Origin of the sequence: Leeuwenhoekiella marinoflava DSM 3653 (assembly GCF_900129005.1) — a bacterium.
Taxonomy (GTDB): domain Bacteria; phylum Bacteroidota; class Bacteroidia; order Flavobacteriales; family Flavobacteriaceae; genus Leeuwenhoekiella; species Leeuwenhoekiella marinoflava.
In genome coordinates this window covers 1-57,671 of the sequence record NZ_FQUN01000027.1, presented here as the reverse complement: position 1 = coordinate 57,671, position 57,671 = coordinate 1, and the positions used below count along the sequence as shown (strand labels likewise).

At 36.3% G+C, this 57,671-nt stretch carries 56 protein-coding genes (1 of these 56 running past the window's edge); 28 read left to right on the top strand and 28 right to left on the bottom strand.

The window, feature by feature from the left end; genetic code table 11:
* Both BUB91_RS19510 and BUB91_RS19505 read left to right on the top strand, forming a co-directional pair.
* Positions 1-598 carry the end of a tetratricopeptide repeat protein gene (locus tag BUB91_RS19510; RefSeq protein ID WP_073100938.1) on the top strand. The gene continues 1,049 nt to the left of window position 1, outside the view, so the window shows 598 of its 1,647 coding nt (coding positions 1,050-1,647); the start codon falls outside the window, past its left edge; the stop codon is at positions 596-598.
* 787 nt (positions 599-1,385) lie between these two features.
* Positions 1,386-1,565 (top strand): hypothetical protein, encoded by a 180-nt coding sequence (locus BUB91_RS19505; protein ID WP_073100936.1) that lies wholly within the window; start codon positions 1,386-1,388, stop codon positions 1,563-1,565.
* Positions 1,566-1,587: 22 nt separating this feature from the next.
* Here BUB91_RS19505 and BUB91_RS19500 read toward each other — a convergent pair whose 3' ends face one another.
* The 3 genes from BUB91_RS19500 to BUB91_RS19490 form a co-directional block, all read right to left on the bottom strand.
* Positions 1,588-2,145 carry a DUF4251 domain-containing protein gene (locus BUB91_RS19500; RefSeq protein ID WP_073100934.1) on the bottom strand — a complete coding sequence of 186 codons (558 nt, stop codon included), beginning with the start codon at positions 2,143-2,145 and terminating at the stop codon, positions 1,588-1,590.
* A gap of 46 nt (positions 2,146-2,191) precedes the next feature.
* Positions 2,192-3,037, bottom strand: a complete 846-nt coding sequence (locus BUB91_RS19495) for a formate/nitrite transporter family protein (protein WP_073100956.1) — start codon at positions 3,035-3,037, stop codon at positions 2,192-2,194.
* 193 nt (positions 3,038-3,230) lie between these two features.
* Positions 3,231-5,198 carry an aconitate hydratase gene (locus BUB91_RS19490; RefSeq protein ID WP_073100932.1) on the bottom strand — a complete coding sequence of 656 codons (1,968 nt, stop codon included), beginning with the start codon at positions 5,196-5,198 and terminating at the stop codon, positions 3,231-3,233.
* A 247-nt stretch (positions 5,199-5,445) separates the two neighbouring features.
* On the opposite strand from BUB91_RS19490, the gene BUB91_RS19485 reads away from it, so the two are divergent.
* The 3 genes from BUB91_RS19485 (at position 5,446) to BUB91_RS19475 (ending at position 7,322) form a co-directional block, all read left to right on the top strand.
* The gene (locus BUB91_RS19485) at positions 5,446-6,423 is read left to right on the top strand and encodes a TerC family protein (RefSeq protein ID WP_073100930.1); all 978 of its coding nucleotides are present in this window, start codon (positions 5,446-5,448) and stop codon (positions 6,421-6,423) included.
* Positions 6,424-6,527: 104 nt separating this feature from the next.
* Entirely contained in the window at positions 6,528-6,830 is a 303-nt protein-coding gene (locus BUB91_RS19480) for an HPF/RaiA family ribosome-associated protein (RefSeq protein ID WP_073100928.1), read from the top strand.
* A 9-nt stretch (positions 6,831-6,839) separates the two neighbouring features.
* The gene (locus BUB91_RS19475; protein ID WP_073100926.1) at positions 6,840-7,322 is read left to right on the top strand and encodes an arsenate reductase family protein; all 483 of its coding nucleotides are present in this window, start codon (positions 6,840-6,842) and stop codon (positions 7,320-7,322) included.
* A gap of 74 nt (positions 7,323-7,396) precedes the next feature.
* On the opposite strand, the gene BUB91_RS19470 is transcribed toward BUB91_RS19475, so the two are convergent.
* From BUB91_RS19470 to BUB91_RS19445, 6 genes are all read right to left on the bottom strand, one after another.
* Positions 7,397-7,765, bottom strand: a complete 369-nt coding sequence (locus BUB91_RS19470) for a hypothetical protein (RefSeq protein WP_073100924.1) — start codon at positions 7,763-7,765, stop codon at positions 7,397-7,399.
* Positions 7,766-7,773: 8 nt separating this feature from the next.
* Positions 7,774-8,370, bottom strand: a complete 597-nt coding sequence (locus tag BUB91_RS19465; protein WP_073100922.1) for a nitroreductase family protein — start codon at positions 8,368-8,370, stop codon at positions 7,774-7,776.
* Positions 8,371-8,452: 82 nt separating this feature from the next.
* Entirely contained in the window at positions 8,453-8,704 is a 252-nt protein-coding gene (locus BUB91_RS19460; protein ID WP_073100920.1) for an acyl carrier protein, read from the bottom strand.
* Positions 8,705-8,731: 27 nt separating this feature from the next.
* Complete coding sequence (locus tag BUB91_RS19455) at positions 8,732-10,000, bottom strand: beta-ketoacyl-[acyl-carrier-protein] synthase family protein (RefSeq protein WP_073100918.1); 1,269 nt, start codon at positions 9,998-10,000, stop codon at positions 8,732-8,734.
* Positions 9,987-10,442: a 3-hydroxyacyl-ACP dehydratase FabZ family protein gene (locus tag BUB91_RS19450; protein ID WP_073100916.1), complete on the bottom strand. Its 456-nt coding sequence runs from the start codon at positions 10,440-10,442 to the stop codon at positions 9,987-9,989. Before BUB91_RS19450 ends, BUB91_RS19455 begins: the two co-directional genes overlap by 14 nt.
* A gap of 5 nt (positions 10,443-10,447) precedes the next feature.
* Positions 10,448-12,850, bottom strand: a complete 2,403-nt coding sequence (locus BUB91_RS19445) for a zinc-dependent metalloprotease (RefSeq protein WP_073100914.1) — start codon at positions 12,848-12,850, stop codon at positions 10,448-10,450.
* 191 nt (positions 12,851-13,041) lie between these two features.
* Here BUB91_RS19445 and BUB91_RS19440 point away from each other — a divergent pair, with 191 nt between their 5' ends.
* The 6 genes from BUB91_RS19440 (at position 13,042) to BUB91_RS19415 (ending at position 20,734) form a co-directional block, all read left to right on the top strand.
* On the top strand, positions 13,042-14,505 hold the full coding sequence (locus BUB91_RS19440; RefSeq protein WP_073100912.1) for a circularly permuted type 2 ATP-grasp protein: 1,464 nt from the start codon (positions 13,042-13,044) through the stop codon (positions 14,503-14,505).
* Between the two features lie 44 nt (positions 14,506-14,549).
* Entirely contained in the window at positions 14,550-15,494 is a 945-nt protein-coding gene (locus BUB91_RS19435) for an alpha-E domain-containing protein (RefSeq protein WP_073100910.1), read from the top strand.
* A 56-nt stretch (positions 15,495-15,550) separates the two neighbouring features.
* Complete coding sequence (locus tag BUB91_RS19430; RefSeq protein ID WP_073100908.1) at positions 15,551-16,549, top strand: transglutaminase-like domain-containing protein; 999 nt, start codon at positions 15,551-15,553, stop codon at positions 16,547-16,549.
* Between the two features lie 140 nt (positions 16,550-16,689).
* Positions 16,690-17,796: a peptide chain release factor 2 gene (prfB, locus tag BUB91_RS19425; protein ID WP_073100906.1), complete on the top strand. Its 1,107-nt coding sequence runs from the start codon at positions 16,690-16,692 to the stop codon at positions 17,794-17,796.
* Positions 17,797-17,798: 2 nt separating this feature from the next.
* Entirely contained in the window at positions 17,799-18,143 is a 345-nt protein-coding gene (gene arsC / locus BUB91_RS19420) for an arsenate reductase (glutaredoxin) (protein ID WP_073100903.1), read from the top strand.
* Positions 18,144-18,223: 80 nt separating this feature from the next.
* Positions 18,224-20,734 (top strand): TonB-dependent receptor, encoded by a 2,511-nt coding sequence (locus BUB91_RS19415; RefSeq protein WP_394342926.1) that lies wholly within the window; start codon positions 18,224-18,226, stop codon positions 20,732-20,734.
* 170 nt (positions 20,735-20,904) lie between these two features.
* On the opposite strand, the gene BUB91_RS21110 is transcribed toward BUB91_RS19415, so the two are convergent.
* Positions 20,905-21,078, bottom strand: a complete 174-nt coding sequence (locus BUB91_RS21110; protein WP_164917884.1) for a hypothetical protein — start codon at positions 21,076-21,078, stop codon at positions 20,905-20,907.
* Between the two features lie 148 nt (positions 21,079-21,226).
* Here BUB91_RS21110 and fumC point away from each other — a divergent pair, with 148 nt between their 5' ends.
* Together fumC and BUB91_RS21680 are read left to right on the top strand one after the other, a co-directional pair.
* Entirely contained in the window at positions 21,227-22,621 is a 1,395-nt protein-coding gene (gene fumC / locus BUB91_RS19410) for a class II fumarate hydratase (RefSeq protein WP_073100899.1), read from the top strand.
* 577 nt (positions 22,622-23,198) lie between these two features.
* Positions 23,199-23,618, top strand: a complete 420-nt coding sequence (locus BUB91_RS21680) for a class I SAM-dependent methyltransferase (RefSeq protein ID WP_241652682.1) — start codon at positions 23,199-23,201, stop codon at positions 23,616-23,618.
* A 52-nt stretch (positions 23,619-23,670) separates the two neighbouring features.
* Here the strand turns inward: BUB91_RS21680 and ccsA are convergent, their stop codons facing one another.
* Positions 23,671-26,913, bottom strand: coding sequence for a cytochrome c biogenesis protein CcsA (gene ccsA / locus BUB91_RS19400; RefSeq protein WP_073100895.1), 3,243 nt, complete (start codon positions 26,911-26,913; stop codon positions 23,671-23,673).
* A 112-nt stretch (positions 26,914-27,025) separates the two neighbouring features.
* Between ccsA and BUB91_RS19395 the strand changes: the two genes are divergently transcribed.
* The gene (locus tag BUB91_RS19395) at positions 27,026-27,793 is read left to right on the top strand and encodes a Rossmann-like and DUF2520 domain-containing protein (RefSeq protein ID WP_073100892.1); all 768 of its coding nucleotides are present in this window, start codon (positions 27,026-27,028) and stop codon (positions 27,791-27,793) included.
* Complete coding sequence (locus BUB91_RS19390) at positions 27,783-28,319, top strand: KdsC family phosphatase (protein WP_073100890.1); 537 nt, start codon at positions 27,783-27,785, stop codon at positions 28,317-28,319. Before BUB91_RS19395 ends, BUB91_RS19390 begins: the two co-directional genes overlap by 11 nt.
* Positions 28,320-28,369: 50 nt before the next feature.
* Here the strand turns inward: BUB91_RS19390 and BUB91_RS19385 are convergent, their stop codons facing one another.
* The 6 genes from BUB91_RS19385 to BUB91_RS19360 all read right to left on the bottom strand — a co-directional run bounded on the left by BUB91_RS19385 (position 28,370) and on the right by BUB91_RS19360 (position 34,497).
* Positions 28,370-29,032 carry an inorganic diphosphatase gene (locus BUB91_RS19385; protein ID WP_073100888.1) on the bottom strand — a complete coding sequence of 221 codons (663 nt, stop codon included), beginning with the start codon at positions 29,030-29,032 and terminating at the stop codon, positions 28,370-28,372.
* 2 nt (positions 29,033-29,034) lie between these two features.
* Complete coding sequence (locus BUB91_RS19380; RefSeq protein WP_073100886.1) at positions 29,035-29,457, bottom strand: hypothetical protein; 423 nt, start codon at positions 29,455-29,457, stop codon at positions 29,035-29,037.
* 127 nt (positions 29,458-29,584) lie between these two features.
* Positions 29,585-30,109 (bottom strand): DinB family protein, encoded by a 525-nt coding sequence (locus BUB91_RS19375; protein ID WP_073100884.1) that lies wholly within the window; start codon positions 30,107-30,109, stop codon positions 29,585-29,587.
* 2 nt (positions 30,110-30,111) lie between these two features.
* The gene (locus BUB91_RS19370) at positions 30,112-32,697 is read right to left on the bottom strand and encodes a phosphoenolpyruvate carboxylase (protein WP_073100882.1); all 2,586 of its coding nucleotides are present in this window, start codon (positions 32,695-32,697) and stop codon (positions 30,112-30,114) included.
* A gap of 83 nt (positions 32,698-32,780) precedes the next feature.
* Positions 32,781-33,260: an Lrp/AsnC family transcriptional regulator gene (locus BUB91_RS19365; protein ID WP_009780242.1), complete on the bottom strand. Its 480-nt coding sequence runs from the start codon at positions 33,258-33,260 to the stop codon at positions 32,781-32,783.
* A 55-nt stretch (positions 33,261-33,315) separates the two neighbouring features.
* On the bottom strand, positions 33,316-34,497 hold the full coding sequence (locus BUB91_RS19360; RefSeq protein ID WP_241652681.1) for a M14 family zinc carboxypeptidase: 1,182 nt from the start codon (positions 34,495-34,497) through the stop codon (positions 33,316-33,318).
* 285 nt (positions 34,498-34,782) lie between these two features.
* Here BUB91_RS19360 and BUB91_RS19355 point away from each other — a divergent pair, with 285 nt between their 5' ends.
* Together BUB91_RS19355 and BUB91_RS19350 are read left to right on the top strand one after the other, a co-directional pair.
* Positions 34,783-35,220: a helix-turn-helix domain-containing protein gene (locus BUB91_RS19355; protein WP_073100880.1), complete on the top strand. Its 438-nt coding sequence runs from the start codon at positions 34,783-34,785 to the stop codon at positions 35,218-35,220.
* A 51-nt stretch (positions 35,221-35,271) separates the two neighbouring features.
* Positions 35,272-35,652, top strand: coding sequence for a DNA topoisomerase IV (locus tag BUB91_RS19350; protein WP_241652680.1), 381 nt, complete (start codon positions 35,272-35,274; stop codon positions 35,650-35,652).
* Positions 35,653-35,690: 38 nt separating this feature from the next.
* On the opposite strand, the gene BUB91_RS19345 is transcribed toward BUB91_RS19350, so the two are convergent.
* The 5 genes from BUB91_RS19345 to BUB91_RS19325 all read right to left on the bottom strand — a co-directional run bounded on the left by BUB91_RS19345 (position 35,691) and on the right by BUB91_RS19325 (position 43,635).
* On the bottom strand, positions 35,691-37,748 hold the full coding sequence (locus BUB91_RS19345) for a response regulator (protein WP_073100877.1): 2,058 nt from the start codon (positions 37,746-37,748) through the stop codon (positions 35,691-35,693).
* A 115-nt stretch (positions 37,749-37,863) separates the two neighbouring features.
* A complete protein-coding gene (gene mscL, locus BUB91_RS19340; RefSeq protein WP_073100875.1) occupies positions 37,864-38,313 on the bottom strand; it encodes a large conductance mechanosensitive channel protein MscL in 450 nt (149 codons plus the stop codon).
* A 3-nt stretch (positions 38,314-38,316) separates the two neighbouring features.
* Complete coding sequence (locus BUB91_RS19335; RefSeq protein WP_073100873.1) at positions 38,317-40,944, bottom strand: DNA gyrase/topoisomerase IV subunit A; 2,628 nt, start codon at positions 40,942-40,944, stop codon at positions 38,317-38,319.
* Positions 40,945-40,985: 41 nt separating this feature from the next.
* Positions 40,986-42,842 carry a DNA topoisomerase IV subunit B gene (locus tag BUB91_RS19330; RefSeq protein WP_073100871.1) on the bottom strand — a complete coding sequence of 619 codons (1,857 nt, stop codon included), beginning with the start codon at positions 42,840-42,842 and terminating at the stop codon, positions 40,986-40,988.
* A gap of 115 nt (positions 42,843-42,957) precedes the next feature.
* Positions 42,958-43,635 (bottom strand): DUF2461 domain-containing protein, encoded by a 678-nt coding sequence (locus tag BUB91_RS19325; RefSeq protein WP_073100869.1) that lies wholly within the window; start codon positions 43,633-43,635, stop codon positions 42,958-42,960.
* A gap of 109 nt (positions 43,636-43,744) precedes the next feature.
* Here BUB91_RS19325 and BUB91_RS19320 point away from each other — a divergent pair, with 109 nt between their 5' ends.
* On the top strand, positions 43,745-44,176 hold the full coding sequence (locus tag BUB91_RS19320; RefSeq protein WP_073100867.1) for a hypothetical protein: 432 nt from the start codon (positions 43,745-43,747) through the stop codon (positions 44,174-44,176).
* 27 nt (positions 44,177-44,203) lie between these two features.
* Here BUB91_RS19320 and corA read toward each other — a convergent pair whose 3' ends face one another.
* The 3 genes from corA to BUB91_RS19305 form a co-directional block, all read right to left on the bottom strand.
* Positions 44,204-45,310 (bottom strand): magnesium/cobalt transporter CorA, encoded by a 1,107-nt coding sequence (corA, locus tag BUB91_RS19315; RefSeq protein WP_073100865.1) that lies wholly within the window; start codon positions 45,308-45,310, stop codon positions 44,204-44,206.
* A gap of 74 nt (positions 45,311-45,384) precedes the next feature.
* The gene (locus tag BUB91_RS19310; protein ID WP_073100863.1) at positions 45,385-45,930 is read right to left on the bottom strand and encodes a type 1 glutamine amidotransferase domain-containing protein; all 546 of its coding nucleotides are present in this window, start codon (positions 45,928-45,930) and stop codon (positions 45,385-45,387) included.
* Positions 45,931-46,080: 150 nt separating this feature from the next.
* The gene (locus BUB91_RS19305) at positions 46,081-46,863 is read right to left on the bottom strand and encodes a tRNA pseudouridine synthase A (RefSeq protein ID WP_073100861.1); all 783 of its coding nucleotides are present in this window, start codon (positions 46,861-46,863) and stop codon (positions 46,081-46,083) included.
* A gap of 189 nt (positions 46,864-47,052) precedes the next feature.
* On the opposite strand from BUB91_RS19305, the gene epsC reads away from it, so the two are divergent.
* From epsC to BUB91_RS19290, 3 genes are read left to right on the top strand one after another with little or no spacing between them, the layout of a single operon-like run.
* Positions 47,053-47,847 (top strand): serine O-acetyltransferase EpsC, encoded by a 795-nt coding sequence (gene epsC, locus BUB91_RS19300; RefSeq protein WP_073100950.1) that lies wholly within the window; start codon positions 47,053-47,055, stop codon positions 47,845-47,847.
* Between the two features lie 23 nt (positions 47,848-47,870).
* Positions 47,871-48,755: a cysteine synthase CysM gene (gene cysM, locus BUB91_RS19295; protein ID WP_073100859.1), complete on the top strand. Its 885-nt coding sequence runs from the start codon at positions 47,871-47,873 to the stop codon at positions 48,753-48,755.
* Complete coding sequence (locus BUB91_RS19290) at positions 48,752-49,570, top strand: DUF1853 family protein (protein ID WP_073100856.1); 819 nt, start codon at positions 48,752-48,754, stop codon at positions 49,568-49,570. Before cysM ends, BUB91_RS19290 begins: the two co-directional genes overlap by 4 nt.
* A 2-nt stretch (positions 49,571-49,572) precedes the next feature.
* Here BUB91_RS19290 and BUB91_RS19285 read toward each other — a convergent pair whose 3' ends face one another.
* Positions 49,573-50,037 carry a cold-shock protein gene (locus tag BUB91_RS19285; protein ID WP_073100854.1) on the bottom strand — a complete coding sequence of 155 codons (465 nt, stop codon included), beginning with the start codon at positions 50,035-50,037 and terminating at the stop codon, positions 49,573-49,575.
* A gap of 316 nt (positions 50,038-50,353) precedes the next feature.
* Here BUB91_RS19285 and BUB91_RS19280 point away from each other — a divergent pair, with 316 nt between their 5' ends.
* From BUB91_RS19280 to BUB91_RS19270, 3 genes are read left to right on the top strand one after another with little or no spacing between them, the layout of a single operon-like run.
* Positions 50,354-50,980 (top strand): hypothetical protein, encoded by a 627-nt coding sequence (locus BUB91_RS19280; RefSeq protein WP_073100852.1) that lies wholly within the window; start codon positions 50,354-50,356, stop codon positions 50,978-50,980.
* A gap of 2 nt (positions 50,981-50,982) precedes the next feature.
* Positions 50,983-51,624 (top strand): hypothetical protein, encoded by a 642-nt coding sequence (locus BUB91_RS19275; RefSeq protein ID WP_073100850.1) that lies wholly within the window; start codon positions 50,983-50,985, stop codon positions 51,622-51,624.
* The gene (locus tag BUB91_RS19270; protein WP_073100848.1) at positions 51,621-52,283 is read left to right on the top strand and encodes a hypothetical protein; all 663 of its coding nucleotides are present in this window, start codon (positions 51,621-51,623) and stop codon (positions 52,281-52,283) included. Before BUB91_RS19275 ends, BUB91_RS19270 begins: the two co-directional genes overlap by 4 nt.
* Before the next feature lies 1 nt (position 52,284).
* Here the strand turns inward: BUB91_RS19270 and BUB91_RS19265 are convergent, their stop codons facing one another.
* A complete protein-coding gene (locus tag BUB91_RS19265) occupies positions 52,285-53,553 on the bottom strand; it encodes an MFS transporter (protein WP_073100846.1) in 1,269 nt (422 codons plus the stop codon).
* A 69-nt stretch (positions 53,554-53,622) separates the two neighbouring features.
* Positions 53,623-54,084, bottom strand: coding sequence for a DUF6428 family protein (locus tag BUB91_RS19260; protein ID WP_073100844.1), 462 nt, complete (start codon positions 54,082-54,084; stop codon positions 53,623-53,625).
* 179 nt (positions 54,085-54,263) lie between these two features.
* Here BUB91_RS19260 and BUB91_RS19255 point away from each other — a divergent pair, with 179 nt between their 5' ends.
* The 4 genes from BUB91_RS19255 to BUB91_RS19240 form a co-directional block, all read left to right on the top strand.
* A complete protein-coding gene (locus tag BUB91_RS19255; protein WP_073100842.1) occupies positions 54,264-54,734 on the top strand; it encodes a ferritin-like domain-containing protein in 471 nt (156 codons plus the stop codon).
* A 223-nt stretch (positions 54,735-54,957) separates the two neighbouring features.
* On the top strand, positions 54,958-56,148 hold the full coding sequence (locus tag BUB91_RS19250) for a pyridoxal phosphate-dependent aminotransferase (protein WP_073100839.1): 1,191 nt from the start codon (positions 54,958-54,960) through the stop codon (positions 56,146-56,148).
* 2 nt (positions 56,149-56,150) lie between these two features.
* Positions 56,151-57,299, top strand: a complete 1,149-nt coding sequence (locus BUB91_RS19245; protein ID WP_073100837.1) for an AEC family transporter — start codon at positions 56,151-56,153, stop codon at positions 57,297-57,299.
* A gap of 106 nt (positions 57,300-57,405) precedes the next feature.
* On the top strand, positions 57,406-57,671 hold a 266-nt coding region (locus BUB91_RS19240), incomplete at its 3' end, for a transposase (RefSeq protein WP_175551014.1).

Here is a 57,671-nt window from a genome sequence, read left to right as displayed (position 1 = left end):
GGGAGAGCCCACCGCAGAAAACCTCAATTTCTGGGGCGATAACCGTCCGGTAACCCTGCCCAATAGCGGTATCGAGATCGCAGTATCCTATTTATGGTGGCAGGACAAACCCGCTCTGGAAAATGCTGAATGGATGAATCCGAGTCTTCCGGTTGCGATGACTTTTGAGGAGTACCGTACCAATCAGGATCCGGTATTAGAAGCCGCATTAGCCTTTGATGAACCCGATTTTAAACCCAGGCCGATGGATTACGTAAAAGAACTGTATTTCTCAGGGCAAACCCATAAACTGGCGGAAGAACTCCCTAAAATGATTCAGGATCCGTTGTATGCCTTTTGTGATTTTGAGAACGAACTCATCAAACAGGGAAACCTCTTGCTGCAAAGTGGGCGCGGACCGCAATTACAAGCCGCGATACAGGTATTTGCTACGGTTTTAAACCTATTTCCAGATTCCGCAAATGCGTACAAACACCTGGGGGAATCCTATATCGCCATCGGAAATACCCAGAAAGCAAAAGAGGTCCTTAACAAGGCCGTCGCTTTAGATCCTAATGGAGTAGGGGTAGCGGCTCAAGAACTTTTAGCCGAGATCTAGGTAACGAATCAATATGGAATTGTTAAGCTACTTAAATTAGATTTCAAAGGAAGTCTGTTTAAAAATTCGAGCCCAATAAAGCAACAAAATATTAAACTATTTTTTTAGTTTTAATAAGGTGAAGAAATAGTGCCAGTCATTCCGAAGGAATTTTTTTAGTTATTATGTGATTTCTCGACTACGCTCGAAATAACTTTAATAGATTTCGAAAAGTCATGGGGATATTCTTACTGTGCTTGAATCGCGACTGCATCTTAACTACACTTCAACAAGCACAGTGTGACATACTCATAAGGAAAATTGGATGCGATCCTGAAATGAATTCAGGATGACAAAAAAACGTAAAAAGCCATTCCCTGAGAATCGTGTATTTAAAAATTTCTGAATCATTGTACAGAATAGACGAATTTATTATTCTTTAGTGATATACGAGTTTACGCTAGATTAAGTCGGACTTCGATAAGCTCAGTAATACTTAGGTTTTATCAAGTGTCGTTATTACGAACGATATGTAACAGCTCAAGCGGTTGCCATATCTGTATTAATGCAAGCAATTTAATTTACTATAGTATAATTGAACTATAATTTACATTATGTAAAATAGAATTATTTAAAACATGTTTTCTTTTATATACTACTAATTGCCATACCCTGCTATTTATTAATTGTTTTTAACGTTGAGCTATGGCTTATCCTATTTTATTCTTAAAATTAATTGATACCTAATGAATTCTAAGAATAGCTGATGGAGCTTTTGTAATTTACAATAAAATCAAATATTAGTATTATGAGCTCACGTATCAAAATCTTCCTAATTACATTTATAGCTGTCCTAATCTTCGTATTCGGTTTTTACTATTTGGATTCTCACAAACTCGTAAATTCTCTAAAACTTGGTGTTATTGGCGGTATTGTTGTTGGCGCTATGGCTTCTTTATTGGTTCCCTTTGTGACCAAAAAACCTTAAGTATAAAAACTTAATTATCTGATTATTCTGAATCTTCCTCTTTTGCTTGAAGTTCAGCTACAGTACCGCGAAACTGAATTACGGTACGTTGGGTGCTGTTTACCGAAAAATCAACATTTAGATTCGGACTTAAATTGATGATAAAATCATAAGCTTCATTACCTTGTTTGTCTTTCGCTGAAAAGGTAATTACATACATGCCGCGTTTTGTAGTTACCTTATAATTTTTGGCAAGATCTTTCACATGAATCCCGGTATCTCTACTGTTGTAACCGCCTCCCATTCTGCGTTCTCCAAAAAATGGTAATTCTGCATAAATGCTATCCCCTTTAACCCGCAGATAGTTTGCATTACCAATAAGACTTATTTGTCCTGAATTGTTTCCGGGACCCAAAATGTTACTGTTGAGCACGGCACTTACCGCCATCGTATTCATTGGCATGGCAAAATCAGATTCGATTTCAAAAGACTTATTGGCTATCCATTCATTCAGGCTTTCATTGGTAGTGGCATCCCTGTTTTTAGAGCTTCCACAAGAGACCAAAATCAGTACCATTAATAATCCGACTCCTAGTTTCATAACAACTGTTTATTTAATTAACGACAACTACCTTAATTTAAGACTTTTAATTCACATTGTTTACAAAAGCTCTGTATTTCAGCAATGCAACAAAAAAGGCTCCACCTATAGCATTACCTATCAAGGCTGTTGATTGTACCCAGATGTATCTGCCTAAAGTAAGTTCCGGACCTAAAAGATAGGCGCTAAATACTTCAATATTACCTATAATACTGTGATGCAAACCGGCAAATGCCATGGTTGCGGTAATTAAAAATATAATGATGATACGGCTTACGGTATCTTTTGAAGAGGTTACCAACCACGATAACAAGCCCATCATCCAACCTGCTAAGATTGCACTAACTAAAATAACAGGTAACGAATAATCTGCCACATGAGTTCCTATAGTTACAATCGTTTCTGTATCAAAAATATGAAGCTTGGGTCCCAGCCATAGCATAACAAGTGCGATCATCCACCCTCCTATTAAATTTCCCAGTACCACCAGACCCCAGATTCGTAATAAACTCAGTAAACTTTGTTTTTGGTTTAAAACAGGTAACGTGAGTAAGGAGGTTTGCTCCGTAAATAAAATAGATTGCCCCAGAACAACAAGAATAAACCCTAATGGATAAACCAATGCGATTATCTTGAACAGACTTGCTTCGGGTAAGGAATCTGAGAAAAAATAAAACACACTACACAGCATCATATAACTGAAACCCAACTCTAAACCAGCAGTAAGCGAACTCATCAAAACACTGCTGGTGCTTAGGGTATAGATTTTTTTTCCTTCACAGATTTGCTCTTTTAAAATCTCGCCGTGACTTTTAGCCTGTGATTCTTCAGAAATTTCAGATTTCTCCAATTCCTGATCTATATGTTGCTGTTTAACTTCTTCTTCGCTCATAGTTTTAGTTCCATACTGCACGGGGTTGATTACGCAGTACATGTTTTAAACGGATACCAAATGTAGCATGGATCAACTAATAACGACAAGGCATTAACGCATTTATAAGATAATCCAAGTGTTGTTTAGAGCATCTTTATCGCCTTAAGAATCTCGAAATGGTATCCCTGTTAACTCATCATTCTTAAATATTTTAAGCGGAAAGCTTTTCTTTAAAGTCGTTGATGATACCTCCTATAAGCAATACTCTAATTTGGCGCTCACTTAAAGAATGTTTTGTAGGTATCGAAAGTTCACCGGTTTTCTTTTTGATACGAACTTCTATAGTCTTCTTGTCCTTGATGAATTGGCGTAAATCTTTAAACACTACCATATCTCCCTGTTCTATTTTTTCTAGGTCATCAGGATTTTCAAACTCTAAAGGAAGAATTCCAAAATTCACCAGGTTTTGCCAAGCGATACGGGCATAACTTTTTGCGATCACCGCAACTTGACCTAAATATTTAGGAGCTAAAGCCGCATGCTCTCTACTACTTCCCTGTGCATAATTTGCTCCGGCAACCACAATATGTCCGCCGGTTTTGGCTTTGGTTTCCATAGCACGATCGTAAAAAGTATCGTCAATCACGGTATAACTGTATTTACTGATTTCGGGCAAATTAGAGCGGAAGGGTAATACCTCTGCTCCTGCTTTTAGAATTTCGTCTGTAGAAATATTGTCTTGCATTTTTAAAAGTACAGGAACTTCATAAGTATCTTTTAAAGCCTCTATATACGGTAAAGACTTGATATTAGACCCTTTTTTAAGTTCTACCTGACTACCATCTGCAACGGGAGCAACCAGCATATCTTCATTAATAATATGCATCTCCGGATCTTCAAATTGCGGATAACGCATATCGTATAGGTTTTCTAAATCTCTGGGATCTGTTATTTTTCCGGTTAAAGCTGAAGCTGCTGCAGTTTCCGGACTGCATAAATGCACCTGATCGTCTTTAGTACCGGAACGATCCGGAAAATTACGAGGCATGGTACGCAGGCTAATGGTACCGCTGGCAGGAGCTTGCCCCATACCTATACAGCCCATACACCCACTCTGGTGAAAACGGGCTCCTGCTGTAATCAGATTGGCAAAGGCTTTAGTATCTATCATATTCTGAATGATCTGACGGCTGGTTGGGTTTACATCAAAAGAAACATCCGGATTTACGGACTTTCCTTTTACAAGAGCTCCCGCAATCCAGAAATCGCGTAATCCGGGATTAGCAGAAGAACCAATGACGACTTGAGAAATCGGTTTTCCGGCAACTTCGCTAACAGGGACTACATTGCCCGGACTTGTAGGCAACGCGATTAACGGCACCAGTTTATCCAGTTCAATATGTTCGTGTAAATCGTACTCACAATCAGCATCAGCCACTAATTCAATCCAGTCCGCTTCTCGTCCTTGTGTCTTTAAAAAACGTTTGGTTTCCTGATCACTGGGAAAAACTGTTGTGGTAGCGCCCAGTTCTGCTCCCATATTGGCAATTACATGACGATCCATTGCACTCAAACAGCTCAACCCTTCTCCGTAATATTCTATAATTTTACCCACGCCCCCTTTCACATCATGACGTCTCAGCATTTCGAGAATTACATCTTTTGCACTTACCCAATCGGGTAATTTACCGGTGAGTTTAACCCCCATAACCAAAGGCATTTTTACAAAATACGGTTGACCCGCAATCGCAGCTGCGACATCGAGTCCGCCCGTACCTATAGCGAGCATACCCAAAGAGCCGGCAGCACAACTGTGACTGTCACTCCCCACTAAAGTTTTTCCGGGTTTCCCAAAACGTTCCATATGTACGGGATGGCTCACCCCATTGCCGGGTCTGCTGAACCACAATCCGAATTTCTGTGCGGCGCTTTGCAAAAAAGCGTGATCATCAGCATTTTTAAAATCGGTTTGCAGCAGGTTGTGATCAACATATTGCACCGCTACTTCAGTCTTGGCTTTATCTAAATTCATAGCTTCCAGTTCAAGCTGAACCAGTGTTCCTGTAGCATCCTGTAATAAAGCTTGATCGATCTTAAGACCTATTTCTTCTCCCGGAATTAGTTTTCCTTCGATAAGGTGATCTTGAATGAGTTTTTGTGTGACATTTAAAGCTTTCATTAGATTTTTTTTTGGATTTTCTTTAAGTTATCCAGAACCGCATACACCTACAATTATTTAACAGCAATTTAGAACCTAAACCTCTTGAACACCTATAAACTATAGTAACTTTGTGTAGGTATATGATGATTTCAACACCTGATTTAAAAAGATAATTTTTAGAGCTTGTTTCATTAAAATTGCTTTAATTTATCAAAATGAATCTAAAGGTGTTATATATACAATGCCTTAATTAACTACTTGTTTTATGCTTGTCTGGGGATTTTTTATTGCTTTTATATTAATCTGTCTTGCACTTGATCTCGGTGTTTTTAACAAACACGATCACGTTATAAGAACTAAAGAAGCCGGAATTTGGACGGCGGTTTGGTTTAGTATTGCCATGGCTTTTAGTGGAGTAATTTACTGGCTCTTTAATGATGGCCTGGTTGAAAATCCTACCGGCATCAACCCAGACACAGCTGTTTTAAAATACATCACCGGCTATCTTATAGAATTATCCCTAAGTATAGATAATGTTTTTGTAATTGCGGTAATTTTTTCCTCTTTCAAAATTCCACCTAAATATCAGCATCGCGTGTTGTTCTGGGGAATTCTGGGGGCTATTATTTTTAGAGCCTTGATGATCGTTTTTGGAGTTGCACTCATCAATAAATTTGAATGGATTATTTATGTGTTTGGTGCTTTTTTACTGTTTACCGCTTACCGCATGCTCAAATCTGATGACAGCGATTACGATCCTCAGGAATCCACGGTTTATAAAGCTGTAAAAAAACTTTTTCCCGTAACGCCCAGAATGGAAGGCCACGATTTCTTTATTCTAGACCAAGGTAAAAAAGCAGCCACTCCCCTTTTTTTAGCGCTTATTGTTATAGAACTTACAGATATTTTATTTGCTTTAGACAGCATCCCGGCTATTCTGGCGATTACAGCTGATCCGTTTTTAGTATTCACCTCTAACATACTCGCCATTCTAGGATTGAGATCTATGTATTTCCTAATATCCAGAATGCTTCAGAAATTCAAATACATCCATTACAGTCTGGTTGTTATTCTCGCCTTTGTAGGCTTAAAAATGATATTCTCGCATATGATAGAAATACCCGAATGGCTTTCGCTTTCCGTAATTGTTTTGTCGTTAGCAGGTGGTATTCTGGCTTCAATATATATCAAAGGGGGTCAGGAACCCGAAGCAGAAACAGGCAAAGCAGAAGAACTGCCTTAAAATTTAAGCTTCCTTAACGCAAAGGTGTCAAAGAAAGCCTAAAATGTATTGAAAGGCATCTGGCTTTAGTTAACTTTAAGGATACATTACAAAAAGAAACTTTTATGAACTATAACTTTGAATATCACGATGTGGCTGCAAGTGCTGCATTAGAGGAATTTACAAAAGAGCAATTGGATAAACTGGCTAGCAAATACGACTTTATTGTGCGCGCAGATATTTTCTTTAAAACTGAAAATACATCTAGTGACGAAACCGGTAAAATTGCCGGAATCAGACTGAGTGCACCCGGACCGAGATTATTTGCTGATCACAGTTCTAAGAATTTTCACGAGTCGGTTAAAGAAGTTACCCGGGAACTCAACATTCAGTTGCAAAAACGAAAGGCTAAAATGAAGTCTCACTAAAATTTAGGTATGAAAAGTATAGCAAGAGACGAAAATCAAATAACGCTCATTTACAGCAGCACAACACGTACGGGTGAGCGCACATACGGGCATATTTCCGCAGTAAAAGATAAAGAGCTGCAAACAATAGATATTGCCAAAACTCCCCTTACAGGAACACAATGGGCAGAATTGGCAGAGGAACTGAATAAGCCGCTTAAAGAGCTTTTTAGTTTTGAAGATGTTAGTGACGATGACGAACTGAAGACGGCTGATTATGATGAGAATGATTATATAAACATCATCAAAAATCGTCCGGAACTTTTGGCACATCCTATTATTATACATCAAGACGATGTAAAACAGGTTACAAACCCTACTCAGGCTCAAGAATTTTTGGGTGTAGACAGTGCCGGTTTAGATAAAAAAATGATGCACGAAGATCCTACGATTAGTAGTACTACAAAAAAAGAACACTTTATTGATAAGCCTGATGAAGGCGATCACAATTAGTAGCATCTAGAGTACAAAAAAAGCGGATAATTTTATTTTATCCGCTTTTTTTATGAATTGAATTGAAATTGAATTCAATCATTCTTTACTACAGCAATCGGTTGTATTGAGGGTTTAATTTTCTCATACAACTCAAATTGGTACTCGGTTAATACTTCACTCATAGCACCACTTTCCTCAAGACTCACTTTATAAAGTTTATCCAGTTTTTTCTTGCCGGTGTATTCTTCCTTTACTTCTTCACGCATCACTAAATAATCTGAAACATTGGTCTTAAATAAAAGATTCTGTTTAGAAGTCATTCCCAGTTTAGCAGAATAAATTTGGGTAAGAGAATCTGCTATTTTCTCAATACGTGCAGGTTTCTGCTTTACATATTGAATTTGAGCCTGAGCCGCTACACCTACTAAAATAAAAACCGAAATACACAAAATACGCAACATCAGGTAATTTATTTAGATTGAAAATTTCCGTTAAAAGCAAACTCTTCAAGTTTTTTACGTTCACGCATTTTTTCAAGTTCTTGTTCTTTTAAATCCTCAGATAATTGATCTGGATCTCCACCGTAACGACCGATGGCAACTGCAGTAGCAATACCAAAATCTGAAGTAAAACCAAACTCTTTGTGTGCTTTTTCTTGATCTATACCTCCCATTTGATGCACGGCAATACCGTTATGATTGGCTTGAATCACAAAGTTTCCCATAAAAAGACCAAGATCATGTAGTGCATGAAAATATGCGTCTCCATCAAAATTTGTCTTTTTGTAAGCAGTGACCAGTAACGCCTGAGCATTTTTTGCCCAATCTTGATTAAACGGTATTAAACATTCTAGAATTCGATCGTAAACCGCATCTCCTTTTATACCATAAATAATACGCCAAGGTTGCTGGTTATAGGAACTAGATGCCCATCTGCCGGCTTCTAAAAGTTGTTTAACCTCTGATTCAGAAACAGGCACGTCATCAAAAGCACGCGGACTCCAGCGTGTTTTGATTGTTTCCATAACATCATAATCTGTGGGAGTAATCTTTGTGATTTCTTGCATAATTATTTTTATAAGAAATATAGCAGAATAATCAATTTTAAAGCTTGGTTTTAACTACCCTTAACGCAACAAAAATATGATTTTAACGCATTGCTAACTTTTGCTCAATTAAAGAGATAGAAGCATTTACCGTCTCCATTTTATCGAGTTCATCATCCTCAATAGTAATATCAAATGCATCTTCAACATCGAGTACAATATCTACAAGATGAGTAGAATTTATATTGAGATCGGTTACCAAATGACTTTCTGGTGAAATCGCATCAGGATTAACATCTTCGGGTAAATACGGTTTGATTATCTCTTTAAGTTTAGGGTATATATCCTGACTCATAAATGTATATTTTTCGCTATTGCGAAATTAAATTTTGCTAAAAATAAGACAACAGTTAACATCCCCAAAACCAAAACTCGCTTTTGCAAGAATATTAAATTTTAAGTCGGTTTTTTGGGTAGGAATTCTGGAGATATCAATCACTTTTTTAATCTCAGGATGAAGGTTTTGCAAGTTGATATTCGGAAATAAAAATTGATGCTTCAATTCTAACACCGAAGCCACACACTCAATACTGCCGGAAGCTGCCAGGCAATGACCGGTCATACCTTTTAACGAATTGATATAGGGAAAATCTACTCCGGATCTCCCCAGGGCTTCACTCCAATTCTGAATCTCTAAATCATCTTTTGCAGTTGCGGTGAGGTGACCGTTAATCACATCGATTTGGGAAGCCACTATTCCTGAATCAGTTACAGCTTCAGCTATACAGCGCTTAACAGCTATTGGATTAGGCGCAGTCATAGAACCTTCTTGACGCTGACCGCCGCTATTGCTGTGACCTCCTAAAATTTCTGCATAGATTGTTGCTCCTCGTTTTTGAGCACTTTCTAAAGTTTCTAACACGAGTGCTCCTGCACCACAACCGGGCACAAAGCCTGAAGCATTTGCATCCATAGGCCTGGATGCCTCAGCGGGTTTGTCATTGTATTTAGAAGGAAGAATGCGCAAAGCATCAAAACCACACCATACATAGGGGCCGCCATCACTGGTGCTCCCGGCAAGCATATGTGTTGCTTTACCCGCTTTAATACGTTCATAAGCCATAAAGATGGCTTCAGTTCCTGTGGTACACGCCGAAGAGTTGGTGGTTACAAGATTCCCTAAACCCAGCATTCCGCCAAGATAGGCACTCACACCACTACTCATAGTTTGCTGCACGCTGGTGCTTCCTAAACGCCGTGTATTGCCTTCGTCTACTTTATAAATGCTTTCGCGGTATTTATCTACACCCAGTGTACCAACACCAAAAATGGTTCCGCTGTCAAAATCACACCGCTCTTCATCAATTGCCAAACCTGCATCTTGCCAGGCTTCAACACCGGCTGCAACACCATAAAGAATTCCCGCAGCATTAAAATTACGCAGTTGTAGAGGTGTAAAGTACTTAGATTTTACTGCTTCAGAAATAAGGGGCATCCCTCCTATCTGGCAGGAGAATTTTAATTTTTCGAGTTCGCTGTAAAATCGAATACCGCTTTTTCCTTGTTCTAGTGCTTTTTTAAAAGCAGGCACACCAACACCATTAGGCGAGCAAACCCCGAGACCGGTAACTACAACTCTATGATTTTGCATCGCCCGGTTTTAAAATCCCGGAGAAAACACCGCTACAAACGATCTCTCCTGCCTCGTTTAGCATCTTAACCTTTGACTTTAGTTTAAAGAATCTAAAATACTCTAAATCAGAGATAACTGTAACTTTTTCGTTTGGAAAAACCGGTTTGTAAAAACGAGCTTCATTTTCTACCATGGCTACGGTGGAATTTGATTTTAGATCAAAATCTTTATCCCGCAATAAATAGATTCCTAAACTTACCAAACCAATTTGTTGCATACATTCTAGCAGAATTACTCCCGGAGTAATCGGAAAATTCACAAAGTGACCTTTATAAAAATCAAGATTTTCATCAAAGGTATATTCTCCTGTAATATGTTTTTGAGAAACCTCTGTTATTGTATCTACAAATAAAAAAGGATCTGTATAAGGTAGTTTACGTACAATTTCTTCTTTGGTCACGGTTTTTAGTTATTAAGGCATTGAAAACTCCCAATAGGCGAACCATCTGGAATTGTAGGCGCTGTAACCGGTTTAAATTCGTCAGGGTCTTTGATAAACCTACCTAGTTCCTGAGCGATATACCGGTCATTTGCATCTTGTGACATTGCCAGTTTCATGGTCAAATCTAAGAATTTTGAATAGGTTACAGCCTTAACTTGAGGAATTGCTTTACGAGTTACTGAAAGTTGTTTTAAATGCTCCAAAACACGGTAGTTGATAGTTTTTTGAACTTCAGCAAAATAAGAATCTTTTTGCTCCTTGTAAAGTGTGTGCTCTAAAATAGCATCTAGCACCTTATCAAATGATGGAAGTTTAGAATCCCAGGCGTGTTGTGCAACAATACGATTAGCCCGCTCTGCATTTAATAAAAAATCTAAAGTCATTGCTGCTGCTGTTTCAGGCGCTCCTAAGGGGTCAAAGGTGATCCCGGTATGGCCTTTAAAGCTTTCTCTCGTTCGGTTAAAACCGAAAGCTCTTGGAGGAAATAAACTGAGTTTGTCTTTAGGAATCGCTAAATATTCCGCATCTAAGGTTTTCAATACAGCCTCAAGAGCATTTAGCTGCTCTTCCTCAGAAACGGGTTCTGCTACGTTCTGTCTATCGTCACCTTTTACCGCATAGTTATAACGCAAACCGCCAATGCTTTTGATAGTCGCTTCCGCTTGATATCTGTGATAAAAATATAAAGGAACAAATACATCTTCTAGAGTACTGTAGCTTTCTCCTGTGCGAATGTTATCTATTGAAAAATTCTGAATGGCTTGTTTACGAAGTGCTAGTACAGCATTCAATTCGTCTGCTGCATTTGCGCCATTATCCCACAAATGTGCATCAGGATGAGCACCCGTAGAAGCACGGGCATCGCTATCTGTTATAAAACGTAATCCTTTTTCTTCAGCGTCCTCTAGCACTTCATTTAAATACCAGGATTCCGTCATTCCTTTTGGTACAGCTCCATAACTATAGGCAACGGTAACTTTATCCCAATCGCCTATTCCTACTGCATAGGCATCGCTAAAGTCAATTTCACCTTTCTTTAAACCTAGGCTAGGATGCGGATAATCCATCACTGAAGCGCGGTCTGCAACACTTGCAGCAAAATTATGAGCAAACCCTAGTGTATGCCCTACTTCGTGAGCCGATAATTGCCTGATACGGGCAATTGCCATTGCTAACATCGGTTCGTAATTAGCATCACTTTCCGCAAAAGGCTTATTCATTAAAGCTTGGGCAATCATAAAATCCTGACGGATACGCAGACTACCCAAACTCACGTGACCTTTTAAAATCTCACCGGTACGCGGATCAACCACGCTGGCTCCATAACTCCACCCTCGAGTACTGCGATGCACCCATTGAATCATATTGTAACGTAAATCCAGTGGATCTGCACCTTCGGGTAACATTTTTACCTGAAAGGCGTTTTTATATCCAATACGTTCATAAGCCTGATTCCACCAGCGCGCACCTTCCAACAATGCCGAACGCACAGGCTCCGGAGTTCCCGGATCTAAATAGTAAACAATAGGCGCTACCGGCTCACTAATTTCGAGCTCCGGATTTTTCTTTTCAAGACGATGTCTTATAATAATACGTTTATCTATAGGATCTTGCACCGGACTCGCATAGTCTTTATACTGTCTGAAAATCGCACCGGACCGTGGGTCAAAAGCACGCGGCTCGTATTTATCATCCGGTAGTTCTACAAATGAATGATGCTGCACAACAGAAACCACGGAAGCATCAGGAGCAACAGATCTAAGATTACGCCCTTCAGGAGTACCAGCATAGGTAAGCAAGGCTTCAAATTCTACATTTTTAGGAAAGGCTTTGGTGTTTGTTAATGCCAAAGCACTTTTTGATTTATCTACTTTATAAGTACCTTCCTTATTAGACTTCAATCTTCGGGCGACACCATGTGCGTCTTCCATTAAAAATGGAGTCAAATCAATAACATAGGTATCGTCTTTAGTTTCTTTAATTTCAAATCCGTATAAAACAGATTTAGCAAAAGCTTCCTGCACCGATTCTTTTTCCGCAGCATTATCAGTTATCGCGCGATAATCTTGATTAGGTTGTACTAAAAGTAACTTATTACCTGCTTTTATAAACTTCACCAAAGCGGTACCGCCAAGTTGCCCCCGATCTAAACCGATATCATTAGACCCCAAACCACTCTTTAATGCGTGTACATAAATAAATTCTGAATCAAGATCTTTAACCTCAAGGTAAATTGCATCATCCTTTTCGTTATAGTGAAAGGTAAAAAATCCGTTTTGAGTTTTAAGATTTTCTTTTTTATCCAAGAATTGAGCAGAAACCACTGAAACCAATAAAAGGAATGCGAGCGTAATTGTGTTTTTCATCTATAAAGTCTGTTTTTGAGAATAGCTAGTTAGTTAAAAAGACATGAATTTGAAAAGCTATTGTCAATTATTGAAAGATTTTTAATTTTCATTAATTAAAATGGTGATTACGCAGTTATAGTTTAGATAATTAATGATTTATTATACACATTTAATTGATAAATTCTTACTTTAACTAAAACTATTCACCAATGTCTATAACCCAACAATCAATCTTTGCATCTTATGATAAAGATCCTAAATTTTATGACGAGATTTTTGATGAAAAAGGAAATGTAAAGAAAGTTTACCAGACACTTTTTGATCTCTATAGTGGCCATTCAAGTCAGGATTTTGCCAAATTAAATGATAAGGCAAAAGCTTCTTTTTTCAATCAGGGTATTACATTTCAGGTCTACACAGATCAAGAAGCCAAAGAGAAAATATTTCCGTTTGACTTGTTTCCCAGAATAATTGATACTAAAGAGTGGGATGTTATAGAGCAAGGCGTTTTGCAACGTAGCAAAGCTTTAAATCATTTTATCTGGGACATTTATCATGATAAAAAAATAATCAAGCAAGGGATTGTACCTCTGGATTTGATTACTTCATCAGCCAATTATTTACATCAAATGATAGGTATAGATCCTCCGGGTGGAATCTACAATCATATTTCAGGAACAGACTTGATCAAACACGCAGACGGTAAGTATTATGTCTTGGAGGATAACATACGCTGTCCTTCTGGTGTGAGCTATGTTATTTGTAACCGTACAGCTTTAAAAAGAGCCTTATTTGGTGTTTTTAATCACTATAATGCACATACGGTAACGGATTATGCTCAAAATCTTCTTGAAATTATGGAGTCTGTAAAACCACGCGGTGTGGATGAACCTAATTGTGTTGTGATCACTCCGGGGGTGTATAATTCTGCCTACTACGAACATTCGTATCTCGCTAAGTCTATGGGGGTAGAATTGGTAGAAGGTCGGGATCTTTTTGTGGAAAATGACTTTGTGTACATGCAGACTATTAAAGGTCCAGAACGGGTAGATGTGATTTACCGCAGAATAGATGATGCGTTTTTAGATCCTTTAGAATTCAGACCTGATTCTGCATTGGGAGTTCCGGGTTTATTTTCTGCATATAAAAAAGGAAATGTTTGTCTTGTAAACGCTCCCGGAACCGGTTTTGCTGATGATAAAGCAGTTTATACCTATATGCCGGAAATTATAAAGTATTATTTAGGAGAAGAACCTATTCTTAATAATGTACATACCTATCACTGCAGCAGACCAGACGAATTGAAATATGTCTTAGAAAATGTTGATAAATTGGTTGTGAAACCTGTTGATGAAGCCGGTGGTTATGGTATTTCAATAGGAAATCGTCTTACAAAGGAAGAAATCGAAAAGGTGAAGAAAACCATACAAGCTAGCCCAAGAAAGTATATTGCACAGCCCATTATGAGTCTTTCTGTTCACGCAACCTATATTGAAGAAAGCGAATCTTTTGAGTCACGCCACGTGGATCTTAGAACATTTTGTCTCCTGGGGGCAGATAAAGAATTTGTGCTCAAAGGAGGTCTAACCCGGGTGGCTCTTAAAAAAGGAAACCTCATTGTAAACTCCTCCCAGGGTGGTGGTTCTAAAGATACATGGGTCTTAAAAAAATAGATTTTCAACGCACCTTAACTTCATTTTAAAGTAAAAACAAATTTATGCTTGCACGAGTAGCGAATAATTTATTCTGGATGGGCCGTTATATTGAACGCGCAGAACACGTTGCCAGATACCTCAATGTCAATTATTTTTCTTCACTAGATGCTCCTAACGAAAAATCACAATCCAGAGATCACGTCTTGCACTCGTTGCTGTTTATGGCAAACGGTCCTGTTGAAGAGGATTATGAGCTCTCTGAAAAAAATGCATTCTACGATATAGGCTTAAACCCCGAGAAACCTTTTTCGGTTTTAAATTGCATCAAGTATGCCCGGGAAAATGCTAATGGTGCGCGAGATCTCATATCCACTGAACTCTACGAGTCTATCAATAAGTTTTACCATTTTGTACTGAATTATGATGCAGACTTTTTTGTAAGCAAAGGACTATTCGATTTTACCACACAAATTGCAGAATCAACATCTATAATACGAGCTAAAATACGGGGAACACTCTTACACGACGAGGTTTATGCCATCATAATGCTTGGTGTTAATATTGAACGAGCTACGCAAGTAGTACGTATTATTCAGACTAAATATTATGATGCGCTAAAAGCTCAAGGCGGATATGATAAGAAATTTAGTAAAAGTTATGAATGGACCACACTTTTGAAATGTATTGAAGCTTATGATATGATGCGTAGATATTATAAAAAAACACCTACAAGTCTCAGCACTTTAGAGTTTTTGATCTTAAATCCAGAGTGTCCACGCTCTGTAATGAATAGTTTAGTACAGGTGAAAAATCACATAAGTGTATTGAATGAAGATAAATATCCTGGGAAGGATACAGCCGCTTTTTTAATAGGTAAAACTCATGCAGAATACCGTTACAGAACCGTAGATATTATCGAAGGCAACGTTGAGCACTTTATAGAAGAGATTCAAGACATCCTTATTGATATCGCAAAAAAAATAGAGAAGGAATACTTCAATTATTAAATATTTAAATAGTATGGGTTTAAATAGTACTTTTGTCAAGTTAAACCCCCTATACCTTGGAATATACAATTAAATATAAAGCTGTTAATACGTACGAGGCTACGGTTGACGAAGCTTTCTGGCAATTTCTTTTAAGACCTGAAGAAAACAAAACCCAGCACGTAAGAATTTCTAGATTTACAAATTCGTTAAATACAGGCATCGATATTTCTACTAACACCTTTGGTTTTCCCATTTGTCGTGTACACCCTAAAAAACCTTTTGATGCTATAAGTTTTGAGGCTAATTACATCATGAGTAAAGAAGTTATTAATCCATTTTCAGCATTAGATAGTGTCGCTAACCCCGAGCATTATATACTGATCAAAAGCCTTAATTTTAAGATTGATTACGAGCGTTTTCTCAGCACCACTCCACTTACACAGTTAGAAAAAACACAACTCCCATTTCAGTTCTCTGAAGAGCGTTCGATCTTTGATAATTTGACTGAATTGAATGAATGGGTTCATAAAACCTTCACATTTAAAACCAGTGTAACTGACGTTAACACAACTCCTGTACAGTTTTTAGAAAAAGGAGCTGGTGTATGTCAAGATTTTACCCATTTATTTCTGGCAATTGCTCGCCTTAACAACATACCTGCACGATATACTTCGGGGTATTTACACCAAGGGAATGGTTATCAGGGAGATTCTCAAATGCACGCATGGGCAGAGTGTTATATCCCTGAAAAAGGTTGGTTAGGCTTTGACCCGGCTAACAATCTGATTGCTCTTGAAAACCATATAAAAGTGGCTCACGGACAAGATTATTCTGACTGCGCACCTATTAAGGGAATTATTTACAGCAATTCTGCAGCAAATAAAACTTCGTATACCGTTGAGGTAAATGCTCGGGCAGAAAGCGATCCTGATGTATTTTCTGAAAACCAATTGTTTGAACCGCTTCCGTTTAAACAACAGTTGGCGTTTCAATCTCAATGGCAAAATCAGCAATACCAACAGCAACAGCAACTTAGACAGCAACTGGATGCAGATGAAGATCAGGCGCTTTAAAAGCCTGTTATAACCTGTACTATAGCGTTTAATTTTCTTAGGTTTGCTTTAATTTTAAAAAGAGAATCAGCAATCACCATTGGATTGAATCTGCGGTACTCTATTTTTAAAATAGTAACTTTCGTACAAACCGGTTAAGCATGATAACGAGCGATCAGATCAAAGATCTTGTGCAGCGCATTGATGCGCTTAAAACGCATTTAGGTATAGATCAGAAACGAGTAGAAATACAAAACGAAGAAGAAAAAACTTTTGACCCTAACTTTTGGAATGATCCGAAAGAGGCAGAGGTTTTTATGCGTAGCCTTCGGGAAAAAAAGAACTGGGTTAAAGATTTTGAACAGTCAATAACACTTACCGAAGATCTGGAGGTTCTATTAGAATTTCATAAAGAAGGAGATGCTTCCGAAGCTGAAGTGCTTAAACAATATGATAAAGTACAAAAGCTTGTGGAAGGGATGGAGTTTAAAAATATGCTTTCTGAAGAAGGAGATGATTTAAGCGCTGTTCTACAAATTACAGCTGGAGCCGGTGGTACCGAAAGTTGTGACTGGGCCTCTATGTTGATGCGTATGTATCTGATGTGGAGCGAAAAGAACGGATTCAAAATCAAAGAACTCAATTATCAGGAAGGTGATGTTGCCGGGGTTAAAACCGTTACTTTAGAAATAGACGGACCGTATGCTTTTGGTTGGTTAAAAAGTGAAAACGGCGTGCACAGGTTGGTTCGTATTTCTCCTTTTGACAGCAATGCTAAAAGACATACTTCTTTTGCTTCGGTTTATGTATACCCGCTTGCCGATGATAGTATTGAAATAGATATTAATCCGGCAGATATCAACTGGGATTTTGCACGCTCATCAGGTGCAGGAGGGCAAAATGTAAACAAGGTAGAAACCAAAGCTATTTTGACCCACCACCCTACCGGAATCGTTATTCATAATAGTGAAACCCGTTCTCAGTTAGAGAATAGAGAAAAAGCAATGCAAATGCTAAAGTCTCAGCTTTATGAAATAGAACTCAAAAAACGCCAGGCTGCTCGTGATGAAATTGAGGCAGAAAAGAAAAGTATTGAGTGGGGATCGCAGATCCGTAATTATGTGCTACACCCATACAAACTGATTAAAGACGTTCGTACCGGTGAAGAAACCGGTAATACAGATGCTGTTTTAGATGGAGACATAGATGCCTTTCTAAAAGCCTATTTGATGATGACCGGCCAAAAAGAAACCAGTAACGAATTATAAATATGCTTAAAATATACCACAACCCACGTTGTAGCAAAAGCCGTCAAGGCTTAGCACTTTTAGAAGAGTCAGGTAAAGAATTTGATACCATCAACTATTTAGACACACCACCTTCGTATATAGAACTTGCAGCGATTGTAGGAAAACTAAAAATGGCTCCTATTGAACTGGTTAGAAAGAACGAATCGATCTGGAAAGAGCAGTTCAAAGGAAAAGATTTGTCTGATAAAGAAATTATTCAGGCAATGGTAGACAATCCAAAATTAATAGAACGTCCTATCGTAATTCTTGACAATGAAGCCGTTGTAGGCAGACCTTCCGAAAACATTAAGAACCTCTTAACGTAAATCGATTTATCTTAACAGAATTTTAACCAACAGTGATTAAACCTCTCTTATTTTCTTAGTCTAAGTATTGAAACCAAAAAATGACTATGAAAAATAATTTTCTGTTAGGATTACTACTGCTATTTTCAACCCTAACATTCGCTCAATCTTCAAATTACACAATCACCGGTAAAGTGGTTGACAAAGATGCTGGCATCCCTTTAGAATACGCTACCATTACAGTCACAGACGTCAACAACGCTGAGGATGTAGAAGGTGGTATTACAGACACTTCCGGCAATTTTAAAGTTGAAGTGCCTGCAGGGAAGTACACGATTAAAATAGAATACATTTCTTTTGAGCCAATAATTCTTACCAAAACTATTTCTGGAGATCTTAACTTAGGAACAACGCAATTAGAATTTGCTGCTTCTAACTTAGATGAAGTTACTGTTGTTGCAGAAACGACTACCGTAGATATCAGATTAGATAAAAAGATTTACAATATAGGTAAAGATTTAACTACTGCCGGTGGTACGGTAAGTGACGCACTAAACAACGTTCCTTCTGTTTCTGTAGATGTAGAAGGAAGTATCAGTTTAAGAGGTAACGAAAATGTTCGTATCCTTATTAACGGTAAACCTTCAGCGATTGCGGGTTACGGCTCTACAGATGTTTTGAGACAGCTTCCGGCAGATGCGATAGAACGTGTTGAAGTAATCACATCTCCTTCAGCTAGATATGATGCAGAAGGTACAGCGGGTATCTTAAACATCATTTTACGCAAAGAGAAAACATTAGGTTTTAATGGATCTATAAATACAAGTGTGGGTAATCCTGATTTGGCAAGTATTTCTGCTAATTTAAATTTACGTACAGATAAATTCAACGTTTTTAATACTACGGGTTACCGCTATTCAAGCTCTCCGGGTAATGGATATTTTGACACGCAATACAATACTGCAGGTGATGTAACTCCTACTTACGGTCGTATTATAGAAGATAGAGATATTCAGCGTTTAAACCGTGGTTTCAATACCAATCTCGGACTAGAATATTATTTATCAGATGAATCTTCTATTACCGGTACCGTTTTTTACCGTAACGGAAATGATGTAGATGAAACGACCAACCTTACTCAAAGTTTTAGAGACGCTTCTAAAGTTTTAGAAACAACACGTATTGAACGTCAAAAAGAAAAAGATGATCGCTACCAGTTCTCTTTAAACTACATCAACCGCTTTAATGACGAAGGACATCAGTTAACTGCAGATGTACAGTATGCTACCAGCGAAGAGATTCAAAATACATTTATCAATGAGGATATCACTTTTGATACTGAAAATACAAACCCTATTATAGCAGAGCGTTTATTGACTAATGAAAAGCAAAACGAATATTTGATTCAGGCTGATTATGTGCTTCCATTTGGAGAAGGTTCACAATTTGAAGCAGGATATCGCGGTAGCTTTGAAAATGAAATAACAGATTACAAAGTAAACCAAGAGCAAATTGCTAACTCGAATGACTTCATTCAAAACGACACCTTAACCAATAACTTTGATTATACTCAAAATGTTAATGCGGTTTACACCCAGTTAGGAAGCAAATTTGGAGACTTTTCTGTTTTGGCAGGCTTGCGTTTAGAAAATACACAGCTTAAAGGAAAAATTGGTTCTGCGTTAACCGAAGCTGAATTACAGGATATTTATGGTTTTGAAATCAATACTGATTTTAATAATGACTATTTGGGCCTCTTCCCTACTTTAAATATTACTTACGAACTGAACGATCGTGAAAATGTAACGCTGGGGTACAACCGCCGAATTAACCGCCCCAGAGGATGGTTCTTAAATCCATTTCCAGACAGAAGCAGTCGTAATAACGTATTTCAAGGGAATCCCAACCTACAACCTGCATTTTCTAATGCGTATGATTTAGGATACTTAAAGAGATGGGATAAATTAACCCTTACGTCATCTGTTTATTTTCAGAGAGAAACCGAATCTTTTGAAGTGGTACAAGAAATTATAGAATTACAAGGACAAGGAAGCAATACTAATGGAAACACGGTAATTAGAAGTATTCCTGTAAACCTTTCAAGCAACGAACGTATCGGAGCAGAATTAGGTGTTTTATACAATCCGGCAAAATGGTTAAGATTGAATGGGAGCTTTAACTTCTTCCAGTTCAATACCGAAGGATTCTTTAATGATGTAGATTACAGTGCTAAAAACACCAGTTACTTTGCACGATTCAGCTCTAAAGTATCACTTCCGCTAGGTATAGATTGGCAAACCAATGCTAATTACCGTGGTGCTTCACAAAACGCTCAGTCTGATACAGACGGTATTCTTTCTATAGATCTTGCTTTTAGTAAAGATGTATTTGGTGATAACGGTACTGTTTCTATGAATGTAAGTGATTTATTAAACGGAAGAAAAAGAAGTCAAATCACCACAAATGATTTGTTTACCAGAAATAGCGAGTTTCAATGGAGACAACGTCAAATCAATTTATCATTTGTTTATCGCTTCAATCAGCGTAAAAATGAAAACCAGAGAAACCGCCAATCAGGAGGCGAAGATGATGAAGGCGATTACCAAGGTTAAAATTTAATACCCTTTCATTCCTTAAATTCTGAAAACCTTCTCAAGAGAGAAGGTTTTCTATTTTAAATACATTTCTAATTCCTCGAAATTATGTTAAACAGAGTATCACATAAAAAAAGTCCTACTCATAAGAGCAGGACTTTTCACTTAAAATTATATAACGAAAATACTTATGAATTTCCTCGTTCTAATTTTTTCTTCTCACGGATTTCTTTCATACGTTCTACAAACGCACCACCAATCCAGTAAGGAAGAATAGAAACTAAAAATATCATTAACCAAAACCCGATGGTTAAAATGGTTAAAAATGCTAAGAAGCCTAAGTATTGATCAAATTCAAACATAATATGGTTTTTGTCTTGTTGCAAATTTAGTATTTATCTTGTAAAAAACACAATTCATTTTTTAATTTATAAACAGATTTATAACCATCCTAAACAGTAAAAATTAACGACAAACCTTTATTTTTGTTAGACTACTAAAAAGACCAAAATGAAATACAGAATAGAAAAAGATACGCTGGGTGAAGTTAAAGTACCGGCAGATAAAATCTGGGGCGCACAAACCGAGCGTTCTCGTAATAATTTTAAAATTGGGAATCCGGCTTCAATGCCTTTAGAAATCGTTTACGGTTTTGCATATCTTAAAAAAGCTGCTGCTTATACCAATGCAGAATTGGGTGTGCTTTCTGAAGAAAAAAGAGATCTAATCGCTGAAGTTTGTGATGAGATTTTAAAGGGTAAACACGATGATCAGTTTCCGTTAGTGATCTGGCAAACCGGCTCAGGTACCCAGAGCAATATGAATGTGAATGAGGTTATCGCAAACCGTGCACACATACTGGCGGGAAAGAAATTAGGAGAAGGTGATAAAACGCTTCAGCCTAATGACGATGTAAATAAATCTCAATCATCTAACGATACGTTCCCAACAGGAATGCACATCGCGGCTTATCAAAAAGTAATGGAGGTTACATTACCGGGAGTTATCAAATTGAGAAATACACTTAAAAAGAAATCTGATGATTTCCGTGAGGTAGTAAAAATTGGACGTACGCACTTAATGGATGCTACTCCCCTAACCCTCGGGCAAGAATTTTCAGGCTATGTATCTCAACTGGATCACGGCATTAAAGCACTTGAGCATACTTTAGATCACTTATCTGAATTAGCTCTTGGCGGAACTGCCGTAGGAACCGGACTCAACACGCCTAAAGGTTATGCAAAATTAGTAGCTGAGTATATCGCAAAGTTTACAGAGCAGCCTTTTAAAACTGCTGATAATAAATTTGAAGCACTTGCGGCACACGATGCAATTGTAGAGTCTCACGGTGCCTTAAAGCAGCTTGCTGTTTCGTTGAATAAAATTGCTAATGACATTCGTCTTTTAGCGAGTGGACCACGTTCTGGTATAGGTGAGATCACTATTCCTGCTAACGAACCGGGGTCTTCTATTATGCCGGGTAAAGTAAATCCTACCCAATGTGAGGCGCTTACTATGGTTTGTGCTCAGGTTATTGGTAACGATATGGCTATCGCTGTTGGTGGAATGCAAGGGCAGTATGAACTCAACGTGTTTAAACCGGTAATGGCTGCTAACTTTTTACACAGTGCGCAGTTAATAGGTGATGCTTGCGCTTCTTTTGAGGAACATTGTGCTGCTGGTATTGAACCGAATCATCCGCGTATCAAAACGATGCTTGATAATTCATTGATGTTGGTAACTGCTTTAAATACAAAAATCGGTTATTACAAAGCTGCTGAAATTGCAAACACAGCGCACGAAAACGGAACAACTCTTAAAGAAGAAGCCGTAAATCTGGGATATGTAAGTGAGGAAGAATTTGACGAGTGGGTTAAACCTGAAGATATGGTTGGCGAACTTTAATTTAGTGACAATTGAGGGTATAATCTTCAATTGAGTTTGTGCTCTATTTCTAGATGCTTATGCAACAAATAAAAATGGCTGTCTTTTTAGATAGCCATTTTTATTTATCGAAAGTTTTATCTTGTGATGATTTTCAATAAATAATCTTAGAGCACACCCACAAGGCATTAAAAGGAAATAGCTTTTGACTTCAAGGCAAGCCTCTGAGCATTTAAATCTCGATTATCGAGTAGAAGTTCATATAACGCAACTTTTCTAATTTATGTATTCAGGTATAAAGAGCTTTATTTCAAAAATAATTCCCAGGCGCTTATTGTTTACATATGAATATAAGCTACGGTATGTCTACTACCTGTTTTATAAAGGAAATACATATCAGTGTACTATTTGCAAAAAGAAGTTATCTGATTTTGTAACGCTGAAAAACGACAGACTTTGTCCGCGATGCGGAAGTCTTCAACGAACCAGAAGACTTTACAAAATACTAACTGATGAATTTCTCACTTCGGAAACTAAAATACTTCACTTCTCGCCGTCAAGAAGTATTTACAGATTACTGAAAAACAACCATAATTATTTGAGTTCTGATTTATCAGAACATTTCTTATCTGATGTTTCTTTTGATATCACTAAAATTGATTCTGCTGACGAGACTTTTGATCTGATAATATGTTACCACATTTTAGAGCATATTGAAGATGACTACAAAGCTATGCAAGAACTTTTTAGAGTTCTAAAGACTACTGGTACTTGCATCATACAAACACCTTTTAAAGAAGGTGACACTCATGAGGACTTTACAATCACAGCACCAGAAATTCGCGAACAACATTTTGGTCAGTCTGATCACGTTAGAATTTATGCTGTTAAGGGACTTCAAACACGATTAGAACACGCTGGATTCTGTATTGAAGTCAGAGAATTTGCATTAGAATATGAGAATGAGTCTGGATTTAGTCCAAAAGAAAAAGTTTTGATATGCAAAAAGCCCATATAGCTAATTGCATACCAAAACTCTTTTATCAACACTAGTACGCTATTGAGCAATCTTATTTCTTATAAAACTTCTTGTACTTAGGGTACGCCAATAATGCAAATGCAACTACACCTATAAAAATAATTAGTGCTTTATTCAAATCTAAAATGTTATCTCCACTTGCATAACTGTGTAACCCAGATAACCAGAAGTTCACTCCAAAATAGGTCATCATAATACTTCCATAAGCCAATATTGCCATTAGATTGAAGAACCATCTACCGCGCAAACCGGGAACTAAACGCATATGAATCACAAATGCATAAACCATAATACTGATCAACGCCCAGGTTTCTTTAGGATCCCAACCCCAATAACGTCCCCAACTTTCATTTGCCCATTGACCACCTAGGAAGTTCCCTATAGTAAGCATCACCAGACCTACCGTTAAAGCCATCTCGTTTATGATGGTAAGCTCTTTAATATTGAGCTCCATTTTGGCTTTATTTTTAGTAGTAGTAAGCAATATCAAGAATAGCGTAACCAGACCTAAAATCATCCCCAGTGTAAACGGCCCATAACTCCCAACGATAACTGCCACGTGAATCATCAACCAGTAACTATCTAAAACCGGTTGTAGGTTTGAGATTGCAGGATTCAACCAGTTCATACTCGCTCCCCATAAAATAAAACCGGCAACAAAAGCAGTACTGGCAATTGTAAGCGAACTTTTTCGCCCGAAAGCTAAACCAAAAAACATAGTTGCCCAACCTACATAAAGAATAGACTCATACGCATCACTCCAAGGTGCGTGACCCGAGATATACCAACGCCAGATCAAGCCTAAGGTATGTAGCGCAAAAAGTAAGCCTACTGCCCCACCAGATATACGAACCATCGCTTTAATAAACGTATTGTCTTTAAAAATGCGAATGATCACAAAAACAAACATAAAAATACTGGCGAGTAAGTACATCCAGTACAGCTTGGTAAAAATATCGTGCTTGTTGTAAAATACTTCAGCATCTACTTTATCCTGAGAAGGCATTACTGCACTACCGTATTTCTCCTGAAAGCTCTTAATACTCTTTAAAAAAGTATCTGCCTTAGCATAATCTCCGGTTTCATTTCCTTCTTTTAAAGCGGAAAAATAGAGCGGAAGAATCTGTTTTGTATATAAGGAATCCATCCCCTTATAACCAGACTCATTCAATTCTGGATAAGAAACCCATTTGTTGTTTTCATCCCCAACCAAAGGAAAGATCTTTAAAATCTCACCACTCACAGCGCGATTCAACAAGCCCAGACGCTCTGCAATGTCAATAAAATCATTATCAAATGCATTTTTAACTTCAGCCTGATAGGCACTTGTTATATACGGGTCGAGTTTATTACGCCCCATATTGTCTATAAAATCTATAGCACTTACATACTTTTGTTCTTTTGGTACACCTATGATTCCACGAAGGCTGTCGTTAGCTGGTTTTACATAAATAAAATCTACATTATACCAGAAAAACGGAGTTTCAACCATAGATAAAAATACCTGATCTGCGGTAAGACCTTCATAGCTATCGCTTCGGCTTAATTTACGCAACAATTTACTCGAAAAGGTATTTACCGGCATCATACGCCCGCCATCGTCCTGTATAACCAACTTGCCAAACTTAGCAGCTTCTTCGGCAGGCACTTTATTGGCCATCAACATCGAGTCGATCTGCGTTTTTGTAGGTGCTGTGTGTTGCTCTTGTTCTAGCGTGGCAGTACCGGGAATCACAGTTTCTGGCTTTTGCTCAACGACTTTAGTGTTTCCGTTTTCTACTACAACCTCATTTTCTTGCGCTTGAAGCGTATTTCCGCCAAGTGCGAAAAGAATGGCGATAACACTAATCTTTGCTTTTTTAGCTTTCACTTTATCCAGTCTTACTTTAAGATCTCCAAAACGGCTTCCTTTATCAAACAATATTATCATCAAACCTAAATACAACAGAAAATAACCGATATACGTAATCCAAGTTCCTACCGCATCGTGATTTACAGAAAGTACAGTACCCAATTCATCCGGATCAAAACTCGCCTGAAAAAAGCGATACCCCTTATGGTCTAAAACGTGATTCATAAATATATCATAGTCAAAACCAGATTGCGGTCCTTCAATAACGCTCACTTCACTTTTATAAGAAGAATATGCATTGGTAGTTCCCGGATAACGTTCTGCAATAAAATCATTGAGTTTGATAGAGAACGGTAATTCTACAGCTTTGCTGCCGTAGGCTATATGAAAAGTAAGATCTCCTATTTTTGTAGACACCATTTCATTACTGAAACCTTTACCTCCTAATAAGCCTACTTCCTCTTGGCCGTCTTCAGTTTTTACAGTAACAAATAAAGCATCAGCCTGACCTTTCTGTTTTGGGAATGCCTCAACAATACCGTTTTTACCTTTCATTACCGGGTCAGGAATCACAAACTGCATACCGCCTAATTGATAAAGCGCCCGCAACTTTAACTCTTGAACACTATCTTTTGCAACATCATAATCCGTTTGCGTTGCCATAACACGCGTGCTGCCCTCAAAAGGGGTGTTTATCGTATAATGCTCACCATCATACCCAATATTAATCGCACCCTCTGTAGGTTTATTTAAAGCAAACAACATATTATGAATACTCGCAACCTGACCTTCTTCTAAGAAATGCTCATGTCGCTGGCCATCACCAGCTTCAACGATTTTAAGTTGTGCCAAACCATTAGGATCTTCAATCAAACCTTCTTCTGCTCCATCTATAAAATTAGAATAAGAGATGGTTACCGGTTTGCCTGCAAAATCAGTTTCCCAATCAAAACTGTTATCCAGTCGTGTAGAAAGATTTAAACGTTTAGCATCTAAAACCCTGCGCATAGGAGCGCCGTCTTTTTCGCCATCGATAAAAACCTGTAAATAAGTTTTTTCACTTAAAAAAGTATTCTGAGTTTCTCCCTCTCTAATAGGCATAACACCTTCGTAACCCACATAACGCGTCCAGGCAGCTCCAAAAATAATGAGGATGAAGGACAGGTGAAAAAGCAGTGTAGACCATTTCTCTTTACGCCACAGCTTAAAGCGCCAAATATTACCCACAAAGTTTACTATGAATAGCAAGTGAATCATTTCAAACCACCAGGTTTCATAAACGAGTTCACGTGTGTAAGGTGTGGGAGAAGTTTCTTGGCCGGCGTCAAGAATAGTACCTGTAGCTAAGGCCACAGCATAAACAATAAATAAAACAGCCATTAAACGGGTAGAAAACAGGAAATCTGCAATACGTTTTTGCATAGTAAATGTGCAATTTTTTGATTGCGCGAAGTTACAAAACAAAAGAGCATTAATAAAGCTTTAACGCAGGCTATTCCTTATAAATTAAGTCTTATTTGTTTACTTTTGAAGCGTGTTAAGCCTTTCAATAATCGGTACCGGGAATGTTGCATTTCATCTTGCTAAAGCTTTTAGTGCAGCTCAAGACGTTAATCTACAATTTGTTGCAGGAAGAAATGCAGCTGAATTAGAAGTTTTCAATTCATTTTGCACTACCACTAATCTAAATGAAGAACTCGAAAAAACTTTTAGTTCTGATGTAATTTTGATTGCAGTTAGTGACGCTGCAATAGCTGCTGTTTCCCAACAATTGATTGAATCTGAAGCTTTAATTCTTCACACTTCCGGAAGTACTTCAATGGCTATTTTAGATCAAAATAAACGCTACGGAGTTCTTTATCCTCTACAAAGCTTTTCTAAAGAAAAAGAACTGATTTACAAAAAAATACCTTTTTTAATTGAATCAAAACTTCAACAAGATTTAGAGATGATTAAGACTTTAACTGAAAGCTTATCCGCGAACTATTTCACAGTAAATTCTAAAGATCGGGCGGCTTTACACCTTGCAGCAGTTTTCAGCAATAATTTCACAAATCATATTTTGACTGAAGCCAAACAGCTCTGTGATGACAGCAAGGTTCCTTTTGAATTACTGAAACCTTTAGTGCTGGAAACAATTGATAAAGCATTTCGCATTGGTCCTGAAAATTCACAGACCGGCCCCGCAAAGCGCAATGATACAATCACTATAAATAAACAGCTTTCAGCTTTAAAAAGCGCTGAACAGAAAGAATTATATACGCTACTAACCCAAGCAATCCAAAAATATTATGAGCGATAAGAGTTACAAAGAATATCTAAGAAATATTACAACGTTTATTTTTGATGTAGATGGTGTGATGACAGATGGATCATTAATCATAGATTCAGAAGGAGGCATGTTACGCACGATGAACGTAAAAGATGGTTATGCGATTAAATGCGCTTTAGACAAAGGATATAAAATTTGCATAATTAGCGGCGGTACTAATGAAGGTGTGCGCAGCAGACTGGCAGCACTAGGCGTTACTGACATACATCTTGGTGCACACACCAAAATGAAACAGTTTAACGAGTACATCACAACAAACAGCATCAAGCCCGAAAATATATTATATATGGGTGATGACATCCCGGATTATCCTGTTATGCAAGGGGTTGGTTTACCATGTTGCCCACAAGATGCAGTAAAAGAGATTAAAGAAATTGCTAAATATGTTTCTCACAAAAAAGGTGGTAAAGGCTGTGTGCGTGATGTGATTGAGCAAGTTTTAAAAGTTCAGGATAATTGGATGGATTATTTTAATGCCGGTCCTGTTCAAAACTAATTTTCTGCGAGAATTATAAAGGCGTCAGGTTTAAAGAATCTGGCGCTTTTTTATTTTTCAGTATTGTATTCTCGGATTGCTTGTTCCAATACTTTGTTTGCTGCTCTAGCATCGCCAAAGCCAAAAGCTTGCATCATATCAGGTCCTTTATAATTACTAAACCAAGTCGTGATAATTTCTGAAACTCCCTGAAAATTAGCATCTAATTCTTTGATGCTTTTGAGGTTCTCAAAAGGAGAATCAGCAGCAACAGCTATTAGTTTATCGTCTCGCTCCCCACGGTCTTTTAAGTATAAAACCCCAATAAGCTTACCACTAATGATACTTCCTCGTTCAGCAGGTGGCCCTAAAACTAAAATATCTAGCGGATCACCATCTCCGCCATTTTCTTTATCAAGCAATGTACGCGGAATCATTCCATAATTACCGGGATAACCGATATAATTTACAATTCTGGGAGTACCGTCTACTTCTTCCCACTCTACTTTTCCGTTAGTTTTATTAAGCTCCCATTTTTCCGTAGTTCCTGCCGGAATTTCTATAACTGCATTTACAAATCCTGAATCATTGATTGCCGGAAAATCTTTCAGTAAATTTTTATGGGGTTCTTGCGCTTCTTTTTTGGGAATTGATGCGTTTTTATCACTATTGGTATTCTTACAGGAACACATTAAAATCACTAAACTCAAACTAAATAGCGTACGGTAATTCATAGTTAGATGAATTTAAAAAAATAGAGGTTCTTAATAACGATATTCTGATCCAGAAATTGATTTTTAAAATCCTTAATTCCTGTTTCGGTTTGAGGAGATTCCAGTTCACGGATTTTTCCATCAGCTAATTTGAGATAGCAATAAGACTTTCCAAAGAGGGATTTTTCAGCTAAGAATTCAATTTCACTCAAATCAATAGTTGTTTTTGAGGTTTTTTTCTTCCAGAAATAGAGAATTAAACCAATTGAAATTACAACCAAAACAAAAGAAATCAAATTTCTTAATGAAATTCCTTCCGTGTAGTTATTCAACAGGCTAACCCCCGAGCTAAATAAATTCAAACTCAAGACGAGCCCTATTAACTGATTGTTTTGCTTTTGATTGTCATCTATATAAAAAGCTGTATGTGTTATATCAAATCTCATTTTTAAAATCTTTACTCGATAATCGAGGATTTAAATAACCCGAGCTTGCCTCAAAGTTTACATAAATCTAAAAGAAAAGGCTGTAATTTTAAAATTACAGCCTCTCAAAATTTAACTAGTTAATGTTCTAAGAGTTTAGATATCGCGTATATATAATATTAGCGTGATGCACTTCGTGACCGCAAATGATAAAGCCCGCAGCTCGGGTAGATAATGCAGCATCACTAGAAGTACCTGTATTTGCTAAAGCCTCATCATTAAAGCCTTTAAACAAATTAATAGTACAATCTCTAACCAAACTATATTCTTCAACCAACTCTTGCATACTGCACTCATTAGCTTGAGAAGGCTTGATGTAATCATCCTGCTCAAAACCGGCAAGCGGAGTTTTATCTCCCCTACCAATACGCAATGCACGGTAACTAAATATACGCTCTGTATCTATAACATGCTGAAGCACCTCTAAGATTGTCCATTTGCCGGACTCGTAGGCATAATGCCATTTTTCTTCAGGTATTTCATTATAAAATGTAACATTTTTCTGTTTTCCGTTTCTAAGCGCATCAAGCAAATGCACATCATTTCTAACTAATTCTACATAGTTTCTATAAAACGCATTATACTCGCTATGATCTAAATCCTTTATGGTCATACTTATGCCGAGTTACGACTTGCATTGATATTACCAAATAAAGAACGGGTTACCATTTTCTCAAACATATCCAGTTTTTTCTGATCAGGATTTTCTTCCCTGCTCATTTCCTGAATTTTCTTCAATGCAAACTGCTGAATTGTCAATAATGGAAGTACGATACGCTCACGCTCCTGAATGGAAGCTTTACCAGCTTGCTCTTCCTCCATCAATTCACTGTAACCAGTAAGTTTTAATAACATACGTTTAGTACGCTCAAACTCATCATGAATCAAATCCCAAAATGCACCAAACTCCGGATCATCCTGCATATAAGCCGTAAGACCAAAGAATGATTTAGTCAAACTCATCATGCTATTTTCCAGCAAAGTTTTAAAGAATAAACTGTTCTCGTACAAAGACTTAACCTTGTCAAATTCACCTCTTTCTTCAAAGGCTTCAATAGCAGTACCAACTCCAAAGAAACCAGGCACATTCTGCTTAAGTTGTGACCAAGATCCCACAAAAGGAATAGCACGTAAATCCGAAAAATCTAATTTATCACTCTTACCACGCTTGCTAGGTCTACTGCCAATATTTGTTTTAGCATAATATTTTAAAGTACTCATACGCTCTAAATATCCTAAGAATTTAGGATGCGCTTTAAAGTCTGAATAGGTCTTATAGCTAATTTCAGCAAGCTCTTCCATTGTTGAGCGATCTGCATCCGGGAACGCTTTTGTTTTTTGGAAGAATACGCCATTAAATATACCTGAGCTCAATAACTGCTCCAAGTTATATTGGCAAGAATCTGGTGTTCCAAAATTCGAACTAATGGTTTGCCCTTGTACGGTTAATTGTATTTCCTCATCTTCAATAGTTTCTCCTAAAGAAGCATAAAATTGATGTGTTTTACCACCACCACGTGCTGGAGGTCCACCTCTACCATCAAAGAAAATTACTTTGATTCCAAACTCACGTGATATTTTAGTAAGTTCTTCTTTTGCTTTAAAAATACTCCAGTTTGCCATTAAATACCCTCCATCTTTGGTACCATCACTAAAACCAAGCATGATTGTTTGCTTCATACCTCTGGCTTTAAGATGTGCAGCATATGCCGGGTTCGTATATAGTTTACGCATAACCTCGTGCGCGATCTTTAAATCTGGTACCGTTTCAAATAAAGGAACAATATCTACTGTAGGATTTTCCCAACCGGTAAGATGAAACATAGAAAATGCCTGCATCACGTTAAGTCCGGTCTGGTTGTTACTTATTATATAACGGTTACAACTGCGTTCACCGTTCTGCGCTTGAATTTCACGTATAGCATATACACTTTCTAGTGTTTTACGCGCAATATCATCTTCTAAAGTTGCAGGATCTACCTTCCCTTTAACATCTTGTAATATTTCAATTTGCTTAGCTTCATCAAGCTCTAGATAATTATCAGGAAAAATGCCTAGATTATCTTTAGCACATTGCTTTACAATTTCCTCCATAACATGCATATGCACCCTACTATCCTGACGGATGTCTAAAACAGCAAAGTGATAACCAAACATCGTTATCTTGTTAAGCAAATCATCTATCTCTTCTAAGAATAAACTCTCGTGACGCTCAATAACCAGTTTTCTGATTCTTTTTAAGGTAGACTGAAGTTCTTCTAATGAAACTTTTACTTCAGCATCTTTAACAGCGATACTATCAAAAAGTCTGCGTTCCAAATCTGCCAAAGGCTCTTCGGTGCCATTAAAAGTTATACGACGACGCAGTTTGCGTACATCTCTATAGTAGTTTTTAATAATTGTACTTCTTAAACGAGAAGCTACTTTTAAGGTAATTTCAGTAGTCACAAATGGGTTACCATCACGGTCACCACCTGGCCAGAAACCAAGATCGATTACTTCGTTATCAAAAAATTCTCCTTTGAAAACATTTTGATGTAAATAGTTATAGATATGACTTGAAGCTTTATAAAATACATTTTCTAAATACCAGATCAGACTCACAGCCTCATCATAAGGGGTAGGTTTCTCTTTCTTGAAAAATGGTGTTTTACCCAATTGAGATAACAATTTTTTAATCATCTCGAGATTGTTATCATTAATTGCAGCACTAAGATCATTGATAATCCCAAGAACCGCTCCCGGATAAAACTGTGTAGGATGCGCAGTTAATACAGGACGAATTTTAAAATCCTGAAGATATGCTTTCAAGTCTTCAGTTTTAGATTGCGCCTCCGCCTCTTCTTTAATATTGCGCAGGGTTCCACGACCGTCCATATTGTTTACCGTACGATAAGCAGAATCTTCAATAGCATCAAAAAGCACTACTTGTCTTTCTATATACTGAATGAATCTAAAAAGTAAATCGTAACGATCTTCTTCAGATACATCACGTTGATACTTCTCAAAGAAATAGTTTACAATTTTTTCCGGATTGTATTTGTTATCATAACCCCGTGTACAGATTCTGTCAAAAAGAGGTAATAATACCCCTGTATCTGTAATGCCATGAAATGGCAGAGTCATAAATAAACTATTGTAAACCTGGTACTTGGATTTTACCTGATTGTTAAAACGTTCTAGTTTTGGTTGTCTTGACATAAGTTAGTTTCTGATTTATAATAAAATACCCTTTGCCAGTAAAGCCAAAGGGTATTTTATATTAAAATATTCTTTGGTTTACTTTAAAGGTCTTGAAAAATACTATGCATTAAACGCTTCTTATCATTAATGCTTTCATCAAGAGATATCATCGTTTCAGTACGATAAACACCCTCAATATCATCTAGCATAAAGATAATGTTTTTAGCATGCTCAGTATTTTTAGCACGTACTTTACAGAAAATATTAAATTTCCCTGTAGTAACATGTGCTACCGTAACATAAGGAATTTGATTGATACGCTCCAAAACAAATGTGGTTTGACTTGTTTTATTGATGTAGATGCCTACATAAGCGATAAAGGAATAACCTAGTTTAGCATAGTCAAGCGTTAACGATGATCCTACAATGATACCAGCTTCTTCCATCTTTTTTACACGTACATGAACAGTACCGGCAGAGATCAATAATTTCTTTGCTATATCTGTAAAAGGTGTTCTGGTATTCTCTATCAACATATCTAAGATCTGATGATCAACCTCGTCTAATTTGAATTTCGCCATTATTAATTGATTAAATTATATATAAATCAAAAATAACATAAAATCACTGAATAATTCACAATAAATTGTTGCTTTTTACCGAAAACGTTGTAGGTAATTTGCCATTTACTTGAATTTTCTCAATAATATTTCCGATTTCAAATTTAAAATCAGCAGGAATCAGTGGTTTTTTAGATTCAAAATCAATTTCACAATGTCCCTTAAAGTCAACCAATTCAGCTATTTGCGCGATTTTAGGAACAAAATTCAACTCATTTCCTATCAGTGTTTCTTCAAACTGAATAGCCATATCTGTCACCCCTATTTCAGGTAATTCTATGTTGCGAATTATGTAGTCGAAAAAGCACTTTTTGTTCTCAGGAATCGAAAAATAGGGATTTGAGGAGGGCGTTTTTTCAGATTTAAGCAATAGAACAGACTCAAAAACGCGAATTAGTGATAAAAACATAAAAATTCTTGTGACTTCCCGGTCATAATCTCCCGGAAAATGACCTGCTTCAAAAAGTATCGTTGGTATGTTTCTATGCTGAAGGGTATCGCCTACACAATTCATATTGAAACCATCATCATAGCGCCCTACACAATCAGGTATAAATTCCTGAAGCATTTGATTCAGGTCTGAAATAATCGCCATTCCTTTTTTACGAGAATGCGTAACAGTTCGTAATTCATCTTGAGATGGCGATAAAAATGAGACTGTTGCACTTTTAACCGGATCTCCCACTCCAAAAATCGTTCGTTGTCCATGAAGATTAAGACAATAATCGGGTTTTAAAGATGTGTAAAGCTCTTTTAGTATAACACTTTCTGGCTGAGAACAATCTTGTGCATCTCTGTTAAGGTCTATTTTATTTGCATTAATACGTGTATAAGCCTGAGCTCCGTCAGGATTCAACATAGGCACCATAGTAAAAGTGAATTCAGCAAGGAACTTTTTAACCTCAGATTCCCCTCTATTGGTATCAAACCATTTAAAGAGATCAAACAGTGCCTTAGTGGTCGTACTCTCATTACCATGCATCTGAGACCAACCCAAAACTTTAATTGGCCCTGTACCAAATGTGATTTTAGAGACAGGTCTATTTTCTACAGAATGCCCCAGCGTTTCCACAGAGAATAAATCTGAGAGATTGTCTAATAATGGTTGGATAGTGTTGAGTGTTATATACCTCCCAAAAAGGGCAGACTCTTTATGGCTGTTATGCCAATCTTTTAAAGCAGAATAATTCATCATCATAATTGAATTACAAATGTAAACATTCAATTATTTACAAATGTAAACACGATATTCTTACATTATTGTTTACAACTGTAAATGCTGATTACTTAGATTCAGAGCTAGGTTATGGAAATATTCCTTTTACCATACTTGAATTAATTAAATAGCTTATATTAAGTTATTTAAGGATTATTGAGTTAAGTTTTAATTTAATGTTTATAGACTTATTTTACAAATGTAACGTGTCAAATGTAAAATAAATAATTACATTTGTAACACTTTAACGGCTATGCAAATTTTACAATGGTAAACAGCGATCAATTTAGTAAACGGCTCCAAAAGGTAATGGATGAGTATGATTTAAACGCTACTTCTTTTGCTGATGCTATAGATGTAGGCCGCTCTTCTATTTCACATATTATTTCTGGTCGTAACAAACCCAGTCTGGAATTTGTGATGAAAATCATTGCAGCATTTCCTGAAGTAGAATTGTATTGGTTACTTAATGGTAAAGGAAGTTTTCCTAAAAAGACAATTGTAAACATCCCTCCTAGAAAAAATGACGAGAATCAGCTAGAAGCAAATTTTGAAGAAAAAAAGCAATCTGAGCAAAAGGATACTCCTGATTCAATAGAGCAGATATTTCCGAATCAATCAGAATCAAGAACAAGTTCTAATTCAGAAATAGAGCAAATTGTTATTTTCTATAAAGACGGAACCTTTAAGAATTTCCTGCCCTAATCTATGCTGTATAGGTATTATAACTTGAAGATTTAGCCGTATTTTTACAACATGATGCTGAAGAAATTTATATTAGTACTGGTCACATCGTTCATTTTAGTTGGTTGCTACAATCAGGAAAAAAACTGTACCGATTTTAAAACGGGTACGTTTACGTTTGAAACTTATTTGAATGGGGAAGTCGTTAAGACTACTTTTACGCGTAATGATACCCTTGAAATTGATTTTTACCAAGGTCAAGTAGATTCTTCTAACATAAGATGGATTAACGATTGTGAATACATTGCCGAAAAGATTAATCCCACAGGTATTATGGATCGTAAAGCACTGCATTTTAAAATACTTACTACAAAAGATAACACCTATACCTTTGAATACGCTCTTGTAGGTGAAACGAAGAAGCAAAAAGGTACTGTAACGAAGATAGAATAGGCTCTTTAGTTGTACTGTTTAGAATAACCTAGAATGGCTTAAACTACATTTCGTGAAGTTGAGCCAAAATAATCTTCAATTACTGCTATCAATTTATTTTTATCGATAGGCTTTGTAAGATAATTGCTCATTCCACTACTGATACCTTCGTTTATAGAATTTAAGGTAGTATCAGCAGATAGCCCCATAACAATAGTGTTTTTATTGGTTCTTTTTATCAATCGAGTAGCTTCAAAACCGTCAATATCTGGCATATGAATGTCCATAAATATCAGGTCATAATTCTTAGCCTGAGCTTTTTCAACAGCTTCAGAACCATTATAAGCAATATCTGCATGGAGACCTATTTTCTTAAGTAGTTGAGATAAGATAACAACATTCAATTTATTATCATCGACAGCCAAAATAGATAACTCAGGCAGATCTTTGTTAAGAATTTCCTCTTTTTGTTTAGTTGGTACTTGCAAACAATCAAATTTAAGATTGATTATAAACTCAGAGCCTTTACCTTCTTCACTGGTAACTTCTATATTTCCGTTAAGAAGTTGAGCAAGATATTGAGCTATAAATAAGCCTAATCCTCCTCCAGAGTGTTTTTTACGGGTACCGGTATCGAGTTGTATAAAGCGGTCAAATATCTGATTTATTTTTTCTTTAGGTATACCTATACCTGTATCTCTTATGCTTATTTTAAGATGAATTTGTTCGTTAACTTCTTTTTCTTCATACATAACGAAAATACTCCCAGAAGTTGTGAATTTTATCGCATTGCTAAGAATGTTAGTAATAATCTGTTCAAATTTGGCACGGTCACCTAAAACAGTTTTATTTTTAAGCGAATTTACGCTCAGCGATAAGTCAAGGCCTTTGCGCTCTATTATTTGATTATGAAAAGAAACTAGACTTTCTAAAACACAGGCAGGACTGAATTCTATTTGAGCTATCTCTACAAAACCAGATTCAATCTTGTCTAATCGTAAGATATCGTTAATAAGATCGAGTAAAGTTTTAGATGATTTTTTAAGTAACTCTAAATAATCTTCTTCTTTAAAATCGTCATTACCAGAACCCATAAGATCTGTAATACCTACAATAGCATTGAGCGGTGTACGTATTTCGTGACTCATATTTGATAAAAACTCAGATTTAGCGGTAGAAGCTAGCTTTGCTTTTTCGGTTTGCTGCTCAAGCTCTGTATTTACCAATTGAAGTTTTTTATTTGTTTCCAAAGCTTCATGAGTAGCAATACGCAAATTACTATTGAAGAATTGTAACAATCCTATACAAAACGATAATAACAAACCAACTCCCAGCGCTAAGTTGGCTACCTTAAGACTATCTCTAAATATATTAGGGTTAGCAAATGTTAATTGAAAATGCCAGGATTCTTGAATATCAGAATCCATAACCAGCGCGGTATCAAAAATATATTCCGAGTCTGTTTGAGCCGAATCAAAGTTATTATAGTTGTAAAATGGGGTGCCGGTTTCATCTTCAATTTTTATTGCGAAATCTTCTAGGTAGTAACTTAAACGATCAAATTCTGAATTAAAATTCATTCCACCGGTTACAGTGCCGTCAAATGTATCTTCAAAATAGATAGGTACATCTATAAGAAAAGAATTGCCACCCTGAGAGAGCTGCAGCCAATTAGTGATATTTGTAAGTCCTAGTTCTGATTTTGTTTTCCAGTCTGAATACCGGTAATCTAACTTAGTGATGTCAAGACCTATTGCAGGGCCATTTTTTATGCGAGGGTAAATATCTTTAATAATTCCTTCTTCAGAAATTAACTCAACAAAAGTAAGAGACTCATTTTGTATAAGTAAACGTTGTGCATCTTGTTTCCAATAGCTGTAGAACTCGCCATCTGTTTCTTCAATACGCTCAGCCAGATTATGAATAGCTTGAACATTATCACGTACGGTACGTTTAAAATCTTGTGCTGCTAAGCTACCGGTGAGTTGTATTTGATCAGAAAGACGTTTTGGAAGATCGGCTTTAAATTTCAGATATATAGATAGGCAAAAACCTGCCGGAATCAGAAAACAAAGCAGGGAAATCCAATAGTGCTTTTTTGGTATTTTTTTGAACATTATATTCCCTATAGCTTTCTGTTAATAAAAACTAAAATACTGAAATATAATGTAGTTCAGCAATAAAATACAAACATTAATCGAATTAATTTTTCATAATTTTTAAAAAACCTTTTTATTTAGCTGAATTATTTTTGGTCAGAATTTTATTTTGCTCCTCCAAAAGCTCATTCATTTTAGCAAGTAGCTGAATATTTTTAGGCATTTCTACAGTAGGATTTTTCTCATCTTCACTTTTAGCACGCAGTGTATTCATCAGCTTAACAATTGAAAACACAACAACTGAAATAATGAAAAAATTTATAAAAACAGTGATCAATTCACCATAAGCAACAGTTACTTGTTCTACTTCAATGCCTTTAGAATTAGTATACGCGCCTCTCAAAACCAACTGCTTATTGGCAAAATTTACACCGTCTGTAAGTAAAGTTAATGGTGGCATCATCACTTGTTTAACCAATACATCTATTACTTCTTGAAAAGCTGCACCAATTATAACACCAACAGCAATGTCAACCATATTGCCTTTTACAGCAAAGTTTTTAAACTCTTGTATTAAGCCCATATTTTAAAATAATGATCCTTGAGTTGCGTCTCCAGAGTCTTCATCTGTATCTTGATCTTGTGAAGATTCAGAATCTGAAAGTGATTCTTCAGCAGGTTCTATTTCTTCTGGTATTTCTACCTCGTAAGGAAGCGGATCTAGTAAATTGAGTTGTTTTAGTTTTTCTGTATAAAACTGATTACCTAATGCATTTATTCCTTTAACAGCAATAAATTCTTCAATATCAACAGATTCATTAGGTCTTTGATCCTTGTTTCGTTCTTTATAAAAGACCATCTCTACTACAGGTCTGTATTCTGTAGAAATGAGTTCTAATTGCGTGTCAGCATGGTCAGAAACAAAGAATTCTTCTTTCTCAGGATTTTCAATAAGGAAGCGCTTAACATAATAGCGCTCTCGGTTTCCATCCCAGTAGATTGCTGATATTGGTTTTTCCGGAATCCATTTCTCAAGAACAATTATTTTGTCGTCAAAACGTGTTGTGAGTTCTGGAGTAATTGTTTTTGCAATTCCATCTTGAGTTATGATTAGGAGCCTGTCTTCTCCTTTAAACTCACCCAATAACTCCCCGCGCCCGTCAACATTGAGGCGCTGAACAGTATCATCAAACCAAATTTTACGAGGTTTAAGCGTGGAAACACCTTTCTCTTTAAGGTCAATCGTTTTTACAGAATGCTTAGTAACCAGGTTTCCGTTGGCATTTCTACCTTTTATAAGAATATCTGAAAAATCAAGATCAAACTTCAATTTTTTCACATTTCCTACAGATCTTAAATAAATGGAAACAACTTCAGCTTCTCCATTAGGATTTGCAGAAAAATATAAAACTTGAGAGCCCTTCTTCCCTTTTGTCATCGGGTATTCCCGATCCCGCGTAGTACTGGTGACATTAAAACGCTTCACATAAGTAGCTCCACCTTTTCCGTCTCTATAAATCATATTATAGATAGTACGCTTGTCTTTTTTCTTATAAACTGCGACGTGTATAATGTCTTTACCTACAAAGGTTTTGGTATCGACTTTAGTCACCATCATAATTCCTTCTTTGGTAAATACAATGATATCATCAATATCTGCACAGTCAGTAACGTACTCATCTTTCTTAAGAGAAGTCCCAATAAAACCTTCTTTACGGTTTACATATAACTTGGTATTACGAATAATTACTTTTGAAGCTTCAATATCATCAAAAAGCTTGATCTCTGTTTTACGATCTCTTCCTACTCCGTATTCTTTCTTCAGTCTTTTGAAATAAGCAATAGCAAAATCTGTAAGATTTGCTAAATGATACTTAACCGCTGCAATCTGATCTTCTAAAGCTTCAATCTTTTGCTGGGCTTTATCAATATCAAATTTTGAAATACGCTTAATTCGTATTTCGGTAAGACGTACCAGATCTTCTTCAATTACTGGTCTTTTTAAATGAGCTATATGTGGTTTTAAGCCTTCATCTATAGCATTAAGAACTCCTTCCCAAGTTGTTTCTTCTTCAATAGCCCGGTAAATTCTATTTTCTATAAATATGCGTTCTAGAGAAGCATAATGCCATTGATTTTCTAACTCCTGAAGCTGAATTTCTAATTCCTGACGCAATAAATCTTTTGTGCGATCTGTAGAAATACGAAGCATTTCGGTAACACCTACAAAGAGCGGTTTGTTGTCTTCAATAACACAGCCCAAAGGCGAAATAGAAACCTCACAATTTGTAAATGCATATAAAGCACCTATAGTTTTATCTGGTGAAAGACCCGGAGGTAAATGCACCAAAATTTCAACTTGAGAAGACGTGTTGTCCTCAATCTTCTTTACTTTAATCTTTCCTTTATCATTCGCTTTTAAAATACTATCAATCAGCGATGTAGTAGTTGTACTGAAAGGAATTTCTGTTATGACTAACGTGTTCTTGTCAAGCTGGTTTATTTTAGCTCTAACACGAACTTTTCCTCCACGTTTTCCGTCTTTATAATCAGTAAAGTCAGCTTCTCCTGCGGACGGAAAATCGGGTAAAATTGTAAATTTTTTTCCTTGAAGATGTTTTATAGAACCATCTATAAGTTCGTTAAAGTTATGCGGTAAAACCTTTGTACTTAAACCCACCGCGATACCTTCTGCTCCCTGAGCTAAAAGCAACGGAAACTTAACCGGAAGATTTATAGGTTCTTTGCGACGACCGTCATAAGAAGATTGCCATTCGGTAATTTTTGGACTAAATAATACCTCTAGCGCAAATTTTGAAAGTCGGGCTTCAATATATCTGGATGCTGCTGCACTATCTCCGGTCAACGTATTTCCCCAGTTACCCTGAGTATCAATAAGTAAGTCTTTTTGCCCCATCTGTACCATCGCATCAGCGATACTGGCGTCACCGTGCGGGTGATACTGCATGGTATGTCCAACAATGTTTGCCACTTTATTATAGCGCCCATCATCAAGGTCTTTCATAGAATGCATGATACGACGTTGCACCGGTTTAAAACCGTCTTCTATTGCCGGGACTGCACGCTCTAAAATTACATACGAGGCATAGTCAAGAAACCAGTCTTTAAACATACCCGTTACCCGGGTAATGGTCTCGCCTGAATGCTCTTCTTCTGGATTGTCTAAATTTGGATCTTCGTAATTTTCGCTCATAACTGTTTATCCGGGTAGATAAATATGGGGTTTATAGCGTTTTAGTTTTCTAAAACGGGATCTAATTCTACTTTCAGGTTATTTATAATAAATTTTTGTCTGTCTGGGGTGTTTTTACCCATATAGAACTGTAAAATTTCTTCGATTGATATCGCTTCATCAAGCATAATAGGTGCTAAGCGAATACTTTCTCCAATAAAATGTTTGAATTCATCCGGAGATATTTCACCTAAACCTTTAAATCGGGTGATCTCAGGTTTACCGCTTAATTCTTCAATAGCATCTCTACGCTCTTGCTCACTATAGCAGTATATGGTTTTCTTTTTATTACGCACTCTAAAAAGCGGCGTTTCTAAAATATACAAATGTCCTTCTTTAATCAATTCGGGGAAAAATTGCAGGAAAAAGGTGATCAAAAGCAATCTAATGTGCATTCCGTCAACATCGGCATCTGTTGCGATAACAATATTATTGTAGCGCAAATCTCCCATAGATTCTTCAATATTGAGCGCAGATTGTAATAAATTGAATTCCTCATTCTCATATACAATCTTCTTACTCATATTGTACGAGTTGAGCGGTTTACCACGTAAGCTAAATACCGCCTGCGTATTCACATCCCGGGATTTTGTTATAGACCCCGAAGCCGAATCTCCTTCGGTAATAAACAAAGTACTCTCGAGATTACGCTCTTTCTTGCTGTCTGTCAAATGAATACGACAATCCCGTAATTTCTTATTGTGAAGACTGGCTTTTTTAGCGCGTTCCTTAGCCAGTTTTCTAATTCCACTAAGTTCTGTACGTTCGCGCTCTGCCTGTAAAATCTTGCGTTGCAGCTTTTCAGCAGTTTCAGGATTTTTATGGAGGTAATTATCGAGTTTGGTCTTCAGAAAATCATTTATATAGGTACGTACAGTAGGTAATTCACCTCCCATATCTGTAGAACCCAGTTTGGTTTTGGTCTGTGACTCAAAAACCGGTTCCATTACCTTAATACTTATTGCCGAAACAATTGACTTTCTAATATCTGAAGCATCATAATTCTTATTGTAGAATTCACGGACCGTTTTTACCACAGCTTCGCGGAAAGCTGCTAAATGCGTTCCACCTTGTGTGGTATTTTGCCCGTTAACAAAAGAGTGATACTCTTCTGAATATTGCGTTCTGCTGTGTGTAAGTGCAACTTCTATATCATCTCCGCGTAAGTGAATTATCGGGTATAAAATATCAGTTTCTGCGATGCGGTCACCCAATAAATCTTTTAAACCATTCTCTGAATAGAATTTTTCGCCATTAAAAACAATCGTTAATCCCGGGTTGAGATAAACATAGTTTTTGAGCATTCGGGCTACATATTCATTTCTAAATTTGTAGTTCTTAAAAATAGCTTCATCAGGAACAAACGTAATTTTGGTACCTTTTCTTCGGGAAGTCTCTTCTAAAAACTCCTCATCTTTTAAGTTTCCACGTTCAAATTCTGCTGCTGCAGATTTTCCGTCTCGGCTAGATTCAACTCTAAAATATTCTGACAAGGCATTTACAGCTTTGGTACCTACCCCGTTTAGACCAACAGATTTTTTAAACGCTCGTGAATCATATTTACCTCCGGTATTCATTTTAGACACAACGTCTACAACTTTCCCTAATGGAATACCACGACCATAATCCCGGACGATAACGCGAGTTCCCTGTATGCTAACCTCTATGGTTTTACCAGATCCCATCACAAACTCATCAATAGAGTTGTCTAAAACCTCCTTTAATAGAATATAAATACCGTCATCTGCACTCGTACCGTCTCCCAGTTTACCAATGTACATACCGGGTCGCATACGTATATGTTCCTTCCAGTCAAGAGATCTAATATTATCCTCGGTGTATTTTGTTTCTTCTGCCATAAATAAAGGGATGTACGCTAATATAGGACTTCACAAACGTTTATAAAAGCCGAAAAAGTCAAAGTAATTAACAAAGTTTTCAAGATTGAAAAATGAATCTGTAATATGCTGAAAATTAGATGATACTTTCCCCGTTTAAATCTGTGGTTAAAACTTCACTCATATAATCAAAAAACGGGAGTAAAAGTTTGAAGTGCTTAACTAAGTTCTCTTGAAAGTCATCAGCGAGTACTTCTTCGTTTGTAAATGTATGACTAACAAAATAATTTTTATTACGAATCAAGTCAATATTAGGGTCTTCTTTACTAAAACCTTTCGGAGCGGTTTTCACCTGACTATCTGTATTAAATCCACCAAAGGCCTTTTTAAATTGGGGTTGTTTAAGTATTTCACGAATTGGCTCTGAATCCAATTCAAACTCCTTTCGAATTCGTAACAAATCTGCTGGTTCCGGACTAAAAAAACCGCCGCCTACAAAGCTTGTGTCTGGTGCTATCTGAAAATAATAACTCCCTCTACGCTGCACACCTTCTCGTGAAAAAATCGCGCTACGAGTAGTTTTATAAGGCATTTTATTTTTACTGAAGCGTACATCCCTATTGATTCTGAACACTTTTACGCGTTCTATCTGATCAAAAGAATTCAGCTCATCAACCGTTGCCTTGCAAAAGGTTTTAAAATCATTTTCAAGTTTTATATACTCACTTTTATGAGCATCCATCCAATCTTTGTGGTTATTCTCTTTTAATTCTTTTAAAAAAGGAAAGTACGCTTTAGGAATTTGTACAGACATATCTGAGTTTTTATTAAGATGCTATTTTAATGATCTTATGTTAATTTGAGTCAAAATAGAACTGAAAAAAAATTATTAGCTTAGTAGAATGAATCAAAAATAAAGCATTATGACCACAACCAAACCGTCTAAAAAATTCTGGATTATTTCAACAATTGCTGTTCTATGGAATTTGATGGGCATTTTTGCATTTATGGGTCAGGCGTTTGTAAGCAGTGCTATGCTTGCAGAATTACCTGCAGACCAAGCTGAACTTATCAGGAATACCCCACAATGGCTTACCGGTATTTTTGCAATTGCGACAGTAACGGGATTACTAGGTAGCATTCTCCTTGTTTTAAGAAGAAAATCTGCTACTACCCTATTCTTCATTTCAGCTGTAGGTGTTTTAATACAAATGGGGTATTCGTTTTTTGCTACCGATGCGCTTCAGGTTTATGGTATTGTTGAAGGTCTCGTTATGCCTCTAATTGTAATTCTTAGTGCCGTTTATCTTTATTTTTTCAGTGTAAAAAGCAGCAAAAAAGGACATCTAAACTAGATGCCTCAGTATATATTCCGGTACTTATTATAACCACTTTTTTCGTTTAAAATAATACAGAAGACTTAGAAATACGGCAATCATAGCTCCCCATAAATAGAAATAGCCATATTTAAAGTGCAGTTCTGGGATATAGTCAAAGTTCATCCCATAAATACCGGCCATAAATGTCAACGGAATAAAAATACTGGCCATAATGGTAAGCACCTTCATCACTTCGTTCATCTTATTACTTATGGTTGTCATATACATATCCATAAGTCCCCATGTCATCTCCCGATAAATATCAATACTATCTGTTACTTGCGTGACGTGATCGTATAAATCCCGAATATAGGTTACGGTTTTTTCATCTATGAGCGTGCTGTCTATTTTCTCAAGCCTGTTTACAACTTCCCTAAACGGAAAAACAGCTTTTCGCAGTCTTAAAACTTCTCGTTTTAACTCTTGAATATCTTGTGTAATATCCTGGTCTGCAGTGTTTGCAAATAAAATATCTTCAAGCGATTCGATGCGATCACTCATGACTTCTATCAATGTAAAGTAATGATCTACCACCGCATCCATAATCGCAAACATCAGATAATCTGAACCTGCATTTCGCACACGTCCTTTAGCATTGGCGATACGCTGACGTAACGAATCGAAAACATCACCATCTGCCTCTTGAAAAGTAATTAGAAAGTTTTCACCTAAAACTAAACTGATATGCTCATTCATAAAAGTACCATGCTCATCATAATACAGCATTTTAAAAACGATGAAAAGATAATCTGGATATTCATCTATTTTAGGACGCTGATTGGTATCAACAATATCTTCAAGAATAAGCGGGTGCAAGTTATAATGCTGACCTAGTTTTTCTATCTGATCAATTTGACTCAAGCCATTTACATTGATCCAAGAGATATCTCCAGCCAGCTGTTTGTTGAAAGCCTTTGAAACATCGTCAACTGTACTTGTTGTATAATTTGTAGGAGAATAGTCAATAAGCTCAACACTTACATGCTTTTGTTCTTTAATCCCAGTATAAGTTAGCGTACCCGGCACATCATTCTTAATGATTTTATGCGCTCTCTTAATCTTAGGTAGCTTTGGTATTTTGGGCTTTTTAATCTTTAAACGCTTATTCATAGCTTTCTTTTAAAAGCTAAAAATAGAAAAAGTCCGTCTAATGACGGACTTTAAATATTCTATAAATTCAGAAATTATGCGTGCTGTAACTCATGTTTTCCTTCGTTAATTTCTTCTATAACTTTTGCATTAAATGCCGGTAAGTCATCTGGATTTCTACTAGTTACTAGAGCTTCGTCTACAACCACTTCTTTATCAACCCATAATGCTCCTGCATTTTGCAAGTCTTTTTTAATAGAGCTGAATGAAGTTAGCGTTCTACCTTCTACAACATCTGCACTAATCAATAATTGTGGTGCATGGCAAATTGCTGCTACCGGTTTGTGTTGTTTGAAAAAATCTCTAATAAATACCAAAGCTTCTTCATTACGACGTAATTGATCCGGGTTTATTACACCACCTGGTAGTACTAAAGCATTGTATTCTTTTGCTGATACTTCAGATATTGTTTTATCTACGTCATATTCTTTTCCCCAATCTGTTGAAGCCCATGCTTTAATTTTGCCTGATTTTTCACTAATTATATGAACTTCAAATCCTTCTTTTTTCATCGCTTCTAACGGAGAAGTTAATTCAACTTCTTCAAATCCGTTTGTTGCTAATATTGCTACCTTTTTCATAATTATATAATTTTATGTTGGTTAAAATTTTATTACAGTCCAAAGATAGCCAGCAGCTTCACCTTACGGGGTTAATACCGGGTTAAAGCTTGCAGCCACAAGGTTAAGCTTTGTTAAGGCGCAGCTGCTTTAACTTAAATTATATAAAAATCATTCTAATTTTACGCTTTGGAGCATCAGACCAGAGGCTTGTGCAATATGCGTTAATGGATAAGGTGTTGAACCATCAAGACTTTTCTCAAAATCCTCTAAAGACATTTGACTACTTCCCAAATCAAAAAGCGCTCCCATCATAAGGCGCACCTGGTGTCTTTTAAATCCAGCTCCCACTACTCTAAACACATAAGAGGTTTCCGGGAAAAAATTAGCAGTATATAGGTCATTGACCTCAATAAGACTTTTTTCAATATGCATTACGGTTTGCGTTTCAGGTGAAGCTTTATAAGCATAATTGCGATAATCATGCGTGCCGCTCATCAGCTCAGCCCCCTTTTGCATCAGTTCGATATCAAGATCGTCTTTATAATTGATCATAAAAGGTGCACAAAAAGGGTGATTTTTACTTCCGAAGGAAAATAGATAGACATATTCTTTAAGCTTGGGAGCTTGTATAATATGAGTAAGTTCTTTTTTAGGGGTCACCTGAAGTAAACGAATATCTTGTGGAAGGTTATTATTAAAATCCTCAAAAAAGGTTTCCAGAGTTAAAGCTTCCTCTCTAAGAATGAGTTCAACATAGGTTTCATTCACTGAAACTTTAGAATCTGTGCGCCCCGCTGCAATGAATTTAAAATTATTACGACCCAATACATACTTTAAAGTACGTTGCATCATGCGTTCGACCGTGAGTAAATCAGGTTGCTTTTGCCAACCGTGATATCTGAAACCCAAATATTGTATTTTAAGTAAATAATAGAATTCTTTTCTAAACATAGCTCAAAAATAAGATTATTCAAGAGAATGTCTTTTGAGTTTGAAAAAGGAAAATTCCTTTGCTGAAGGGCTTTTGTACAAATACTATTCTATAAATTTGAAACTAAAACCAGAATGGTTTTATAGTGTTACTAATTGAAACTAAAAGCTGAGTAGATTAAAGCTTAATCAGTGCTTAACTTAGAAGATATGGTGAATAAGAATGAAATCGTAAATCAGATACGAGCACATAAACAAAATGCAAATCTCAACTTCAAATTAAAAGAAGACACGCAACGTTTTACCAAAGAGTTATTTTCAACACTTTTTAATTTCCCTAACGAGTTAGAAGAAGATCTGGATCGTCTGGAACGTTTATTTGAAAACCTTGTAGAACTCGCTTGCTGGGAATTAGATAAAAAATGCAGTAAAGTCTGGGATGATTATGTCGCTCAGCTCCCTGAAATACTGAGAAAACTGAATCTTGATGCTGAAGCGATTTACAAAAATGATCCTGCGGCAACTACCATTGAAGAAGTTTATTTAGCCTACCCAGGTTTTTATGCCATTGCTATCTACAGACTAAGTCACGCATTGTATAAAAAAGGATTTCCTATAGTTCCGCGTCTTATGACCGAATTTGCACATCACGTAACGGGCGTAGACATCAATCCCGGAGCTGTAATTGGTGAACACTTTTTTATGGATCATGCTACCGGAATTGTAATTGGCGAAACTGCTGTTATAAAAGATCACGTGAAATTATATCAAGGAGTAACTTTGGGTGCGCTAAGTGTTGCAAAAGACCTACAGGCCATAAAACGTCACCCTACTATTGAGGACCACGTTACGATTTACGCGAACGCGACCATATTAGGTGGAGATACCGTTATTGGTGCAAACAGTTTGATAGGAGGTAATGTTTGGCTAACCAAATCTGTTCCACCTTACTCTTTGGTATCTCACAAACCCGAAATTCTCATTAGAGAATTGGAGAAAAAATAATAAGGTATTTTAAATTGAATTTCATGAACTATTCTATAGAACGCCTTATTGGCAATACACCTTTAGTTGAATCTAAAGTTTTACAGACCAATCCAAAAGTTAAACTTCTTTTTAAACTAGAAGGTCAAAATCCAGGAGGTAGTGTAAAAGACCGTGCAGCATTTAATATGATTACCGCTGCAATGAAACGCGGGGAGATTAATAAGGAAACTAAACTTATAGAAGCGACAAGTGGAAATACAGGTATTGCTTTAGCTATGATTGCTTCTATGTACGGTCTAGATCTCGAAATCGTAATGCCAGAAAATGCAACTAAAGAACGCGTACAAACCATGCGAGCTTATGGTGCTACTGTGATTTTAACGCCAAAAGAGGTTGGTATTGAAGGAGCTCGGGATTTCGCAGAAGCGAAAGTAAAAAATGAGGGCTATTTTATGTTCAATCAGTTTTCTAATCCTGATAACTGGAAAGCACATTACAAAACAACGGGACCTGAAATCTGGAAAGATACTGAAGGAAACCTAACACATTTTGTTTCTTCAATGGGGACAACGGGAACCATTATGGGGACTTCAACCTATTTGAAAGAACAAAATGAATCAATACAAATTGTGGGCGTTCAACCTACTGATGAATCCAGTATTCCCGGTATACGCAAATGGCCACAAGAATATCTCCCTAAGATATTTGATGCAAAAAAAGTAGATCAGATACTAGAAGTTAGTGAAGCGGATGCGCGAGAAATGTCTAAACGATTAGCCAAAGAAGAAGGAATTTTTAGTGGAATGAGTAGCGGAGGTGCTACTGTAGCAGCTTTGCGCCTTTGTGAGCAGCTTGAAGAAGGGATTGTAGTTTCAATCATTTGTGACCGCGGTGACCGCTATTTATCTTCAGATCTTTTTGATTGATTAGCTCTCTGCAACAACAATATATTGGCTTTTTAAATACTCCGCAATTACAATTATTTGCGGAAGATTTTCCCTATTCTAATTTTAGGCTAACGGAAGTACTTGAGAAACTTCCGGTCGATTTTATAATGCCTGATTCTATTCGTCTTGGTCAACGCATGGAAATGTTTATGCAAGCTGCGTTAAGTTCTGACAGATATCAAATTTCATCAAAAAATCTTCAGATAATTACTAAAAAGCAAACCTTAGGTGAACTTGATTTTATCCTTAATGATTTGGTTTTAAAGAAGATTATTCATCTGGAGATGGTCTATAAGTTTTATTTCTACAGACCAGAATTATCCGGAAGCTGGATTGATAAACTAATTGGTCCCAATGCTAAAGATAAGCTTCGCTTTAAATTGAATAAAATGAGTTCGCATCAGTTTCCTATACTTTACAGGCCTGAAACAGCAATCTATCTAAATAACCTAAATCTTAAAGCGGAAGATTTAATACAACAAATTAGCTTTAAAGCTCAAGTGTATTTTCCTTTTAATCAAAAAATATACGATTCAGGAATCTCAGAAGATCAAATACAAGGTTTCTATTTTAAACTAGAAGAACTGGAATTTTTCAATAAAAATGACTTCACTTTTTATATTCCGAATAAAAATGATTGGGTCTCCTCTCCTATTTTTAAAACAACGAAAACGGACAATTTCTCGGTTTTTATCAAAAAAATAAGCGCTGTTCTAGAAGAACAGCGCTCGTATATGTTTTGGGTTTTTGAATCTGACTCTAAATTTAAGAGACATTTTGCCACGTATTGGTAATATTAGATTTTACTCACACGCACAGCATTCATCCCTTTTTGACCACGCTCCAATTCATAAGCCACTTTATCATTTTCATTAAGTTCTCCTTCAAGAATTCCACTTACGTGAACAAAATACTTTTCTTGATTCTCTGTATCTATGATAAAACCAAATCCTTTAGAATGGTCAAAGAAAGAAACTTTACCTTTTCTAAATTTAGCTTCTTCAGCTGCGATTTTATCTTCTTCAGTCGTTTTGGGAACACTAATCTGAATATCTTCAATATCTACTTCAACTTTCATTGCTGGATCTGGAGGAGTATCCGTTAGGTTTCCATTGTGATCAACGTAAGCAATCATATCTTCAAAATTTCCTCCTGTTGAGTTTGCTTTACGTGCTTCTTTGCGCTTCAATTTCTCTTCGCGCTTTTTAATACGTTTTTTTTCTCGTTCTGTTTTACTATAGGTCTGTTGTGATTTAGCCATTATCTGTTTTAGGTGAATAAATAAATAGTTTGAGCAAACTGAGAGGTACTGAAACGTTGATAGTTAGATAAATTGGAGACTGATCTAATATCTGATGCTGTCAAGAACTGCTTAAGCTGAATGCCTGTATAACTCAAACTGGTGTAAATATACGATTTTTAATCTTTGTATTTACGAAGAGTAGTTTTTGATTAAAAATAAAAGAAAAAAAAGTGATTTATGTAGGATAAATATTACCTATAAATATATTAATATTAAAAAAGTGTTTATAAACTGATTTTTAGTAAATTTACACTTGTAAAACCCAATTTTATCGATGAAGAACATTACGCTGTCAAATGTTTTTTTAATTATTCTTACATGCATCTTTACCCCTGCACTATTTGCACAAGACGGTACTGGTGTTGGTATAGGTACTACAACTCCAAGGTTAAAATTAGAAGTTGCGGGGGATGCTAGAATTTCTCAAGGAGCTTCAATAGGTATAATTGACAATCTTGAAAATGACGATACTTCTACATTTTTAATTCAAGAAGATTCAGATAAAATAAAAGCTCTTGATGTTAGTAACCCAACGGGTGCGGCTTTAGGGTACATTCAAGTATACGATATTGTAAATCCTAATGAAGATTGGGTCTTAGATTTTGACACAGGTGTAAGTGCTACAGATTTTGTTTTAAATGCAATTTCAGCATCATACAATCGAGAATTAGATATATCTAATGGTTATACCATTCCATATTACTCAGCATTCATAAAAAATGGAACTTGGCATATTACGGCTGACTTTCCGGATGCAAATAATCTTGATGCAAACCAGATCGGAACTTGGACGGTAACTACACTAATTTATTCTAAAGATTTGTCAAAACAATTTGGTCAGATAATTATCCCTATGAATAACAACTCATCAAGTGCAGCTACAACTCCATTTATTGATTAATTATGAAAAAATTATCGGTTTATTTTTTTCTTTTGTTACTCATTTCCGGCTTTTGCCAAGCACAAGTTGGCATTGGTACGATTAACCCTCAAGCAGATCTTCATATAGCTGGGGATGTTATTATTCAAGATGAGTTTGAGATTAATACGTTACCTTCAGTTACATCTACAGATGAAAATTTTAAATTATTAACTCGTCAAACAAATTCTTCTCCAGTTAATGGAGAAATCACCCGTCTTGACGTAGATCAATTAACTGTTGCTCCAATTAATATTTTCAAATACTACTTCTACAATCTAAATTATGACAATATTACTGATCTAAATTTAGGGTTTGAAACATCAAGATATATTGTAGGTATTGCAGATTTCAGGTATATAGGCGCACCTGTAAACAAAGTTATTTATAACGATAGAGACGATTCTATTGGGGCATTTATCGTTCGCACTTTTGAAAGTGGTGGTACTTGGCATTTAGAAATACGAAATAAGTTTTTAAACACAACAGATAGTATAAATCAAGTTCAATATGAGGTTACTTTTATAGTTTACGATACCAGCTTCTATAGACAATTACCTAAAATAACAACCAATCTAGGCGGAAGTAATACCGGCATTACATCTTCAATTCCAAACTTATATTGAAAACAAAATCTTACATAAAGTCTTTTTATACTTTATTACAATTATTAGCAGCATTTTCAATTTCTGCTCAGGTAGGTATTAATACATCTAAACCTACTGCTATGCTTGATGTTATTGGTGATGCTAAAATTGATTCAAAATTATTTCTAGAGAATCCAGGTAATTCTGATCAGATTAGAGGTTCTAAGCTAATTATTGAGCGCACAGATAAATCTATTGTGCAATATGATATTGATGTAAGCAAATATGGGCCTATAAATTATGCAGAACTTGTTTTTAGACAAACATCTATCCAAGGTTTAGATGATTATGATACGAAAATTAATATTGCTGATTATACTGTATCTGTGCAAGGTTTTTATTTTAGGGAATATGCTACAAATAACACTAGTGTCAACGCAGTCAGTAATTCTGGTAACAATGTAGTAGAAGGTTTTCAGGTTTATGCATATAAAAATACTGATACAAATACCTGGTTTATAAGATGTCTACCAAATAATGGTTATTTTAGAACCACAAATGGAACTAATACATCTATTGATATTTATATGAACCTCATAGTTTACAGAAAAAGATTTATAGCTAAAGAGGTAAATTATTATGATGTGGATTTAGGTAGAAACGAAACAGCTACACTACCTAAACCACCAGGCTTCTAATTTACTCTAAAGCTTCGTGTTCTTCTAAATCCTTACGCAAATCTAGCTTTCTGAATTTTGGCGAAATAATTCCGGTAAAAACAACCGTAATCAGCGTCATACTTCCTCCAAAAACAACTGCTGTAACCGTTCCCATTAATTTTGCTGTAAGTCCGCTTTCAAACGCGCCCAGTTCATTAGAGCTTCCTACAAACATAGAATTTACCGATGCTACGCGTCCTCGCATAGCGTCTGGCGTTTTCAGCTGAAGAATAGTCTGTCTGATGATCATAGATATTCCATCGGTTACACCACTCATAAATAAGGCTGCTACAGATAACCAAAACATCGTAGATAAACCAAAAATCACGATGCAGATACCAAAACCAAAGATTGCTGCAAGCAATTTCATCCCCGCATTTTTGTACAAAGGAAAATAAGCCGAAGTAAACATGGTTATCAATGCCCCTACCGCAGGCGCTGCTCTAAGGATACCAAAACCTTCAGGACCTACCTCAAGAATATCTTGTGCATATATCGGTAGGAGAGCCACAGCCCCACCAAAGAGAACAGCTATCATATCAAGACTTAATGCTCCTAAAACAGCTTTATTATTCTTTACAAAATGAATACCTTCTTTTAAACTTTGTAAAATGGGTTCACCAATTTTAGTATTCAAAATAGGTTTTCTTTCAATCTGAAATAGACAAATTAAAGCAAATAATGAAAAGCCAAATATCACACACATTGACCAGTGCACTCCTATAAGGTTTATCGTAAAACCTCCCGCCGCAGGACCAACCACAGCTCCCATTTGCCAAACCGAACTACTCCAGGTCGCTGCATTAGGGTAAATCTTTTTTGGTATAATTAAAGCAAATAAAGAAAAGATTGTTGGCCCTAGAAAGGCTCTTACAATACCTCCTAAAAATACCAGAAAGTATATAAAATATAAGGTATAATTGGTGTCAATAAATTGGGTTAAACGTGGCCAGGTTAATAAAAACAAGCCAATACTAACAACTGAAAAACCCAATAAACATTTAAAAAGTAACGAACGCTTTTCTTTTTGATCTACGATATGACCCGCAAATAAAGCAAGAGTTACTGCTGGTATGACTTCCATCAAGCCTATAATTCCAAGAGAAAGCGGATTTTTTGTAATGCTATATACTTCCCATTCGATAACCACAAATTGCATAGACCACGCAAAAACCATGGCAAATCGCATCAATAGAAAAACATTAAACTCACGATACCTAAGTGCGGCATACGGATCTTTTTTTGCCATAATAGCTAAAATATATTATGCGAAGTTAGTTCTCAGCTTGCTAGCTCTAAAGCAAATTTTGAGAAGTTTTTAGCAGCATCCATTACCTGGAATACAAGGATCTGAAGCGGCATCCATGAGCGGTGTTGTTTGTCTGTGATTAACTTTTTGATTTTCAATAGTATTTGAATAATCCAGCTCTGGTAAAAGTTTAAAATACTTTTCTGAAGCTTCAAGTTTATATATAGTAGTGCTTTCAGATTGATAAGCTATTGTAAGATCTGAATTTTCAGTATCAAATGATTGTTCAGCTAACTCTAATAGTTTTAAAAGTTTTTCCGGATGCAACCTATGGTTATAGTCTCCTGAAGGTTTTAATTGCAATACAAGAGTCCTGTTCTTTTGAAATTTTCCGCTCAGATCTATAAAATTGGAGGTCTGCTCCCCTATTCCAGTAACAGTATAATGACTAGGAACCAATTTTTTGTTAGGTAATTCAAAACCTATCTTATATGATTTTACTAGTATCTTTTTTAATTCAGAGAGGTTCATCGGTATAAATTTCAGTTATTATCAAGGATTCACACTTCTAAATTAAAAACTAACTCGGTATTGTTGTTAAGTTATTGCAAAAAAATTAAAATGTTAAAAAAATGTCTGTTTGGATAACTACCTTTACTATTCTTAATTTAAAAGGTTTCAATTAAATTACACTTCATTAAAGTAAAGCCATGAACGTTGATAAGCAAAAGCAACACGAGGAACTTGTAGATACACTTCAAAAATTACTCGTAAAAAATTATGATGCAGAAAAAGGTTTTATAAAAGCAATGCAGGAAATAAACCATACCGAACTTAAAGGTTTTATGCAACGCCAGGCCGCTAAACGAAATCAATTTGCAACTGAACTTGACAAAGAATTACATGCAATTAATGCTCGGCCTGAGAATGAAGGAAGCATTGCAGCTAATCTTCACCGGTTTTGGATAGATGCAAAAAGTATTGTAAGTAAAGATGATATTTCTTCTGTTTTAGAGGAATGTCTTAGAGGTGAAAAAATAAGTGCCGAAGAATATGAGAATGCGCTAAAAGAATTTGAATTCTCTACACACCTGCGTACAGTTATCAATAATCAGCTATCTAAAATCTATAGAACTATTGAAGATTTACAACAACTAGAAGATATTTCAAAGTTACAGTAATATCTTTTTTGAATTTAATTTCTAAAGCCTTTGATAATTGAAAATCAATTATCAAAGGCTTTTATAGTTATTAAAAAGTCTTTAAATGTATTATTAATTACTCAAAAAGAAGTTAATATAATTCTTATATTATAATTTAAACAACTCTTTTTTTACGGATTTACACCAATAATCACAATTTCATTTTCATAAATTTAAAGGAATCCAAAATAAATTGTGAATTATGAGCATTTCTCAAAATCCCAGAAGAGACTGGTTGAAAAAAATGGCATTTTCTGTCGGCGCAATTGCTGTTGCCCCTACTGCTTTATGGGCATCTACAGTAGAACAAGCACAACAAAACAATCAAAAATTTTTATATAAAAACTCAGTTTTTGATGAGTTTACACCACCCAAATTCCCAGATTTAAGTACGGTAAAAGCTCGTTTAGTATGGAATGAGAATCCGCACGGCCCTTCTAAACTTGCTGCTAAAGCTTATCAGGCAGCCGTTTGGGAAGGTAATCATTACTCTTGGTCTTCACTAGGAAAATTAGTCCAAAAGATTTCAGATAAAGAAGGAGTAACTCCAGATCAGATTATGATGGGGCCCGGTTCTTCTGATCTTTTAGAAAAAACAGCCTTGGTTTTATTTCAGCATGGTGGAAATGTTATAAGTGCAGATCCTAGTTATATGTCATTGGTAAGTGTTGCAAAAGCAGCCGGAGGTTCTTGGAAAGCTATAAAACTAACCGAAGATTATCAGCACGACCTTGATGCGATGGAAGCTGCTATTGATGAGGATACCAAATTGGTTTACATTACAAACCCTAACAACCCTACTGCTACATTAACAGATACTGAAAAGCTTAAAGATTTTTGTAGAAGGGTTTCTGATAAAGTCCCGGTTTTTGTTGACGAAGCATATCTAGAATTGGCTCCCGAAGGTTTAGACGCAAGTATGGCTCCGCTGGTTGCTGAAGGTAAAGATGTCTTTGTAACACGTACATTCTCTAAGATTCACGGTATGGCCGGACTTAGAATGGGCTATATGCTGGGGAAAAAGGAATCTCTTGATGCTATAAATGAAATTACTCGTGGCGGTATGGGTATTGCCGGACCTACTATAGATGCAGCTTCTGCAAGTATGGATGATACCGAATATCTAACTATGTGTAAAGATAAAATAAAAGAAGCTAGAGATTATACAACTTCTTATTTAGAATCTAAAGGTTTTGACTATATGCCGTCTTCAACAAACTTTGTTATTTTTCCTATTGATATGGAAGGGGATGCATTTTTAGAAAAGATATATGATAAAAGTGTAGTTGTAAGAGCATTTAAGTTTTGGGATCAAAACTGGTGCCGCGTAAGTATGGGCACGATGGAAGAAATGAAATACTTCACTGACGCTATAGACGATATTTTGGTTTAATTATGGATGTCAATTTACAAAAGACATTACTTTTTTTACTTTTTATAGGTTTAGGCTTATTGCTTAAACTGAAGATTAAGGAGAAAAAAGAACTAGCCGGTATCAAAATGATTATTTTAAATCTGGCACTACCGGCTACAATTTTTATTGCATTGCTTTCGGTTAATGTAGAAGCTTCTCTTCTCGTTTTACCATTTATAGCCTTATTACTTAATTTCTTTTTATTTCTTGTGACACCTTTTCTATTTCCATTTATAGGAATCAAAAAAGACAGTCCCAATTACAGAACTGCTCAAATGCTTATACCCTCCTTAGCACCGGGATTGAGTTGTTTTCCATTTATTTTAGAATATTTAGGCGAAGGTTATCTTGCTAAAGCGGCTATGGCAGATTTAGGAAATAAACTATTTGTGCTTTTAATATTGTACTTGGTTGCGATGAATTGGCATTATAAAACCCAAGGCATCACAAATAAATCGACGAGAGCAAAATTTAAGAGTCTTTGTATAGCAATGATCTCAGAGCCTGTAAACATTTTTATTGCAGCTGCTTTAACCCTACTGTCTCTAGGAATAAATATGAATAGTATACCGTTTTTATTCAGTGAAAGCTTGAGTAGACTAAGTTTATTAATGACGCCGCTTGTTTTATTATTTATTGGACTTTCAGTAAATATTAAAAAACGTCAATTTGCTGAAATTGTTTCTTTACTCCTAGTAAGAGCAGGAATCGTTGTGTTTTTAGCAATTGGATTGATCCTGTTTGCTGATATAGCTATAGCTGAAGATAGATTACTACTATTAGCTTTTGGGTTGAGCGCATGTAGCTTTTGGCCTTTTGCACATATAGCTGCTGTTGACGCTCAGGAAAAGCGGATTTTAAATAGCAGAAAAACATTCAATCAGAATTTTGCGATTAATATTCTGGCATTGTCGTTTCCGCTTTCTGTTGTTTTGATTTTAGGAATTTTATCTGCTGGCAATCAGATAGCAGACCTCTATACCATGGTTATTTTAGCTTTAGGGCTTTTAGGATGCGGACTTGTTTACCCCATATTTATCAAATTCACTCAAAAAAAGAATACCGAAGAGCTTCCTAATGTAACGGAAGCTGAGCAGCTATATAATCTTAAAAGAGTTTCTGAGAATTAATTTTTAAAGTTTATACTACTTTTGAAACCAAAAAGAGGCTGTCTAAAAAGTCAAGACAGCCTCTTTTTTTTATGGATTTATTCTGAATATGTTTTACTTTCATGGTATGAAAGCAAAACCTGTTTGGAAGACCGACCATCAGTCTCAGTTGAGCCTGCTTCCGCCTAGTTATGATGATTTTGTACCGCAGAACCATCCTGTACGTATAGTAAATGCGATTGTCAACCGGATCGATATAAGTTCCATTGAGGTCACTTATAAAGGCGGTGGTACATCAAGCTATCATCCCCGTGCACTGCTTAAGATACTGATCTATGCTTACCTTCGCAACCTGTATTCCTCCCGCAAGATAGAGCAGGCCCTTGGAGAGAA

Excerpts from the sequence above, each read along its gene's own strand:
- BUB91_RS19260 (WP_073100844.1), bottom strand. The coding sequence starts at position 54,084 with ATGAACCTCTCTGAATTAAAAAAGATACTAGTAAAATCATATAAGATA.
- BUB91_RS19345 (WP_073100877.1), bottom strand. The coding sequence starts at position 37,748 with ATGTTCAAAAAAATACCAAAAAAGCACTATTGGATTTCCCTGCTTTGT.
- BUB91_RS19355 (WP_073100880.1), top strand. The coding sequence starts at position 34,783 with ATGGTAAACAGCGATCAATTTAGTAAACGGCTCCAAAAGGTAATGGAT.
- BUB91_RS19330 (WP_073100871.1), bottom strand. The coding sequence starts at position 42,842 with ATGGCAGAAGAAACAAAATACACCGAGGATAATATTAGATCTCTTGAC.
- BUB91_RS19470 (WP_073100924.1), bottom strand. The coding sequence starts at position 7,765 with ATGTTGCGTATTTTGTGTATTTCGGTTTTTATTTTAGTAGGTGTAGCG.
- BUB91_RS19325 (WP_073100869.1), bottom strand. The coding sequence starts at position 43,635 with ATGTCTGTACAAATTCCTAAAGCGTACTTTCCTTTTTTAAAAGAATTA.
- BUB91_RS19245 (WP_073100837.1), top strand. The coding sequence starts at position 56,151 with ATGGATGTCAATTTACAAAAGACATTACTTTTTTTACTTTTTATAGGT.
- BUB91_RS19285 (WP_073100854.1), bottom strand. The coding sequence starts at position 50,037 with ATGGCTAAATCACAACAGACCTATAGTAAAACAGAACGAGAAAAAAAA.
- ccsA (WP_073100895.1), bottom strand. The coding sequence starts at position 26,913 with ATGCAAAAACGTATTGCAGATTTCCTGTTTTCTACCCGTTTAATGGCT.
- BUB91_RS19435 (WP_073100910.1), top strand. The coding sequence starts at position 14,550 with ATGCTTGCACGAGTAGCGAATAATTTATTCTGGATGGGCCGTTATATT.
- BUB91_RS19280 (WP_073100852.1), top strand. The coding sequence starts at position 50,354 with ATGAAGAACATTACGCTGTCAAATGTTTTTTTAATTATTCTTACATGC.
- BUB91_RS19495 (WP_073100956.1), bottom strand. The coding sequence starts at position 3,037 with ATGAGCGAAGAAGAAGTTAAACAGCAACATATAGATCAGGAATTGGAG.
- BUB91_RS19275 (WP_073100850.1), top strand. The coding sequence starts at position 50,983 with ATGAAAAAATTATCGGTTTATTTTTTTCTTTTGTTACTCATTTCCGGC.
- BUB91_RS19250 (WP_073100839.1), top strand. The coding sequence starts at position 54,958 with ATGAGCATTTCTCAAAATCCCAGAAGAGACTGGTTGAAAAAAATGGCA.
- BUB91_RS19320 (WP_073100867.1), top strand. The coding sequence starts at position 43,745 with ATGACCACAACCAAACCGTCTAAAAAATTCTGGATTATTTCAACAATT.
- BUB91_RS19440 (WP_073100912.1), top strand. The coding sequence starts at position 13,042 with ATGTCTATAACCCAACAATCAATCTTTGCATCTTATGATAAAGATCCT.
- BUB91_RS19255 (WP_073100842.1), top strand. The coding sequence starts at position 54,264 with ATGAACGTTGATAAGCAAAAGCAACACGAGGAACTTGTAGATACACTT.
- BUB91_RS19265 (WP_073100846.1), bottom strand. The coding sequence starts at position 53,553 with ATGGCAAAAAAAGATCCGTATGCCGCACTTAGGTATCGTGAGTTTAAT.
- cysM (WP_073100859.1), top strand. The coding sequence starts at position 47,871 with ATGAACTATTCTATAGAACGCCTTATTGGCAATACACCTTTAGTTGAA.
- prfB (WP_073100906.1), top strand. The coding sequence starts at position 16,690 with ATGATAACGAGCGATCAGATCAAAGATCTTGTGCAGCGCATTGATGCG.
- BUB91_RS19445 (WP_073100914.1), bottom strand. The coding sequence starts at position 12,850 with ATGAAAAACACAATTACGCTCGCATTCCTTTTATTGGTTTCAGTGGTT.
- BUB91_RS19310 (WP_073100863.1), bottom strand. The coding sequence starts at position 45,930 with ATGAAAAAGGTAGCAATATTAGCAACAAACGGATTTGAAGAAGTTGAA.
- mscL (WP_073100875.1), bottom strand. The coding sequence starts at position 38,313 with ATGGGCTTAATACAAGAGTTTAAAAACTTTGCTGTAAAAGGCAATATG.
- BUB91_RS19370 (WP_073100882.1), bottom strand. The coding sequence starts at position 32,697 with ATGTCAAGACAACCAAAACTAGAACGTTTTAACAATCAGGTAAAATCC.
- BUB91_RS19480 (WP_073100928.1), top strand. The coding sequence starts at position 6,528 with ATGAACTATAACTTTGAATATCACGATGTGGCTGCAAGTGCTGCATTA.
- BUB91_RS19360 (WP_241652681.1), bottom strand. The coding sequence starts at position 34,497 with ATGATGATGAATTATTCTGCTTTAAAAGATTGGCATAACAGCCATAAA.
- fumC (WP_073100899.1), top strand. The coding sequence starts at position 21,227 with ATGAAATACAGAATAGAAAAAGATACGCTGGGTGAAGTTAAAGTACCG.
- BUB91_RS19485 (WP_073100930.1), top strand. The coding sequence starts at position 5,446 with ATGCTTGTCTGGGGATTTTTTATTGCTTTTATATTAATCTGTCTTGCA.
- BUB91_RS21110 (WP_164917884.1), bottom strand. The coding sequence starts at position 21,078 with ATGTTTGAATTTGATCAATACTTAGGCTTCTTAGCATTTTTAACCATT.
- BUB91_RS19305 (WP_073100861.1), bottom strand. The coding sequence starts at position 46,863 with ATGTTTAGAAAAGAATTCTATTATTTACTTAAAATACAATATTTGGGT.
- corA (WP_073100865.1), bottom strand. The coding sequence starts at position 45,310 with ATGAATAAGCGTTTAAAGATTAAAAAGCCCAAAATACCAAAGCTACCT.
- BUB91_RS19490 (WP_073100932.1), bottom strand. The coding sequence starts at position 5,198 with ATGAAAGCTTTAAATGTCACACAAAAACTCATTCAAGATCACCTTATC.
- BUB91_RS19505 (WP_073100936.1), top strand. The coding sequence starts at position 1,386 with ATGAGCTCACGTATCAAAATCTTCCTAATTACATTTATAGCTGTCCTA.
- arsC (WP_073100903.1), top strand. The coding sequence starts at position 17,799 with ATGCTTAAAATATACCACAACCCACGTTGTAGCAAAAGCCGTCAAGGC.
- BUB91_RS19475 (WP_073100926.1), top strand. The coding sequence starts at position 6,840 with ATGAAAAGTATAGCAAGAGACGAAAATCAAATAACGCTCATTTACAGC.
- BUB91_RS19460 (WP_073100920.1), bottom strand. The coding sequence starts at position 8,704 with ATGAGTCAGGATATATACCCTAAACTTAAAGAGATAATCAAACCGTAT.
- BUB91_RS19335 (WP_073100873.1), bottom strand. The coding sequence starts at position 40,944 with ATGAGCGAAAATTACGAAGATCCAAATTTAGACAATCCAGAAGAAGAG.
- epsC (WP_073100950.1), top strand. The coding sequence starts at position 47,053 with ATGGTGAATAAGAATGAAATCGTAAATCAGATACGAGCACATAAACAA.
- BUB91_RS19385 (WP_073100888.1), bottom strand. The coding sequence starts at position 29,032 with ATGAATTACCGTACGCTATTTAGTTTGAGTTTAGTGATTTTAATGTGT.
- BUB91_RS19415 (WP_394342926.1), top strand. The coding sequence starts at position 18,224 with ATGACTATGAAAAATAATTTTCTGTTAGGATTACTACTGCTATTTTCA.
- BUB91_RS19375 (WP_073100884.1), bottom strand. The coding sequence starts at position 30,109 with ATGACCATAAAGGATTTAGATCATAGCGAGTATAATGCGTTTTATAGA.
- BUB91_RS19365 (WP_009780242.1), bottom strand. The coding sequence starts at position 33,260 with ATGGCGAAATTCAAATTAGACGAGGTTGATCATCAGATCTTAGATATG.
- BUB91_RS19500 (WP_073100934.1), bottom strand. The coding sequence starts at position 2,145 with ATGAAACTAGGAGTCGGATTATTAATGGTACTGATTTTGGTCTCTTGT.
- BUB91_RS19390 (WP_073100890.1), top strand. The coding sequence starts at position 27,783 with ATGAGCGATAAGAGTTACAAAGAATATCTAAGAAATATTACAACGTTT.
- BUB91_RS19380 (WP_073100886.1), bottom strand. The coding sequence starts at position 29,457 with ATGAGATTTGATATAACACATACAGCTTTTTATATAGATGACAATCAA.
- BUB91_RS19455 (WP_073100918.1), bottom strand. The coding sequence starts at position 10,000 with ATGCAAAATCATAGAGTTGTAGTTACCGGTCTCGGGGTTTGCTCGCCT.
- BUB91_RS19350 (WP_241652680.1), top strand. The coding sequence starts at position 35,272 with ATGATGCTGAAGAAATTTATATTAGTACTGGTCACATCGTTCATTTTA.
- BUB91_RS19465 (WP_073100922.1), bottom strand. The coding sequence starts at position 8,370 with ATGCAAGAAATCACAAAGATTACTCCCACAGATTATGATGTTATGGAA.